Annotated in this window: 54 protein-coding genes (1 of these 54 only partly in view); 42 read left to right on the top strand and 12 right to left on the bottom strand. The window is 72.0% G+C overall.

Annotated elements, in window-relative coordinates; genetic code table 11:
* Nucleotides 1–210 precede the first annotated feature (210 nt).
* From O1G22_RS19520 to O1G22_RS19420, 21 genes are all read left to right on the top strand, one after another.
* Nucleotides 211–579 (top strand): hypothetical protein, encoded by a 369-nt coding sequence (locus tag O1G22_RS19520; protein WP_270082507.1) that lies wholly within the window; start codon nt 211–213, stop codon nt 577–579.
* Between the two features lie 383 nt (nt 580–962).
* Entirely contained in the window at nt 963–1,484 is a 522-nt protein-coding gene (locus O1G22_RS19515) for a DUF2617 family protein (protein WP_270082506.1), read from the top strand.
* A gap of 79 nt (nt 1,485–1,563) precedes the next feature.
* Nucleotides 1,564–3,201 (top strand): polyamine aminopropyltransferase, encoded by a 1,638-nt coding sequence (locus O1G22_RS19510; RefSeq protein WP_270082505.1) that lies wholly within the window; start codon nt 1,564–1,566, stop codon nt 3,199–3,201.
* 54 nt (nt 3,202–3,255) lie between these two features.
* On the top strand, nt 3,256–4,101 hold the full coding sequence (locus tag O1G22_RS19505; protein ID WP_270082504.1) for an SRPBCC domain-containing protein: 846 nt from the start codon (nt 3,256–3,258) through the stop codon (nt 4,099–4,101).
* Nucleotides 4,102–4,114: 13 nt separating this feature from the next.
* The gene (locus O1G22_RS19500; protein ID WP_270082503.1) at nt 4,115–4,903 is read left to right on the top strand and encodes an aldose epimerase family protein; all 789 of its coding nucleotides are present in this window, start codon (nt 4,115–4,117) and stop codon (nt 4,901–4,903) included.
* Nucleotides 4,904–4,913: 10 nt separating this feature from the next.
* Nucleotides 4,914–5,462 (top strand): orotate phosphoribosyltransferase, encoded by a 549-nt coding sequence (pyrE, locus tag O1G22_RS19495; RefSeq protein WP_270082502.1) that lies wholly within the window; start codon nt 4,914–4,916, stop codon nt 5,460–5,462.
* A 143-nt stretch (nt 5,463–5,605) separates the two neighbouring features.
* Complete coding sequence (fbaA, locus tag O1G22_RS19490; protein WP_225097389.1) at nt 5,606–6,628, top strand: class II fructose-bisphosphate aldolase; 1,023 nt, start codon at nt 5,606–5,608, stop codon at nt 6,626–6,628.
* Between the two features lie 63 nt (nt 6,629–6,691).
* Nucleotides 6,692–8,146 (top strand): MFS transporter, encoded by a 1,455-nt coding sequence (locus O1G22_RS19485; protein WP_270082501.1) that lies wholly within the window; start codon nt 6,692–6,694, stop codon nt 8,144–8,146.
* Between the two features lie 57 nt (nt 8,147–8,203).
* On the top strand, nt 8,204–8,617 hold the full coding sequence (locus O1G22_RS19480; protein WP_225097387.1) for a DUF3151 domain-containing protein: 414 nt from the start codon (nt 8,204–8,206) through the stop codon (nt 8,615–8,617).
* A 151-nt stretch (nt 8,618–8,768) separates the two neighbouring features.
* Nucleotides 8,769–9,617, top strand: a complete 849-nt coding sequence (locus O1G22_RS19475) for a tryptophan 2,3-dioxygenase family protein (protein ID WP_270082500.1) — start codon at nt 8,769–8,771, stop codon at nt 9,615–9,617.
* Nucleotides 9,610–10,803 carry a kynureninase gene (kynU, locus tag O1G22_RS19470; RefSeq protein WP_270082499.1) on the top strand — a complete coding sequence of 398 codons (1,194 nt, stop codon included), beginning with the start codon at nt 9,610–9,612 and terminating at the stop codon, nt 10,801–10,803. Before O1G22_RS19475 ends, kynU begins: the two co-directional genes overlap by 8 nt.
* Before the next feature lie 192 nt (nt 10,804–10,995).
* Nucleotides 10,996–11,895, top strand: a complete 900-nt coding sequence (locus O1G22_RS19465; RefSeq protein ID WP_270082498.1) for an alpha/beta hydrolase — start codon at nt 10,996–10,998, stop codon at nt 11,893–11,895.
* Between the two features lie 540 nt (nt 11,896–12,435).
* The gene (locus O1G22_RS19460) at nt 12,436–13,419 is read left to right on the top strand and encodes an alpha/beta hydrolase (RefSeq protein ID WP_270086464.1); all 984 of its coding nucleotides are present in this window, start codon (nt 12,436–12,438) and stop codon (nt 13,417–13,419) included.
* Between the two features lie 82 nt (nt 13,420–13,501).
* Nucleotides 13,502–14,671: an acyltransferase family protein gene (locus tag O1G22_RS19455; protein WP_270086463.1), complete on the top strand. Its 1,170-nt coding sequence runs from the start codon at nt 13,502–13,504 to the stop codon at nt 14,669–14,671.
* 10 nt (nt 14,672–14,681) lie between these two features.
* Nucleotides 14,682–16,142 (top strand): sensor histidine kinase, encoded by a 1,461-nt coding sequence (locus O1G22_RS19450; RefSeq protein ID WP_428986384.1) that lies wholly within the window; start codon nt 14,682–14,684, stop codon nt 16,140–16,142.
* A complete protein-coding gene (locus O1G22_RS19445) occupies nt 16,139–16,822 on the top strand; it encodes a response regulator (RefSeq protein ID WP_225097382.1) in 684 nt (227 codons plus the stop codon). The genes O1G22_RS19450 and O1G22_RS19445 overlap by 4 nt, the downstream gene beginning before the upstream one ends.
* Nucleotides 16,823–16,955: 133 nt before the next feature.
* Complete coding sequence (locus O1G22_RS19440) at nt 16,956–18,302, top strand: sensor histidine kinase (protein ID WP_270082497.1); 1,347 nt, start codon at nt 16,956–16,958, stop codon at nt 18,300–18,302.
* Entirely contained in the window at nt 18,299–18,964 is a 666-nt protein-coding gene (locus O1G22_RS19435; RefSeq protein ID WP_270082496.1) for a response regulator, read from the top strand. The genes O1G22_RS19440 and O1G22_RS19435 overlap by 4 nt, the downstream gene beginning before the upstream one ends.
* A gap of 65 nt (nt 18,965–19,029) precedes the next feature.
* A complete protein-coding gene (locus tag O1G22_RS19430; RefSeq protein WP_270082495.1) occupies nt 19,030–19,497 on the top strand; it encodes a hypothetical protein in 468 nt (155 codons plus the stop codon).
* Nucleotides 19,494–19,988 (top strand): hypothetical protein, encoded by a 495-nt coding sequence (locus tag O1G22_RS19425; protein WP_270082494.1) that lies wholly within the window; start codon nt 19,494–19,496, stop codon nt 19,986–19,988. Before O1G22_RS19430 ends, O1G22_RS19425 begins: the two co-directional genes overlap by 4 nt.
* Before the next feature lie 59 nt (nt 19,989–20,047).
* The gene (locus tag O1G22_RS19420; protein ID WP_270082493.1) at nt 20,048–21,271 is read left to right on the top strand and encodes a cytochrome P450; all 1,224 of its coding nucleotides are present in this window, start codon (nt 20,048–20,050) and stop codon (nt 21,269–21,271) included.
* 26 nt (nt 21,272–21,297) lie between these two features.
* Here the strand turns inward: O1G22_RS19420 and O1G22_RS19415 are convergent, their stop codons facing one another.
* Both O1G22_RS19415 and O1G22_RS19410 read right to left on the bottom strand, forming a co-directional pair.
* Nucleotides 21,298–22,872 carry an ABC transporter permease gene (locus tag O1G22_RS19415; RefSeq protein WP_270082492.1) on the bottom strand — a complete coding sequence of 525 codons (1,575 nt, stop codon included), beginning with the start codon at nt 22,870–22,872 and terminating at the stop codon, nt 21,298–21,300.
* Complete coding sequence (locus O1G22_RS19410; RefSeq protein WP_270082491.1) at nt 22,869–23,762, bottom strand: ABC transporter ATP-binding protein; 894 nt, start codon at nt 23,760–23,762, stop codon at nt 22,869–22,871. The genes O1G22_RS19415 and O1G22_RS19410 overlap by 4 nt, the downstream gene beginning before the upstream one ends.
* Before the next feature lie 75 nt (nt 23,763–23,837).
* Between O1G22_RS19410 and O1G22_RS19405 the strand changes: the two genes are divergently transcribed.
* On the top strand, nt 23,838–24,326 hold the full coding sequence (locus O1G22_RS19405; RefSeq protein ID WP_270082490.1) for a GbsR/MarR family transcriptional regulator: 489 nt from the start codon (nt 23,838–23,840) through the stop codon (nt 24,324–24,326).
* A 100-nt stretch (nt 24,327–24,426) separates the two neighbouring features.
* Here O1G22_RS19405 and O1G22_RS19400 read toward each other — a convergent pair whose 3' ends face one another.
* A complete protein-coding gene (locus O1G22_RS19400; protein WP_270082489.1) occupies nt 24,427–25,263 on the bottom strand; it encodes a diacylglycerol kinase in 837 nt (278 codons plus the stop codon).
* A gap of 196 nt (nt 25,264–25,459) precedes the next feature.
* Between O1G22_RS19400 and O1G22_RS19395 the strand changes: the two genes are divergently transcribed.
* Together O1G22_RS19395 and O1G22_RS19390 are read left to right on the top strand one after the other, a co-directional pair.
* On the top strand, nt 25,460–26,743 hold the full coding sequence (locus O1G22_RS19395) for an adenylosuccinate synthase (RefSeq protein ID WP_270082488.1): 1,284 nt from the start codon (nt 25,460–25,462) through the stop codon (nt 26,741–26,743).
* 236 nt (nt 26,744–26,979) lie between these two features.
* A complete protein-coding gene (locus O1G22_RS19390) occupies nt 26,980–28,797 on the top strand; it encodes a bifunctional metallophosphatase/5'-nucleotidase (protein WP_270082487.1) in 1,818 nt (605 codons plus the stop codon).
* A gap of 70 nt (nt 28,798–28,867) precedes the next feature.
* Here the strand turns inward: O1G22_RS19390 and O1G22_RS19385 are convergent, their stop codons facing one another.
* The 3 genes from O1G22_RS19385 to O1G22_RS19375 all read right to left on the bottom strand — a co-directional run bounded on the left by O1G22_RS19385 (nt 28,868) and on the right by O1G22_RS19375 (nt 31,734).
* Nucleotides 28,868–29,518, bottom strand: a complete 651-nt coding sequence (locus O1G22_RS19385) for a hypothetical protein (protein WP_270082486.1) — start codon at nt 29,516–29,518, stop codon at nt 28,868–28,870.
* Nucleotides 29,519–29,579: 61 nt separating this feature from the next.
* Nucleotides 29,580–30,275: a GntR family transcriptional regulator gene (locus O1G22_RS19380; RefSeq protein WP_270082485.1), complete on the bottom strand. Its 696-nt coding sequence runs from the start codon at nt 30,273–30,275 to the stop codon at nt 29,580–29,582.
* Nucleotides 30,276–30,378: 103 nt separating this feature from the next.
* Complete coding sequence (locus tag O1G22_RS19375; protein WP_270082484.1) at nt 30,379–31,734, bottom strand: aspartate aminotransferase family protein; 1,356 nt, start codon at nt 31,732–31,734, stop codon at nt 30,379–30,381.
* 128 nt (nt 31,735–31,862) lie between these two features.
* Between O1G22_RS19375 and O1G22_RS19370 the strand changes: the two genes are divergently transcribed.
* The 3 genes from O1G22_RS19370 to O1G22_RS19360 all read left to right on the top strand — a co-directional run bounded on the left by O1G22_RS19370 (nt 31,863) and on the right by O1G22_RS19360 (nt 34,948).
* Entirely contained in the window at nt 31,863–32,480 is a 618-nt protein-coding gene (locus tag O1G22_RS19370) for a type 1 glutamine amidotransferase family protein (protein ID WP_428986383.1), read from the top strand.
* Nucleotides 32,477–32,935 carry a MarR family winged helix-turn-helix transcriptional regulator gene (locus O1G22_RS19365; protein WP_270082482.1) on the top strand — a complete coding sequence of 153 codons (459 nt, stop codon included), beginning with the start codon at nt 32,477–32,479 and terminating at the stop codon, nt 32,933–32,935. Before O1G22_RS19370 ends, O1G22_RS19365 begins: the two co-directional genes overlap by 4 nt.
* A 102-nt stretch (nt 32,936–33,037) precedes the next feature.
* Nucleotides 33,038–34,948 (top strand): serine/threonine-protein kinase, encoded by a 1,911-nt coding sequence (locus tag O1G22_RS19360; RefSeq protein WP_270082481.1) that lies wholly within the window; start codon nt 33,038–33,040, stop codon nt 34,946–34,948.
* 218 nt (nt 34,949–35,166) lie between these two features.
* On the opposite strand, the gene O1G22_RS19355 is transcribed toward O1G22_RS19360, so the two are convergent.
* Nucleotides 35,167–35,916, bottom strand: a complete 750-nt coding sequence (locus O1G22_RS19355) for an SLATT domain-containing protein (protein WP_270082480.1) — start codon at nt 35,914–35,916, stop codon at nt 35,167–35,169.
* Nucleotides 35,917–36,244: 328 nt separating this feature from the next.
* Here O1G22_RS19355 and O1G22_RS19350 point away from each other — a divergent pair, with 328 nt between their 5' ends.
* From O1G22_RS19350 to O1G22_RS19325, 6 genes are all read left to right on the top strand, one after another.
* A complete protein-coding gene (locus tag O1G22_RS19350; RefSeq protein ID WP_225097478.1) occupies nt 36,245–36,589 on the top strand; it encodes a YbaB/EbfC family nucleoid-associated protein in 345 nt (114 codons plus the stop codon).
* A gap of 51 nt (nt 36,590–36,640) precedes the next feature.
* Nucleotides 36,641–37,240, top strand: a complete 600-nt coding sequence (gene recR / locus O1G22_RS19345; RefSeq protein ID WP_076094544.1) for a recombination mediator RecR — start codon at nt 36,641–36,643, stop codon at nt 37,238–37,240.
* Nucleotides 37,233–37,895 carry a DUF5063 domain-containing protein gene (locus O1G22_RS19340; RefSeq protein ID WP_270082479.1) on the top strand — a complete coding sequence of 221 codons (663 nt, stop codon included), beginning with the start codon at nt 37,233–37,235 and terminating at the stop codon, nt 37,893–37,895. The genes recR and O1G22_RS19340 overlap by 8 nt, the downstream gene beginning before the upstream one ends.
* A 222-nt stretch (nt 37,896–38,117) precedes the next feature.
* Nucleotides 38,118–38,258 carry a DUF397 domain-containing protein gene (locus O1G22_RS19335; protein ID WP_270082478.1) on the top strand — a complete coding sequence of 47 codons (141 nt, stop codon included), beginning with the start codon at nt 38,118–38,120 and terminating at the stop codon, nt 38,256–38,258.
* Between the two features lie 301 nt (nt 38,259–38,559).
* A complete protein-coding gene (locus O1G22_RS19330) occupies nt 38,560–39,537 on the top strand; it encodes a hypothetical protein (protein ID WP_270082477.1) in 978 nt (325 codons plus the stop codon).
* 50 nt (nt 39,538–39,587) lie between these two features.
* Complete coding sequence (locus O1G22_RS19325) at nt 39,588–40,166, top strand: Uma2 family endonuclease (RefSeq protein WP_270082476.1); 579 nt, start codon at nt 39,588–39,590, stop codon at nt 40,164–40,166.
* On the opposite strand, the gene O1G22_RS19320 is transcribed toward O1G22_RS19325, so the two are convergent.
* Nucleotides 40,156–40,701, bottom strand: coding sequence for a response regulator transcription factor (locus tag O1G22_RS19320; RefSeq protein ID WP_270082475.1), 546 nt, complete (start codon nt 40,699–40,701; stop codon nt 40,156–40,158). The two genes, O1G22_RS19325 and O1G22_RS19320, sit on opposite strands and share 11 nt — an antisense overlap.
* A 9-nt stretch (nt 40,702–40,710) precedes the next feature.
* On the bottom strand, nt 40,711–41,439 hold the full coding sequence (locus tag O1G22_RS19315) for a sulfite exporter TauE/SafE family protein (RefSeq protein ID WP_270082474.1): 729 nt from the start codon (nt 41,437–41,439) through the stop codon (nt 40,711–40,713).
* A 217-nt stretch (nt 41,440–41,656) separates the two neighbouring features.
* Between O1G22_RS19315 and O1G22_RS19310 the strand changes: the two genes are divergently transcribed.
* The 4 genes from O1G22_RS19310 (at nt 41,657) to O1G22_RS19295 (ending at nt 46,244) form a co-directional block, all read left to right on the top strand.
* Nucleotides 41,657–42,928: an aspartate kinase gene (locus O1G22_RS19310; protein ID WP_225097360.1), complete on the top strand. Its 1,272-nt coding sequence runs from the start codon at nt 41,657–41,659 to the stop codon at nt 42,926–42,928.
* A 16-nt stretch (nt 42,929–42,944) separates the two neighbouring features.
* The gene (locus tag O1G22_RS19305; protein WP_225097359.1) at nt 42,945–44,015 is read left to right on the top strand and encodes an aspartate-semialdehyde dehydrogenase; all 1,071 of its coding nucleotides are present in this window, start codon (nt 42,945–42,947) and stop codon (nt 44,013–44,015) included.
* A gap of 320 nt (nt 44,016–44,335) precedes the next feature.
* Nucleotides 44,336–45,016 (top strand): SigE family RNA polymerase sigma factor, encoded by a 681-nt coding sequence (locus O1G22_RS19300; protein WP_428986382.1) that lies wholly within the window; start codon nt 44,336–44,338, stop codon nt 45,014–45,016.
* Nucleotides 45,017–45,101: 85 nt separating this feature from the next.
* A complete protein-coding gene (locus O1G22_RS19295; RefSeq protein WP_270082473.1) occupies nt 45,102–46,244 on the top strand; it encodes a hypothetical protein in 1,143 nt (380 codons plus the stop codon).
* A 42-nt stretch (nt 46,245–46,286) separates the two neighbouring features.
* On the opposite strand, the gene O1G22_RS19290 is transcribed toward O1G22_RS19295, so the two are convergent.
* The gene (locus tag O1G22_RS19290; protein WP_270082472.1) at nt 46,287–47,081 is read right to left on the bottom strand and encodes an SURF1 family protein; all 795 of its coding nucleotides are present in this window, start codon (nt 47,079–47,081) and stop codon (nt 46,287–46,289) included.
* A gap of 328 nt (nt 47,082–47,409) precedes the next feature.
* On the opposite strand from O1G22_RS19290, the gene O1G22_RS19285 reads away from it, so the two are divergent.
* The gene (locus tag O1G22_RS19285) at nt 47,410–49,227 is read left to right on the top strand and encodes a S9 family peptidase (RefSeq protein ID WP_270082471.1); all 1,818 of its coding nucleotides are present in this window, start codon (nt 47,410–47,412) and stop codon (nt 49,225–49,227) included.
* 226 nt (nt 49,228–49,453) lie between these two features.
* Here the strand turns inward: O1G22_RS19285 and O1G22_RS19280 are convergent, their stop codons facing one another.
* On the bottom strand, nt 49,454–51,337 hold the full coding sequence (locus O1G22_RS19280) for an NAD-binding protein (RefSeq protein WP_270082470.1): 1,884 nt from the start codon (nt 51,335–51,337) through the stop codon (nt 49,454–49,456).
* Between the two features lie 170 nt (nt 51,338–51,507).
* Between O1G22_RS19280 and O1G22_RS19275 the strand changes: the two genes are divergently transcribed.
* Nucleotides 51,508–52,524: a permease gene (locus O1G22_RS19275; RefSeq protein ID WP_270082469.1), complete on the top strand. Its 1,017-nt coding sequence runs from the start codon at nt 51,508–51,510 to the stop codon at nt 52,522–52,524.
* Entirely contained in the window at nt 52,521–53,246 is a 726-nt protein-coding gene (locus O1G22_RS19270) for a TIGR03943 family putative permease subunit (protein ID WP_270082468.1), read from the top strand. Before O1G22_RS19275 ends, O1G22_RS19270 begins: the two co-directional genes overlap by 4 nt.
* 49 nt (nt 53,247–53,295) lie before the next feature.
* On the opposite strand, the gene O1G22_RS19265 is transcribed toward O1G22_RS19270, so the two are convergent.
* Nucleotides 53,296–55,338, bottom strand: a complete 2,043-nt coding sequence (locus O1G22_RS19265; RefSeq protein ID WP_270082467.1) for an NAD(+) synthase — start codon at nt 55,336–55,338, stop codon at nt 53,296–53,298.
* Between the two features lie 195 nt (nt 55,339–55,533).
* On the opposite strand from O1G22_RS19265, the gene O1G22_RS19260 reads away from it, so the two are divergent.
* Nucleotides 55,534–56,517: an ATP-binding cassette domain-containing protein gene (locus O1G22_RS19260; protein WP_270082466.1), complete on the top strand. Its 984-nt coding sequence runs from the start codon at nt 55,534–55,536 to the stop codon at nt 56,515–56,517.
* Nucleotides 56,514–57,171, top strand: partial view of an ABC transporter permease gene (locus tag O1G22_RS19255; protein ID WP_225097351.1) — the 5' portion only. The gene runs 137 nt beyond the window's last position; 658 of the gene's 795 nt are visible here — the first part of the coding sequence; its start codon is at nt 56,514–56,516; its stop codon lies beyond the right edge, outside the window. The genes O1G22_RS19260 and O1G22_RS19255 overlap by 4 nt, the downstream gene beginning before the upstream one ends.

The raw sequence follows: 57,171 nt of genomic DNA, 5'->3' as shown, positions 1-57,171 counted from the left end.
CACGCTCTGGGGGAGATCACGGCCCACAGACGGCCCAGTGAGGCACGGACGGCCCCTGAAGCACCCTGCGGTGCAGGTCAGGGGCCGTTTCCCCTGAGGGACCCTCAGAAGTTCCTCAACTCTGCTTTGCGTCCTCGGGCGGCCGGGCATCCCTCGTTCACCGCGGTCCACGGGGGGCCGTCTCGGGGGAACGGAAAGCAGGTGACGTCCATGGGCATCGTCATCCTCGTCGTGCTGGCGGTCGTCGTGTTCGTGAGCGTCGGGGCGCTGCGGAGTCAGGCCAGGAGCCGGCGGACGCGGGTGTCGCTCGGCAGGGGCGGCCGGTCGCGGTCGTACCGCTCCTCGTCGTCGACGTCGTCCTCGTCGGGGGCGTACGCCGACGGCGCGAGCAGTTGGTGGGTGGGCGGCGGCGACTCGGGCTCGTCCTCGGGGAGCCACGGGGGACACCATGGCGGTCACCACGGCGGTCACCACGGCGGTCACCACTCGTGCGGCGGCGGCCACTCCTGCGGCGGCCACTCCTCCTGCGGCGGAGGTTCCTCGTGCGGCGGCGGGGGCGGATGCGGGGGAGGCAGCTGACACGGGGCAGCTGAGCTCCCAGGGTTCCGGGGGAACCGCGTCCGGACCGCATCCGGACCGCATCCGGAGCCATCCCGCATCCGGACCGCACCACGGGCGCCCGCCGGGCGATGGCAGCCGGCGGGCGCTCGCCCGTGCGGACGCGCGCCCCCGCGTACGCCATGGTTGAACAGTTGAGCAGAGGAGCCCTCTGAGGGATGGAAACCCCACGAAGTTGGGTAAAAACGCTGTGGCGGCTGCTCTGTCCATGATTCCCTCTAAAACGCCAACGCAGCCCCCTCGGACGCCCCGCAGACTTCCCCCTCCGGCCGGGACGGCCGGGACGCCGACCTGGCTGATGTGGCCGATCTCCCTCCCTCATCGTGTGTTAGCGGAGCCGACCCATGCTCACGACCCTGAACACCTCCTACACCGACACGCGCGCCGCCGACCTCGCCTGGGCCCTGGGACGCGAACCGCTGCCCGCACTGGCCACCCTCGACCTCGAACTGACCGGGGTGAAGCTCCAGTTGAGACTGCTCGGCGCGTCCCACCAGGTGCTGTTGGAGGAGGAGCGCGGCATCTGTTCGGAGACGGTCGCGTGCATCCCCGGCTCCAGCACCCCGCTGCCGCTCGGCGTCGCCAAACGCGTCGGCGACTGGGAGTACGAGTTCGCCGCCCGCGTCGAACTGCTCACGCCCGGCTCCTTCGCGGGCCGCGCCCAGGAGTTGCTGGCTCTGGTCTCCGACCATCCGCACGGCCTGGCGGGCGTGTTCCCGGGCAGCCCGCACGCCTTCACCGCGATGCTGGCCCAGCGGCACGAGGGTCAGGTGCACTGGCGGACCTGGCACGCCTACCCGCAGGACGGCCAGCTGGTCGCCACCCGCACCCGCGTGGGCGCCCGGATGCCGACCGCAGCCGCATAAACGTGTTCGGCCGCAACTCGCCCCAGATCCACACGTGTGGGTGACGAAGCGTGCCGAGCGTGTGACGTAACGTCGCAGGGTGATCGAACCGCACGCCCCCGCGCCCCCGCGCGTCCCGCCCCACTGGACAGGCCCCGCCCGGCTGCCCGTCCGGCCCGGCACCGGGCGGTTCCTGGTCCTCGTGTGCGTCTTCGTCTGCGCGGCCTGCGGGCTGGTGTACGAACTCGAACTCGTCGCGTTCGCCTCGTACTTGATGGGCGACTCGGTCACCCAGGCCTCCGTCGTGCTGTCCGTCATGGTGTTCGCGATGGGGGTCGGCTCGCTCGGCGCCAAGCGGCTGCGCTGGCATGCGGCGGCCGGCTTCGGCGCCATCGAGACGACCCTGGCGCTCATCGGCGGATGCAGCGCGATGGCGCTGTACGCCGTCTTCGCCTGGACCGGCGGCTGGGGCGGGGTCTGGGCCGACGGCCCGCGCTTCCTGCTGGTCGCCTTCTCCCTCGCCATCGGTCTGCTCATCGGCGCCGAGGTGCCGCTGCTGATGGAGCTGATCCAGCGCATCCGGCTCCAGGACGCGGGCGGCGCGGTCGCCGACCTGTTCGCCGCGGACTACGTCGGCGCGCTGGTCGGCGGCCTGGCCTTTCCCTTCCTCCTGCTGCCGTTCCTGGGCCAGTTGACGGGCGCGCTGGTCACCGGCACGGTCAACGTGGTGGCGGGCGGCGCCCTCGTCCTCGGCCTCTTCCGCCGCGACCTGTCGCACCGGGCTCGCTGGACCCTGCTCCTCGTCGGCCTCACCGTCCTCGGCGTCCTCGCCTCCGCCGCCGCCCTCGCCGGCGACTTCGAACGCGCCGCCCGGCACGCCGTCTACGGCCAGGACGTCCGGGTCGCCGTGCAGACGGACGTGCAGGAGGTCGTCCTGGCCGGCGGCACCGACGGCAAGCCGCTCGACCTCTTCCTCGACGGCCGGCTCCGCGTCGGCGGCCGCGACGAACGCCGCTACCACGAGGCCCTCGTCCACCCGGCCCTGTCCGGCGGCGCCCACGCGCGCGTGCTCATCCTCGGCGGCGGCGACGGCATGGCCGCCCGCGAGGTGCTGCGCGTGCGCGGGGTGCGCCGCGTCGACCTCGTCGAGATCGACTCCGGCCTGGTCCGACTCGCCCGCCACGACCCCGGCCTCGCCGCCGCCAATGGCCACGCCTACGACGACCCCCGCGTCCACGTCGTCACGGCCGACGCCTTCGGCTGGCTGCGCGGGGCGCCCGCCTCGGCGTACGACGTCGTGATCGCCGACCTGCCCGACCCCGGCATCACCGCCAGTACCAAGCTGTACTCCCAGGAGTTCTACGGCCTGGCCCGCCACGTCCTCGCCCCCGGTGGCCGGCTCGTCGTGCACGCCGGGGCCGTCACCACCCGCCCCCGGGTCTTCTGGACGGTGGCCGCGACCCTCCGCGCGGCGGGCTTCGCCACCTCCCCCTACCGGGTCCTCGGCCATGACTCCGGCTTCGCGGCCGGCCCCGACCGCTCGGCCGGTGCCTCCCGCGCCCCGCACGACTGGGGCTTCCTGCTGGCGGCCCCGGGACGCACCGCGCCGCCGCTGCGCCTGGGCGCCGGCCACTCGCGCACCCTCACCCGGGCCGGCCTGACGGCGGACGCGACGGCGGCCGGGCGGACCTGGATCCCAGGGCTGCCCGCCTCCACGCTGGTGCATCCGCGGTACTGACCGGCCGGTCGTCGCAGGGTACGTTCCGGCCACTCCTGGGTAGGCTCAGCCGACATGGAGCACCAGGTCTTCGTCCCGGTCCCGGTCGACCCGCTCAGGAGCGCCCTCGCCGACCCCGCACGCGTCGCCCGCGCGGTCCCCGGCCTTCAGCAGGACGCCGGTGCCGACCCCGTCGCCGGCCGGCTGAAGCTGCGCGTCGGCGGACATTCCGTCACCTACCGGGGGGCCGTACGGATCACACCCCGCGAGGACGGCGCGTACGACGTCACGGGGGACGCCACCGAGGCCCGGGGCACCGGCACCGTGAAACTCGCCCTCACCCTGCGCCTCACGGAGACCGAGGGCGGTACGACCGTCACGGCCGAGGGCACGGCGGACGCGGACGGCCGCATCGCGGAACTCCCGGCGGAGGCGGTGAGTTCGGCGGCGACGCGCCTGCTGAACCGTTTCCTGGAGAACCTGGCGGAACCGGTGCGGGAGCCGGAGGAGCGGGAGCCGGAGGAGACACTGGAGGCACCGGAGCCCGAGGAGGCACCGGAGCCCGAGGAAGCGCAGGAGCCGGAGGAGGCACCGGAGGCACCGGAGACACCGGAGGCGGAACACCCCTCGGTCTTCGACACCGAGGTCCCCCCGCCCTCCCTGGACCCCGCGACGGACCGCTTCTCGGACGACTTCACCGACACCGGCGAACCCCCCGCCGAGGCCGCGCACGCCCGCCGCACGATGATCGGCCGCAGCGCCGAGGAGGTCGACCACGCCCCGCCGAGAGGCCGCTACGCCCCGGTCCCGGCCCCCCAGACGATCACCGGGAACCAGGCCCTGCGCTGGGCGGCCCCGGCGGCGGCCGTGGCCCTGGCGTCGGCGATCGTCGTGACAAGGGCACTTCGCAAGCGCAGGTGAGTAGTGTCGTCCCGTGAGTAACGAAGACATCACGCTGACCGCGGGCACCGCAGAAGTACACGTCAGCCCCGCCAACGGCGGCCGTATCAGCGCCCTCAGGGTCGACTCCCTGGAACTGCTCCGCCAAGGGGACCGCTTCGGCTGTTTCCCCATGGTCCCCTGGTGCGGCCGGATCAGGGAGGGCCGCTTCCCCGAAGGCGGCATCGTCCGCCAGATGCCGCTGAACTCCCCGCCGCACGCCATCCACGGCACCGCACGCGACGGCGCCTGGAAGACCGCGCGGGTCGCTCGGAACGAGGCGGTGATCACGTACGACCTGGTCGACCCCTGGCCGCACCCGGGCCGCGTCACCCAGGTCGTCACGCTCGCCGAGGACAGCCTGACGCTGACCATGTCGGTGGAGGCCCGGCACGACTCCTTCCCGGCGCAGATCGGCTGGCACCCCTGGTTCAACCGCAACCTCGGCGGCCAGGACGTGACGCTCGACTTCGAGCCCGCCTGGCAGGAGGAGCGCGGCGACGACCATCTGCCCACCGGCAACCGCATCGACCCGAAGCCCGGCCCCTGGGACGACTGCTTCGGCATGCCCGACGGCGTCGACGTCACCCTCACCTGGCCCGGACAGCTGGAGCTGAAGGTCACCAGCCACGAGGAGTGGGTCGTCGTCTACGACGAGCAGGCCGAGGCCGTGTGCGTGGAGCCGCAGACCGGCCCGCCCAACGGCCTGAACACGCTCCCGCGCCTGGTCACCCCGCTGGAGCCGCTGGAGGCGACGACGACCTGGAGCTGGCGGCGCCTCTAAGCTGGTCGGCATGACGGACGTACGCGGCGCGCTGCTGCAGCAGATCAAGGACAAGGCCGTGGTGCACGGCAAGGTGACCCTCTCCTCGGGTCTGGAGGCCGACTACTACGTCGACCTGCGCCGCGTCACCCTGGACGGCGTGGCCGCCCCGCTGGTCGGTCAGGTGCTGCTGGACCTGACGGCCGACCTGGAGTTCGACGCGGTCGGCGGCCTGACCATGGGCGCCGACCCGGTCGCGGCCGCCATGCTGCACGCCGCCGCCGCGCGCGGGCAGCGGCTGGACGCGTTCGTCGTGCGCAAGGCGGCGAAGGCGCACGGGATGCAGCGGCGGGTCGAGGGCCCGGACATCGCCGGCCGGCGGGTGCTCGTGGTCGAGGACACCTCCACCACCGGCGGCTCCCCGCTCACCGCGGTGGAGGCCGTGCGCGAGGCCGGCGCCGAGGTCGTCGCCGTCGCGACCATCGTGGACCGGGCGACCGGTGCCGCCGAGAAGATCGAGGCCGGTGCGGGCGTTCCGTACCGGTTCGCCTTCTCGAAGGATGAACTGGGTCTGGACTGACCCGGCGGTATGACCTGGACTTGACCGGCGCATGGACCATCGGTCCATGTCTGGAAAGATGGGGACGACGATGACGTCACACCCAAGGTCTAGGTCAGGGCCGTAACGCAGAACCTCTCACCCGCAACACAAGGAGCGGACAGATGCCCATCGCAACCCCCGAGGTCTACAACGAGATGCTCGACCGGGCGAAGGCAGGCAAGTTCGCCTACCCGGCCATCAACGTCACCTCGTCGCAGACCCTGAACGCGGCACTGCGCGGCTTCGCGGAGGCGGAGAGCGACGGCATCGTCCAGATCTCGACCGGTGGTGCCGAGTTCCTCGGCGGCCAGTACAGCAAGGACATGGTGACCGGCGCGGTCGCCCTCGCCGAGTACGCGCACATCCTCGCCGAGAAGTACCCGGTCAACATCGCGCTGCACACGGACCACTGCCCGAAGGACAAGCTCGACGGGTACGTACGTCCGCTGATCGCGATCTCCGAGGAGCGCGTGAAGGCCGGCCGGAACCCGCTCTTCCAGTCCCACATGTGGGACGGCTCCGCCGAGACCCTCGCCGACAACCTCGCCATCGCCCAGGAGCTCCTGGAGCGCACCAGCGCCGCCAAGATCATCCTGGAGGTGGAGATCACCCCGACCGGCGGTGAGGAGGACGGCGTCTCGCACGAGATCAACGACGAGCTGTACACCACGGTCGAGGACGCGATCCGCACGGTGGAGGCCCTGGGCCTGGGCGAGAAGGGCCGCTACCTGCTGGCCGCGTCCTTCGGCAACGTCCACGGCGTGTACAAGCCGGGCAACGTCGTGCTGCGCCCCGAGCTGCTGAAGGAGCTGAACGAGGGCGTCGCCGCCAAGTTCGGCAAGCCGTCCCCGTTCGACTTCGTCTTCCACGGCGGCTCCGGCTCCACCGAGCAGGAGATCCTGACCGCGCTGGAGAACGGCGTCGTGAAGATGAACCTCGACACGGACACCCAGTACGCGTTCACCCGCCCGGTCGCGGGCCACATGTTCGCGAACTACGACGGCGTCCTGAAGGTCGACGGCGAGGTCGGCAACAAGAAGTCCTACGACCCGCGCACCTGGGGCAAGCTGGCCGAGGCCGGCATGGCCGCGCGTGTCGTCGAGGCGACGCAGAACCTGCGGTCGGCGGGCAACAAGATCAAGTAACCCGCTCCTCTCGACGGACCCGGTGACTGTCCACGTCACCGGGTCCGCTGTATACCTGGGGACATGCCCGATGTCCGGCTGGCCTCGCCCCAGGGCAAGTGGATCCTGCTCACCACGGTCCTCGGCTCCAGCATGGCCCTGCTGGACTCGACCGTCGTCAATGTGGCACTGCCCCGCATCGGCCGTGACCTGGACGCGAGCCTGGCCGCGCTCCAGTGGACGGTCAACGCGTACATGGTCACGCTGGCCGGCCTGATCCTGCTGGGCGGCTCGCTCGGCGATCACTACGGGCGCCGGAAGATCTTCGTGCTGGGCGTGGTGTGGTTCGCCGCCGCGTCCCTGCTGTGCGGCCTGGCGCTGAACCCGGCCATGCTGATCGCCTCGCGGGCCCTGCAGGGCATCGGGGGAGCGCTGCTCACGCCCGGCTCCCTGGCGCTGATCCAGGCCTCCTTCCATCCCGACGACCGCAGCCGGGCGGTCGGCCTGTGGTCGGGGTTCGGCGGGATCGGCGCTGCGGTCGGCCCGTTCCTGGGCGGCTGGCTGGTGTCCGGCCCCGGCTGGCGCTGGGTGTTCCTGCTGAACGTCCCGCTGGCGCTGCTGTGCGTACCGGTCGCCCTACGGCATGTCCCGGAGTCCGCGGACGGGGGCAGGCACGCCCGTTTCGACGTGCTGGGCGCGGTGCTGGGCGCCCTGGCCCTGGCCCTGCTGACGTACGCCCTGATCGAGGCCAGGACGGGTTCACTGATCGTGGCTCTGACCGCGGTCGTGGGCCTGGCGGCGGCCGTGGCCTTCGTCCAGGTCGAACGGCACCGCCCGGACCCGATGCTCCCGCCGGACATCTTCGCCTCACGCCAGTTCACGGCCGTCAACCTCGTCACCCTGTGCGTGTACGCGGCGTTCGGCGGCTTCTTCTTCCTGGTGGCGCTCCAGCTCCAGGTGGTGTCGGGCTACTCGCCGCTGGCGGCCGGTACGGCACTGCTGCCGACGACGGCCCTGATGCTGCTCTTCTCGGCCCGCTCGGGCGCCCTGGCGGACCGCACGGGCCCGCGCCTGCCCCTGACGGTCGGCCCACTGCTCTGTGCGGCGGCGATGCTGCTGATGCTGCGGGTGGGGCCGCACTCCTCCTACCTCACGGACGTCCTTCCGGCCCTGCTGGTGATGGGCGCCGGCATGGTCACCCTGGTGGCCCCCCTGACGGCGACGGTCCTCGCCTCGGTGGACACCGCCCGCGCGGGCCTGGCCAGCGGCATCAACAACGCGGCGGCACGGGCCGCGGGCCTGATCGCGGTGGCGGCGCTGCCGCTGCTGGCGGGCATGGGCCCGGAGGCGTACCGGGTGCCGTCTTCCTTCGACACGGCGTTCCGGCGGGCGATGCCGATGTGCGCGGGGGTGCTGGTCGTGGGCGCGGCGCTGGCCCTCGCCCTGATCCGCCGCCCGGCGCCGGACTGCCGCCATCCGGACTGCCGGACCTACGGGAGCGTGACGGTGCCGCCGCTGGAGGGGAAGGGACACGTGTAGGCCGGGACGGTGCCCACCCGGCGGCGGCCGTCGTAGCCGCGTAGCAGACTGGACCCCATGACGATTCACCAGAACCTCCTCGGCGGCCCGCCCCCGACCCACCTCCCCGACGACCCGGAGCCCCGCGAAGCCCTCGCGAACGGCACCGCCCCCGCGGACGTCGCCGCCAAGTACCCCACCTCCTCCCTCGCCTGGGCCCAGCTGGCCGACGACGCGTTCGAGGCCGGCCGGGTCGTGGAGTCGTACGCCTACGCCCGTACGGGCTACCACCGCGGCCTGGACGCCCTTCGCCGCAATGGCTGGAAGGGCCACGGCCCGGTGCCGTGGGAGCACGAGCCGAACCGCGGCTTCCTGCGCGCCCTGCACGCCCTCGCCCGCGCCGCGCAGGCGATCGGCGAGCAGGAGGAGTACGAGCGCTGCTCGCAGTTCCTGAAGGACTCCTCCCCGACGGCCGCCCAGACCCTGGGCTGACCCCTCCCTCACGGGACCGGTGTGGCCCGTCCGGCAACGGACGGGCCTTGCCGTACGGGAGTCGATTGCAGAGGATGCCGTTGGGGACCGGGGCCCCCGTGCCGGAATCGGCAGGGGCGGACCGCTACCCGGAGTACAACAGGAGACAGCGATGTCCCAACAGGCTCATCTGTCGATCGAGACTCAGGAGCCCGAGACCCCGCATCTCGACTTCGCCGGCACCACGCCGTACGAGGACTACGTCAAGGCCGACGTGCTCACCCACCTCCAGCACACCCTCTCCGACGATCCCGGAGAGATGGTCTTCCTGGTCACGACCCAGGTGATGGAGCTGTGGTTCACGGTGATCGTGCACGAGTGGGAGACGGCGGCGAACGCCCTCCGCTCGGACGACGTACCGACCGCGATCGCCGCGCTGAAGCGTTCCGTACGGGAGCTGGAGGCCCTCAACGCCTCCTGGACCCCGCTCGCCCAGCTCACCCCCGCGCAGTTCAACTCCTACCGCTCCGCCCTCGGCGAGGGCTCCGGCTTCCAGTCGGCCATGTACCGGCGCATGGAGTTCCTGCTCGGCGAGAAGTCCGCGTCCATGCTCGTACCGCACCGCGGCGCCCCCCGCGTTCACGCGGAACTGGCGAAGGCGCTGCACGAGCCGAGCCTGTACGACGAGGTGCTCCGCTTCCTGGCCCGCCACGGCCACGCCGTCCCCGCGTCCGTCGTCCACCGGGACGTCTCCCAGCGCTACGAGCCCTCCGACCAGGTCGAACAGGCCTGGGCGGCGATCTACTCCGGCGACCCGGACGCCGAGCCGGCCCGCCTGGGCGAGGCGTTGACCGACGTCGCCGAACTGGTGTGGCGCTGGCGCAACGACCACCTGGTCGCCACCCGCCGCGCCATGGGCGCCAAGCCCGGCACGGGCGGCTCGGCCGGTGTGGCCTGGCTGGAGAAGCGGGCCCGCAAGAACGTGTTCCCCGAGCTGTGGACGGCGAGGTCCCATGTCTGAACTGGCCCTGGAAGCAGAGAAGTTCGACGCCGCGGACGAACTGGCGCCGCTCCGGGACCGCTTCGTCCTCGACGGCGTTGTGTACCTGGACGGGAACTCGCTCGGCGCGCTCCCGGCGGTTGTGCCCGACCGGGTCGCGGACGTGGTCCGGCGCCAGTGGGGCGAGCTGCGCATCCGCTCCTGGGACGAGAGCGGCTGGTGGACCGCGCCCGAGCGGATCGGTGACCGGATCGCCCCGCTGGTCGGGGCGGCGCCCGGCCAGATCGTCGTGGGTGACTCCACAAGTGTCAACGTGTTCAAGGCACTTGTGGCCGCGGTTCGGATGGCGGACGAGGCCGGTGAGGGCCGGAGCGAGATCCTCGTCGACGCGACGACCTTCCCCACGGACGGCTACCTGGCCTCCTCGGCGGCCCGCCTGACCGGCCACACCCTGTGCGCGGTGACCCCGGCGGAGGTGCCGGCGGCCCTGAGCGAGCGTACGGCGGCGGTCCTGCTGAACCACGTCGACTACCGCACCGGCCGCCTGCACGACCTGCCGGGGCTGACCGCGGCGATCCACGCGGCGGGCGCCCTCGCCGTCTGGGACCTGTGCCACAGCGCGGGCGCGCTGCCGGTGGGCCTGGACGAGCACGGGGTCGACCTGGCGGTCGGCTGCACCTACAAGTACCTGAACGGCGGCCCGGGTTCACCGGCGTACCTCTACGTCCGCCAGGAGCTGCAGTCCCGCTTCGACTCCCCGCTGCCCGGCTGGAACTCCCACACCGACCCGTTCGGCATGAGCCCGTCGTACGCCCCGGCGCCGGGCGCGCTGCGCGGCCGGGTGGGCACGCCGGACATCCTGTCCATGCTGGCCCTGGAGGCGGCCCTGGAGGTCTGGGACGGCGTCTCGGTCGCGGCCGTCCGCGCGAAGTCCCTCGCCCTGACGGACTTCTTCCTGCGCTGCGTGCGGGCGTACACCGAGCCGGGCCGCGTGGAGTCGGTGACGCCCGAGCGGCACGAGGAGCGCGGCAGCCAGGTCGCCCTGCGCTGTCCGGACGCCGGTGCGGTGATGAAGCGGCTGATCAGCAGGGGTGTCGTGGGTGACTTCCGGCACCCGGACGTCCTGCGCTTCGGCTTCACCCCGCTGTACGTCGGCTTCGCGGAGACGGAGCGGGCGGCGCGGATCCTGGCGGAGGAGCTGGCGTAGCGGGAGTCCTGGGGGAGCGGCCGGTCAGGTCTCTCCCCCAGGGCCCGCACAGAACCGTTTTCCCTCACCCTCCGTCACATCCCCATGTCCGCGCACGTCACTGGCCTGATACCGTCCCCGCCAAGGTGAACGAAAAGTTCCCCATCTGGTCCGCCACACGCCAAACACGTTCCATCGCTGAGAGGTTGGAGCATGCCGGACGACGCCGCAGCTGCCCGCGCCGCCGCCGAAGAGGAGTCGGCCTTCTCGCACTCCCCGGTCGACCCCGACGTCAGCTCCGCCTACGGCGACCACCCCGACCAGGTGATCGACTTCTACGCACCGCGGTCCGACCAGGACGTCTCCGCTCCGCTGGTGGTGGTCCTGCACGGGGGCGCGTGGCGGGCCCGGTACGACCGGCGGCACATCACGCCGTTCGCGGACTACCTGGCCCGTAGGGGTTTCGCGGTGGCCAACGTGGAGTACCGGCGCGGCGGTGAGCCCTCGTCGTCCCTGATCCCCGAGCAGAACACGGGCGAGACCGTCCCTCCGGCCGGCCGCTGGCCGGAGACCTTCGACGACGTGGCGGCCGCCCTGGACGCCCTGCCGGATCTCGTGCGTACGGCGCTGCCGCAGGCGGACCCGCGCCGCATGGTGCTGACGGGCCACTCGGCGGGCGGCCACCTGGCGCTGTGGGCGGCGGCCCGGCACTGCCTCCCGGCGGACGCCCCGTGGCGCACGGCGGGCCCGGCACCCCTGCGGGGCGTCGTCGCCCTGGCCCCCATCGCGGACTTCGAGGTGGCGGAGAAACTGGACGTCTGCGGCAACGCGAGCCTGCAACTCCTGGGCGGCCACGACACCTTCGCCGGCCGCCGCCCGTACGCCGACCCCGTCCTCCTGCTCCCGACGGGCATCGCGACGACGCTGGTCCAGGGCCGTACGGACCTGGTCGTACCGCACGCGGTGGCCGAGTCGTACGCGGACGCGGCGGCGAAGGCGGGTGAGGTGGTGGGCCTTACCCTGCTGGAGGACGTGGGCCACTTCCCCCTGATCGACCCGGCCGCGGACGCGTGCGCGGTGGTGGCGGAGGAGATCGCCCAACTGGCCTGGTGACCCCGCCTCAGGAGGATCACCCCGGGGCCCGCCCCGGTCATACCCGTAGTACCTGAGAGCTACCTCGCAGGACAGCTCTCAGGCGGGACGCCGACGACACGCTTCGCTCCATAACTTCCTTGCCAGAAAAGCCCGATGGCCGGGCATTCTGAAAGGAAGCCGACCATGGGGCACACCGGGCACCGGGCCCACCAGCAGATGCCGGCGGTGAATGGGCCCCGTGAGGGGCGCGGGGCTGTATCCCTATACGGCTCCGCAGCGATGGGGGTACCTCCCTGCTCGAACGAAGTTGAGAGCTTGGGGGAGCGACCAGCCACAACGGACCCGCACACGGCACCCGACTCGCACACGGCACTCGACTCGCAGTCCCCGTCCTCCCACCCGCAGCCGCCGGCGGCGCATGTGTCCCGCCAGGGCCACCCGCGCCCGGCGACGATCGACGACCGCCCCTCCGCCACCCCCTCCCCTCACCCGCAGCCGCCGACGGCGAAGGCCCCCCACCAGGGCCACCCGCGCCTGGCGACGAAAGCGTCACGGGGGGTGCGGGTCGGCAAACGAAGCGGCCGGGCCCGCGGATGCCTTCGCGCGTTGTTCGCCGCCCTGCTCGTCACCGCCATCGCGGCCCCCCTCTCCGCCGCCACCACGCATCCCGGGATACCGGCCCCCCGGCCCGCCCGTCTCCCCGCACTCACGGCGGCCACCCTCCACTCCACCTACGCGGCGAACCGAGCCGACGCGGCCCGCGCCGCCCGGATGGCCGCGGCCCACGGGGACAGCCACCGTGCCGCCGCCGACCGCGCGCTCGCCGCCCCGGCCCGCACGCTCCTCACCTTCGACGGCCGGGGTGCCGGCCAGGCCACGGAGGTGCTCGGCGACCTGTCGCACGCCGGCCACATCGCCGTACTGGTCCCCGGTTCGGACACCTCGCTGGACACCTACGCCCGCTTCCACAAGGCCGCCGCAGCCCTGTACGCGGACCTCACCCATCGCGCCCCCCACGGCACCCGCGTCGCCGTCATCGCCTGGCTCGGCTACACGACCCCGGCCACGGTCAGCACCACGGTCACCACGACCACCCGAGCCGACGAAGCCGCCCCCCACCTGCGTGCCTTCGTACGAGACCTGCGCGCGGCGACCGAGCCGGGCGCACACCTCTCCCTGCTCTGCCACTCCTACGGCTCGGTCGTCTGCGGCCGGGCCGCCCCCGGCCTGGACGCCGACGACATCGCCCTGGTCGGCAGCCCCGGCACCGGCGCGGACTCCGCCGCCGGCCTGCACACCCGCGCCCGCGTCTGGGCCGCCCGCGGCAGCGACGACTGGGTGGCGCACGTCCCGCACGTCCGCGTCGGTCTCTTCGGCACCACCCTCGGCTTCGGCACCGACCCGGTCTCCCCCGCCTTCGGCGCCCGGGTCTTCGACGCGGCCGGCGCCCAGCACAGCGGCTACTTCACCCCGGGCTCGGCCTCCCTCGCCAACCTGGCCCGGATCACCCTCGGCGAGACCTCGGAGGTGACCCGTGTCTGAGCCCGCCGTACTCCACACCGTCCACACCCAGACCCACACCCCTCGCCGGCACATTCTCCGTCCGCGCCACCCCCTGCACGCCCTGCGCCGTACCGCGCACCAGGTCGACTCCGTCACCCCTGCCGACCGGGACCGAGCGGTCGACGCCCTGCGGGCCTTCGCGATCCTCGGTGTCGTCCTCGGCCACTGGCTGGTGACCGCGCTGGTCGCCAAGGACGGCGGCCTGCACACCACCAGCCCGCTCCAGCACATGCCCTGGCTGGCCCCGATCTCCTGGCTGTTCCAGACCCTGGCCGTGTTCTTCCTGGTCGGCGGCCATGTGGCGACCCGCAGCCTCGCCTCGGCCCGCGCGCGAGGCGAGGGCTACGGCGCCTGGCTGCGGGCGCGGCTGGCCCGCCTGCTCCGCCCGGTGGCCGCGCTGCTGTGCCTGTGGGCGGTCGCCGCCCTGGCCCTCCTGATCACCGGCACCCCGCCGGCCACGATCGAGGCCCTGCTCAAGCTGGCCCTGTCCCCGCTGTGGTTCCTGCTGGTCTTCGCCGGCCTGACCGCCGCCACCCCGCTGCTCACCCGCCTCAACCCCCTGTGGCCGCTGGCCGTCGTCCTGCATGTCGACCTGCTCCGCTTCGGCCTCCACCTCGGCCCCTCCTGGCTGGCCTGGCTGAACCTCCCGGCGGGCTGGCTCGTGCCGTACACCCTGGGCGCGGCCTGGACCCGGGGTGAACTGGACGGCCGGCGCGCGGCCTGGGTCCTCCTCCTCGGCGGTACGGCGGCCACGGCGCTGCTCATCGGCTGCGGGGGCTACCCGGCGTCGATGGTCGGCGTCCCCGGCGCGAAGATCTCCAACCTCGACCCGCCGACCCTCGCGGCCGTCGCCTTCGGCCTGGCCCAGTGCGGTCTGGCCCTGCTCCTGCGCGACCGGCTGCGCCGCGCGATGGCCCGCCCGCTGCTGTGGTCGGCGGTGGCCCTCGTCAACCTCTCCGCGATGACCATCTACCTCTGGCACCAGACGGCCATGATGGCCACGACGGCGACCGGTCTGACAGCCGGCCGGCTGCCCGGTCTGCACACCGCACCCGACTCACTGGACTGGGTGGCGTACCGCCTCGCCTGGCTGCCCGTCTTCACCCTCGTCCTGGCCCTGTGCCGGGCGGCCTTCCGCCACCACGAACAGGGCCCCCGCCGTCCCCGTCACCGCACGTCGCACGTGGTCCGCCGCCACCTGCCCCCAGCAAAGTCCCCGCACCATGCCTAAGGTTGACTCCGTGAAGCCCGCGGACCCGCACGATCTCGACCAGCTCCACCCCTCCGCCGGCGCCACTCCCACCCCCGCGCCCACCGCCCCCGGTGCCGGGCCCGGCCTCGGACGCCGCCTCTGGACCTGGCTGGGCGAGGCACCGTCGACGCAGTCGCCGCCCTTCTCGAAGTACCGCTGGGCCCGCCTGCTCACCTACGTCCTCGTCGGCTATCTGGCCCTCGGCATCGCCCTCGCCGGCGGCGAGGAGCTGGCCAACAGCTACGGCTTCACCACGGCTGTGGCGTTCCTGAGCACCTTCCTCCAGGCCGCCGCCATCGTCCTGGCTCTGCGGCGCCCCGTCCCCGCCTGGGCCCTGTCCCTGTCCGCCGCCACCGCTACCGCGCTGCTCGCCCGCCAGCACCTGGCACACCTGCGGCTCCCCGGCCCCAACTGGCCGTGGACCACGCCGACGCTGCTGGCCCACATGGCCGTACTGCTGCTCCTCGCCCTGCGCGTCCGCCTCCGCGGCACGGTCGCCTTGGTCGGCGGGAGCGCCCTGGTGACCTTCGTCGTCGAAGGCCCCGTAGGAGCGCAGCGCTACTCCCCGACCGGGATGGCCGCCTTCGGTCTGTTCATCGTCGCCGCCGTCATCGGCTCGGCCCTGCGCGGCCGGAGCGAGGCCCGTAAGGAACTGGTCGAGCAGACGACGATCACCGCGGAGGAGCGGGCGCGCCGGGCCCTGCTGGAGGAGCGCAGCCGTATCGCGCGCGAGCTGCACGACGTGGTCGCCCACCACATGTCGGTGATCTCGATCCAGGCCCAGGTGGCCCCGCACCTGGTGGAGAACCCCTCCGACGAGCTCAAGGAGAACCTGGCGGGGATCCGCAACAACGCCCTGGAGGCCCTGACGGAGCTGCGCCGCGTGCTCGGGGTGCTGCGGTCGGCGGGTCCGGGCGACCCCGAGGCCCTGGACGACGCCTACCGGCTGTCCGCCCCCGGCACCGGCCCGGCCCCCGACGCCCCGCAGCCGAACCTCGCCCGGCTGGACGCGCTGATCGAGAACACCCGGGCGGCCGGTCTGGAGGTCGTCCTGAAGAGGGACGGCGAGCCGCGCGGCTATCCGCCGGGCGTGGAGCTGTCGGCGTACCGGATCGTGCAGGAGGCCCTGAGCAACGTCCTGCGGCACGCGCCGGGCGCGTCGGTCAGCGTGGAGGTCCTGCACTATCCGGACGGGATCTGCCTGGACGTCACCAACTCCCGCCCGAGCCGCCCGGCCCCGCCGTCCCCCGGCAGCGGCCACGGTCTGCTCGGGATGCGGGAGCGCGCGGCGATGCTCGGCGGGCATGTCGTCGCGATGGGCGACCGGCGCGGCGGCTTCCGGGTGACGGCGTTCCTGCCGCGCGAGGGCACCCCGAAGCCGACGGACACCGAACGGCCCTTTCCGCCGCACAGCAGCCCCGAGCCACCGACAGGAGAACAGGACCCATGACGAGCGGTGCCGGCACCATCCGTGTACTCATCGCCGACGACCAGGAGATGGTCCGGCAGGGTTTCACCGTGCTGCTCAACACCCAGCCCGACATCCAGGTGGTCGGGGACGCGGTGGACGGGCGGGCCGCGATCGCCCGGACCGCCGAACTGGCCCCGGACGTCGTGCTGATGGACATCCGGATGCCCGAGATGGGCGGCCTGGAGGCGACCCAGCGGATCACGGTGGAGCATCCCGCCGTCAAGGTGCTCGTGCTGACCACCTTCGACCTGGACGAGTACGTGTACGAGGCGCTGCGGGCCGGTGCCTCCGGCTTCCTGCTCAAGGACGCCTCGGCGGACAAACTGGCCGAGGCGGTCCGGGTGGTGGCCGCGGGCGACGCCCTGCTCGCGCCCGGCATCACCCGGCGCCTGATCGCCCAGTTCTCCCAGCTGGACGGCGGCGGCCGGGCCCCGCTCAAGCAGCGCGTCGGTGATCTGACGGAACGGGAGACGGAGGTGCTGGCGCTGATCGCGCAGGGCCTGTCGAACGCGGAGATCGCCGAGCGGCTGGTCGTGGCCGAGCAGACCGTGAAGACGCACGTCGGCCGGATCCTGGTGAAGCTGGGGCTCAGGGACCGTACCCAGGCGGCGGTCTTCGCCTTCGAGTCGGGCCTGGTCCGCCCGGGCGGCGCCCGCTGACCGGCCGCCCGGCGAAGCCCCGCCGGCACCTACGGGTCCGCGCCCCGAAGACCCGTAGTACCTGAGAGGGACCCCCAAGGACCCCTCTCCAAGGGGACGACCGCGACCCCGGGCCCGGCCTACCGTTCTGTACGTGACCGAGACGACGCACACGCAGACGACACCGCCGGGCCCGGCCGGGCGGCCGCGCAGCCCGGAGCTGCGGCTCGCGGCGGAGGCCCTGCGGGGGCTGCGCCAGGAGATGTTCGAGGACGCCTTCGCCTACGACCCGCTGCCCCGGCGGGCCGAGGCCGGCTCGCCCACCCGGCGTCCGTCGGGCCGGATACGGTCCTACGGAATCTGGACCCCGCATGTACTGGTGGGCCTCGGCGGCGCGGTGGCCATGTTCCTCGCCTTCACGGATGAAGAGGCGCCCGTGAGGGCCCTGCTGTGCGGGCTGCTCGCGCTGGTGCCGGTCCTGCTGACCCTGGTGCGTCCGGTGGGCGCGTTCTGGGCGTCGCTGGCGGCCACGGTCGTCATGTCCGTGATCGGCACCGCCGACGGCAGCTGGCCATGGCTGCCGGGCAGCTTCGTCTCCCATCTGCTGGTGATGACGATCGTCGCGCTGCGCACCCGCCCGCGCACGGCGGCCTGGATGTGGGTGCTGACCGCACTGTTCGGCCTCTTCGCCGACATACTCGTCGGCCACGGCAGGTTCGGCTCCGACACCGCCCCGATGCTGATCCTGTCGGCGCTGATCCTGCTGATCGTCACGGTCCGGCACATACGCAAGCAGGCCCAGCAGGAGATGACCGTGCAGCAGACGGTGACGGCGCACGAACGCTCTCGCCGCACCCTGCTGGAGGAGCGCACGACGATCGCCCGCGAACTGCACGACGTGGTCGCCCACCACATGTCGGTGGTCGCGATCCAGGCGGAGGCCGCGCCGTACCGGGTGGAGAATCCGCCGCCGGAGCTGGAGAAGGCGTTCGCCACCATCCGGGAGAACGCGGTGGCGGCCCTGACCGAGCTGCGCCGGGTCCTGGGCGTGGTCCGCGCGGAGGACTACGAGGCCCCGGACACCCCACAGCCCACGCTCGCCGATCTGGACGCGCTGCTGGCCAATGTGCGCGAGGCCGGGCTGACGGTGGACAAGGCGGTGACGGGCGCGGTCCGTGAACTCCCGCAGGGGGTGGAGCTGTCGGCGTACCGCATGGTCCAGGAGGCCCTCAGCAACACCCTGCGGCACGCACCGGGGGCGAGCGCCCGCGTGGAGATCGGCTATGTTCTGGGCGGCCTGGGCCTGCGCATGGTCAACGCCGCTCCGCCCGCGCCCCACCTCGTCAAGCCCTCACCGGGTGCCGGGCACGGCATCACGGGCATGCGGGAGCGGGTCTCGATGCTGAACGGCGAGATGACGGCGGGTCCGACGGACGACGGGGGTTATGAGGTGACGGTGTTCCTGCCGGTGCCGGCCGCCGCGAGCGAAGGGGACGCATGACCATCCGCGTACTGATCGCGGACGACCAGATGATGGTCCGCGAGGGTTTCTCGGTCCTGCTGAACGCGATGCCGGACATCGAGGTCGTCGGGGAGGCCGTCAACGGGAGGGAGGCGGTGGACCGGGTCCGGGAACTGTCGCCGGACGTCGTCCTGATGGACATCCGGATGCCGGAGCTGAACGGCATCGAGGCGACCCGGGAGATCGTCGCGGCGGACGCGATGGCGAAGGTGCTGGTGCTGACCACGTTCGACCTGGACGAGTACGTGTACCAGGCCCTGCGCGCGGGCGCCTCCGGCTTCTTGCTGAAGGACGCCTCGGCCCGCCAACTGGCCGACGGCGTCCGGGTGGTCGCCGCCGGCGAGTCCTTGCTGGCCCCCTCGGTCACCAGACGCCTGATCACGGAGTTCTCCCGCCTCTCGGTGCCCCCGCGCCTGATGCCGGCGGCCCAGACGGCGTACGGCGAACTGACCGAGCGGGAAACGGAGGTACTGGTCCTGATAGCCCAGGGCCTGTCGAACGCGGAGATCGCCGAGCGTCTGGTGGTGGCGGAGTCGACCATCAAGACCCACGTCAGCCGCATCCTGGTCAAGCTGGGGCTCAGGGACCGCACCCAGGCGGCGGTGTTCGCGTACGAGGCCCGCCTGGTCACACCGGGCTGACCTGGTGTCGTAACGTCGTGCCGCATCGAATCGCATCGACGGGGAGCATGAGCGGGGGAGCGAGCGTGGAACTGGAACTGCTGCCGCATGTCGGCGTCGCGTGTTTCCGGCTCGGCATGTCGGTCGAGGAGGCGCGGGACGCGGTGCGGGAGTGGGGTCTCTTCCGGGTCGTCGCGAGTGATCCGGTCCCGGGACAGATCTCCCTCACGCACGACGAGTCCGGGCTGAGCATCATGCTGGGGTTCACCAAGGGCGGGCTGAGCGGTGTGGAGCTGTTCCGGTTCCGGAACGAGGCCGCCGACGTGCGGGTGCTGCTCGACGGGCTCGACGTCTTCCGCACCCCGAGCGCCGACCTGGTCGAACAGCTCGCGGAACGGGGCCACACCGTCGAGGAGAACGACCTCGGCTTCGACGCCCTGCCGGAGCTGAAGGTGTTCCTGGCGAACGAGAGCAGCTACGACCACCCGGTGGACGAGGAGGGCGACCCCCTCTCCTACGACTACGTTCTGATCAGCGGGGAGGCCGGCGCGTGACCGTGGATCTCGTCCTCGATCCGCCGCGCGGTGTGGCGCCGCTGCGGCTGGGCATGACGCTCGACGAGGCGATCGCGGCGGTGCCCGGCTGGGGCGAGCCCAGAGTCCTCGGGCGCCGGAGTTCGGCGCAGGCCTCCTGGTCCCTGGACGGAGTGGGGGTGCAGGCGCTGCTGGAGGGCGGTCCCGTGGTGACGGCGATCGAGCTGTGGTGGCCCGGGGAGGGCCGGACGTCCACGACACGGGTCCTGCTCGACGGGGACGACGTGTTCGCCGTGCCGGCCGAGCGGCTCTTGCGCCGTGCCGCCGCCCGTGGCTGGACGGTCGACACGTCCCGCCCCGAGCATCCGGTGATCCCCGGGGTGTCCCTGGGCTTCACCCGGCAGACCTCCCAGGAGGTCCCGCGTGACGCCGAGGGCCTGCCGGTGCATGTCACCTCCGTGCTCGTCGGCGGGGAGGACTACTACGACTTCCTCAGCGAAGGCCACGGTTGACCGCGTCAGGTGGCGGACACCCCTGGTCAGAGGGCGGTCCGGCGGGTTAGCGTCCCGGCATGGCAGGCCCCACCGACCTCGGTTTCGATCCCTGGGACCCGGCGTTCGTCGCCGACCCCTACCCGGCCTACGCCGAGCTGCGCGCACGCGGCCGGGCGATCCGGTACGAACCGACCGACCAGTGGCTGATCCCGCACCACGCGGACGTCTCGGCGCTGCTGCGGGACCGGCGGCTGGGGCGGACGTACCAGCACCGGTTCTCGCACGAGGAGTTCGGCCGGACCGCGCCCCCGCCGGAACACGAGCCGTTCCACACCCTCAATGATCACGGGATGCTCGACCTGGAGCCGCCGGACCACACCCGGATCCGGCGCCTGGTGTCCAAGGCGTTCACCCCGCGCACGGTGGAGCGGCTGAAGCCGTACGTCGAGACGCTGGCGAACGACCTGGTGGCGGCCCTCGTCCGGGACGGGGGCGGCGATCTGCTCGCGGACGTCGCGGAGCCGCTGCCCGTCGCGGTGATCGCAGAGATGCTGGGGATCCCGGAGGGGGACCGGGGGCAGTTGCGGCCCTGGTCGGCGGACATCTGCGGGATGTACGAGCTGAATCCGTCGGAGGAGACGGCGGCCAGGGCGGTTCGGGCGTCCGTCGAGTTCTCGGAGTTCCTGCGCGAGCTGATCGCCGCGCGGCGCAAGGAGCCGGGGGAGGACCTCATCTCCGGGCTGATCGCCGCGCACGACGAGGACGACGACCGGCTGACCGAGCAGGAGATGATCTCCACGGCCGTGCTGCTGCTCAACGCGGGGCACGAGGCGACGGTCAACGCCACGGGCAACGGATGGTTCGCGCTGTTCCGGAATCCGGAGCAGCTGGCCGCCCTGCGGGCCGATCACTCCCTGATCCCGTCCGCGGTCGAGGAGCTGCTGCGCCACGACACCCCGCTGCAGCTCTTCGAACGCTGGGTGCTGGACGACATCGAGATCGACGGTACGACGATCCCGAGGGGCTCGGAGATCGCCATGCTCTTCGGGTCCGCCAACCACGACCCGGCCGTCTTCGCCGACCCCGGCCGGCTGGACCTGACCCGTACGGACAACCCGCACATCTCCTTCAGCGCGGGCATCCACTACTGCATCGGCGCGCCCCTGGCCCGTATCGAGCTGGCCGCCTCGACGCGGGCCCTGCTGGAGCGGGCGCCCACCCTGGCCCTGGCGGCCGAGCCGGAGCGGAAGCCCAACTTCGTGATGCGGGGGCTCAAGGAGCTGCGCGTGCAGGTCGGCTGAGCACGGTGGCCGGCTGATCCCCGTGCTCAGCCGGCGGCCAGGTCCCGGCGGCGCAGGCCCGCCAGCCCGCCCGCCACCAGCAGGGCCGCCAGGGCCAGCAGGACGCCCACCGGGGTCCAGTCGAGGTGTCCGCCGGGCAGCTTGGGCAGGTGGCCGAAGGGGGAGAGGTCCAGGACGGCGCGGGGGACGTTCAGGGCGGGGCCGATCCAGCCGATGAGCAGGGCCGCGCCGGCCACGCCCCACGCCGCCGTCACGCCCTGTGGCAGGACGCCGAGGAGCAGCACGGCGAGCCCGCCGATGACCCAGACGGCGGCGACCTGGAGCAGACACGCGCCGAGCACCGGCCCGATCTGCCTGCCGTAGCCGACGGCGAAGCCCAGACCGGCGAGCAGCATGATCAGGGCCGAGCCGCCGAAGGCGATCAGCAGATGCCCGGCGGCCCAGCGCAGCCGGCCCACCGCACCGGCCAGGACGGGCTCGGCGCGGCCGGAGGTCTCCTCGCCGCTCAGCCGCAGTACGGCGGAGACGACGTAGAGCGCGGCGACCAGGCCGAGCATGCCGACCATCGCGGCGAGGAAGGCGTCCGTCAGCCCCGACCGGCCGCCCATGCGCTGGAAGATCTCCCGGGCCTGGGCGTTGTCGCCGACGAGCTTGGCCGCGCCGTCCGTCAGCCCGCCGTAGACGACCCCGGCGAGGAAGAAGCCGAGGCTCCAGCCGAGCACGCTGCCGCGCTGCAGCCGCCAGGCCAGCGCACCGGCGGTGCCGAGCCGGCCCACCGCCGGTCCCGGCCGGGTCGGCAGGAAACTCATGCCGATGTCCCTGCGGCCCGCCAACGCGTAGGCGGCCAGGACCTGAAGAGCCGTCGCCGCCACGAACAGGAGGAGCACCCACCAGCGTTCGGCCGCGAAGGCGCGCAGGTTCTCCAGCCAGCCCAGCGGGGACAGCCAGGTGAGGACGGAGGAGCCGTCGGAGGAGGCCGAGTCGCCCGCCGCGCGCAGCACGAAGGCCGCGCCGAGCACCGCCGCCGTGAGCCCCCGGGCCAGCCGGGCGCTCTCGGTCAGCTGCGCGACGATCGCCGCCGCTGTCGCGAAGATCATGCCCGCGCCCGCCACCCCGAGCCCGAAGGCCAGTGCGCCGGCCGCGCCCTGCCGTGCCAGCCCGGCGGCCATCAGCAGTCCCAGCAGGGCGTTCGCGACCGCCGCCGCCAGCAGGGCCGCCGTGAGCGGGGCCCGGCGCCCGACCGTCCCGGAGGAGATCAGCTCCTGCCGTCCGCTCTCCTCCTCGTCCCGGGTGTGCCGTACGACGACGAGGAGGCTCATGACGGCGGCGAGCGCGCCCGCGTACACCCCGACCCGCCAGGCGGTCAGCGCGCCGAGGGAGTCGTCGAAGACCGGGCCGACCACGGCGCGCAGCGAGGTGTTGGTCGCCATCTGGTGCATGAGGTCGGTGCGTTGGGCGGGGGTGGCGTACAGGGTCTTCAGGGTGTTCGGCATGGAGAGGACCATGAGCGCGTTCACCGCGACCCAGACGGGGAGCATGACGCGGTCGCGGCGCAGGGCGAAGCGCAACAGGGTTCCGGTGCCGGCCAGTTGGCGGCTCATACCGCCACCTCGTCCGTGTAGTGCCGCAGGAACAGCTCCTCCAGCGTGGGCGGGGTGGAGGTCAGCGAGCGTACCCCCGTGGCGCTCAACGACCTGAGGACGGCGTCGAGTTGGTCGGTGTCGACCTGGAGCCGGACCCGGTGGCCCTGGATGTCGAGGTCGTGCACGCCCGGCAGGTGGGCGAGGCCGTTGGGCGGGCCGGCGAGTTCGGCGCTGACGCTGGTGCGGGTCAGATGCCGCAGATCGGCCAGCGAACCGCTCTCCACGGTCCGGCCCTTGCGGATGATGCTGACCCGGTCGCAGAGCTCCTCGACCTCACTCAGGATGTGGGACGACAGCAGGACCGTACGGCCCCGGTCCCGCTCCTCCTCCACGCACGCCTGGAAGACCTCCTCCATCAGTGGGTCCAGGCCCGAGGTCGGCTCGTCCAGGATCAGCAGGTCGACCTCGGAGGCGAAGGCGGCGACGAGGGCGACCTTCTGCCGGTTGCCCTTGGAGTACGTGCGGCCCTTCTTGGTGGGGTCCAGCTCGAACCGCCCGATCAGCTCGGTGCGGCGCCGGGCGTCGAGCCCTCCGCGCAGCCGGCCGTAGAGGTCGATGACCTCGCCGCCGGAGAGGTTGCGCCACAGGGTGACGTCGCCGGGGACGTACGCGATACGGCGGTGCACCTCGACCGCGTCCCGCCACGGATCGCGGCCCAGCACCTGGGCGGCGCCCGCGTCGGCGCGCAGCAGTCCGAGCAGGACGCGGATGGTGGTCGACTTGCCGGCGCCGTTCGGGCCGAGGAAGCCGTGCACCTCACCGGCCTCGACGTCCAGGTCGAGGCCGGTGAGGGCGTGGGTACGGCCGAAGGACTTGTGGAGTCCGGCGATCGTGATGGCCTTCGTCATGGTTCCGAACGTACGCTTCTTTCAGAAATTTGTGAAGTTAGGGAAGGCTCTGAATCGCTGGTTAGGATGACGACCATGGCAGAGGTGAACGGACGCGACACGGAGGCGGTCTCCCGGTTCGTGGAGAGCTTCGCGGCCCAGCTCGTCGAGGCCGGGATGCAGCGGATGCCGGCCCGGGTGTTCGCGGCCCTGCTGTCCTCGGACTCGGGCACGCTGACCTCGGCCGAGCTGAGCGAACAGCTCCAGGTCAGCCCCGCGGCCGTGTCCGGGGCCGTGCGCTATCTCGCCCAGCAGCACATGGTCTCGCGGGAGCGCGAGCCCGGTTCGCGCCGTGAGCGGTACCGGGTGCACAGCAACCAGTGGTACGAGGCCCTCACCAACCGGGAAGCCGTCATCAAGCGGTGGGAGGGCGCTCTGCGTGACGGCGTCACCAGCCTGGGCGCCGACACCCCCGCCGGACGCCGCATGGCCGAGACGCTCGCCTTCTTCGAGTTCATCGACGGCGAGATCTCGGCCATGATGGAGCGCTGGCGCGTGCACCGGGAGAAGACCTTCGGCCGGTGACGCCGGGTGTCACCGCTGCTTCGTCTCCTCCGGCACCGTCCGCCCCAGCAGCGCGTACCGCTCGGGCGCCCGCCGCTTCAGATGCTGCGAGCGCCCCGCCTCACGCTGACGGCAGCACCAGCCCCCACGCCCCCTCCACCACCCGCCACGTCCGCCTCCGTACCGGCCCTGAGAGCCGCGCGTCGGCGCGGTAGCGGAAGTCCGGGCCGGTGACCGACACCGTCTGCCCGGACGCCCGTACCGGCGTCGCCTCCGCGCCCACCGACAGCGGGCGGATCTCCACCTCGGCCAGGCCGGACGAACCCGGGGTCACCGTCACCGCCTCCACCGGCTGGTCCAGGTCCACCAGGGTCTCGCCGTCCAGCTGGACCCGCAGCCGGGCCGGGCCGGGGGAGGGGACGGTGGAGAGGCGGGGCGGGCGGGCAGGCAGGGTGCGGGAGAGGAGGGTGCGGTACCAGGGGGCGGACGGGGCCACCGGCTCCCGCGCGACCGTACGGGTCGTACGGGTCGGCGGGATCGTCACGTCCGTCAGGACCAGCCCGTCGCTGTCGTCCAGCAGCAGGTCCAGACGGCGCTCCACCCCGTCCAGCACGGTCCGCGCCGCCGCCACCGCCCCGGCCGGCACGCCCAGGGACCGGGCCAGAGACGTTTCGCCGACCGGGACCACCGACAGACCGCAGCCGGCCGGCTCGCGCTCGCGGTGCAACAGGGTGACCGCCCGTAGCAGAGCGTGGTCGTCGCCGATCACCACCGGCCGGCGTGAACCCCTCCGGCCCAGCGCGCGAGCGAATTCCTCCGGGCTGTCCGGGAGGCACACCTTCGCCGCCGCACCCGCGCTGAGCACGTCTTTCGCGATACGAACGGACTCTCCGTCCGTCTGCCGTGCCGCCGGATCGATGATCACCAGCAGCTGCTCGGACGTCGCGAAAGTCGCCACCTCGGTCCTGCCTCGCTTCCTCGGGTAGCATCTTTGTGCAAGAGCCCCTTGCGCTATTGCGCCAGGGGCTTCGTCTATTCCGGGGCATCCGGTCCGACGGTTGGCGACCAACGGCGGTCGCTGTGGCACGCGGCGGTGAACCTTACGCCCACGCCCCCGACCTTGGACATGCCCCGCCCGGAAGGGGTGTACGCGCGTGCCCGCACTTGTGCTGCTCGGTGCTCAGTGGGGTGACGAAGGCAAGGGGAAGGCGACCGACCTGCTCGGTGGCTCGGTGGATTATGTAGTGCGCTACCAGGGCGGCAACAACGCCGGCCACACGGTCGTCGTCGGCGACCAGAAGTACGCGCTCCACCTCCTCCCTTCCGGAATCCTCTCCCCCGGCTGTACGCCGGTCATCGGTAACGGTGTCGTCGTCGACCCGTCGGTCCTGCTCTCCGAGCTGAGCGGTCTGAACGAGCGAGGCGTCGACACGTCCAAGCTCCTGATCAGCGGTAACGCGCACATCATCACGCCGTACAACGTGACCGTCGACAAGGTGACGGAACGCTTCCTCGGCAAGAGGAAGATCGGTACGACGGGGCGCGGCATCGGGCCGACGTACGCGGACAAGATCAACCGCGTCGGCATCCGGGTCCAGGACCTGTACGACGAGTCGATCCTGACCCAGAAGGTCGAGGCGGCCCTCGACGTCAAGAACCAGCTCCTCACCAAGCTGTACAACCGGCGCGCGATCGCCGTGGACCAGGTGGTCGAGGAGCTGCTGGGCTACGCCGAGCAGATCAGGCCGTACGTCACCGACACCGTCCTGGTCCTGAACCAGGCTCTGGAGGAGGACAAGGTCGTCCTGTTCGAGGGCGGTCAGGGCACCCTCCTCGACATCGACCACGGGACGTATCCCTTCGTCACGTCCAGCAACCCGACGGCGGGCGGTGCGTGCACCGGCGCCGGCGTGGGCCCGACGAAGATCAGCCGGGTCATCGGCATCCTCAAGGCGTACACGACCCGCGTCGGCGCGGGCCCGTTCCCGACCGAGCTGTTCGACGCGGACGGCGAGGCGCTGCGCCGGATCGGCGGCGAGCGGGGTGTGACCACCGGCCGTGACCGGCGCTGTGGCTGGTTCGACGCCGTCATCGCCCGGTACGCGACCCGCGTCAACGGCCTGACGGACTTCTTCCTCACCAAGCTGGACGTGCTGACCGGCTGGGAGCAGATCCCGGTCTGCGTCGCGTACGAGATCGACGGCAAGCGCGTCGAGGAGCTGCCGTACTCGCAGAGCGACTTCCACCACGCGAAGCCGGTCTACGAGACGCTGCCGGGCTGGTCCGAGGACATCACGAAGGCCAAGTCCTTCTCGGACCTGCCGAAGAACGCCCAGAACTACGTCAAGGCGCTGGAGGAGATGTCCGGCGCCCCGATCTCCGCGATCGGCGTGGGCCCGGGCCGGGACGAGACGATCGAGATCAACTCGTTCCTCTGAGTCCGGACACGTTCCGACTGGTCGCGCCCCCGTCCGGCTCGCTCGTGCCGGCGGGGGCGTTTCCGTGTGCGCCCGTTCGGGCGTGACCCGCTCCCCGGGCCGGTCATGGACATGAAGTTCCTTGACCGGCCCTTGGGCTGTTCGTGGTTCTCAGAGGAATGAGTCGAAGGCAAGCATCTACGCGGGTAGTTGCCTGCGTTCCTCCCTCCTTCTCATCCTCGCTCCAGGAGCCCTGTATGCCCGTCAGCCCCATGAACCGCCGGGAGTTCGTGAAGAAGTCGGCCGTCACCGGAGCGGCCGTCGCCGCGGCCGGGACCGTCGCCGCGGCCCCCGCCCAGGCCGCCGAGCAGAAGCGCGAACACATGCCGCGTACCTGGTCGTTCTCCATCCTCGGCACCACCGACCTGCACAGCCACGTCTTCGACTGGGACTACTACAAGGACGCCGCCTACACCGACAAGGCGGGCAACTCGGTCGGCGTCGCCCGGGTCGCCACCCTCATCAAGCAGCAGCGCGAGGCCAAGGGCGAGGACCACGTCCTCCTCGTGGACGCCGGTGACATCATCCAGGGCACCTCGCTCGCCTACTACTTCGCCCGCGTCGACCCGATCACGGGCACCGACGGCAAGAAGGGCCCCAAGCACCCGATGGCCGTGGCCATGAACCACATGCGCTACGACGCCGCCGCCCTCGGCAACCACGAGTTCAACTACGGCATCGAGACCCTGCGCAGGTTCGAGAAGCAGTGTCACTTCCCGCTGCTCGGCGCGAACGCGCTGGACGCGAAGACGCTGCGGCCCGCCTTCCACCCGTACACCGTGAAGCGCATCTGTGTGCCGGGCGCGCCCGACATCAAGGTCGGCATCCTGGGCCTCACCAACCCCGGTATCGCCCTGTGGGACAAGGACAACGTCAGCGGGAAGATGGTCTTCCCCGGACTGGTCGAGCAGGCGAAGAAGTACGTGCCGAGGCTGCGGGCGCTCGGCTGTGACGTGGTCTTCCTGACCGACCACTCCGGCCTCGACGGCTCCTCGTCGTACGGCGACGAGCTGCCGTACGTCGAGAACGCCTCCAACCTGGTCGCCGAGCAGGTGCCGGGCATCGACGCGATCCTGGTGGGCCACACCCACGTCGAGGTCCCCTCCTACACGGTGAAGAACGCGGAGACCGGCGAGGAGGTGCTCCTCTCCGAGCCGTACTGCTGGGGCTACCGCCTGAGCGTCTTCGACTTCGAGCTCGAACTGCACCACGGCCAGTGGAAGGTGACGAGCAAGACCGCCCAGACCCTCAACCCCAAGGACGTGGACGAGGACCCGGAGATCAAGAAGCTCCTGGAGGCCGACCACGAGCTGGTCGTGAAGTACGTCAACACCGCGGTCGGCACCTGCACCGAGAACCTCTCGGCGGCCGAGTCCTGCTGGAAGGACGTGCCGATCATGGACTTCATCCAGAAGGTCCAGGCCGACACGGTGAAGGCGGGCCTCTCGACGGCCGACGCGGCCCTCCCGGTGATCTCCGTCGCCGCGCCGTTCAGCCGCACGGCCGACATCCCCCAGGGCAACGTCACCATCAAGGACATCGCCGGGCTCTACATCTACGACAACACCCTGTACGGCAAGAAGCTGACGGGCGCCCAGCTCAAGGACTACCTGGAGTACGCGGCGAAGTACTACCACCAGGTCCCGGCCGGCACGAAGGTCGACACCGCGACCCTCACCAACGCCAACAACTTCTGGGACTACATGTACGACGTGGCGGCGGGCGTCGACTACGAGATCGACATCGCCCAGGCGGAGGGTTCGCGGATCAAGAACCTCTCCTACAACGGCGCCCCGGTCGCGGACGACCAGGTGTTCGTGGTCGCCGTCAACAACTACCGCGCGAACGGCGGCTCCGGTTACCCGCACATCGCCTCGGCGCCGATCGCGTACAGCTCCACGAACGAGATCCGGCAGCTGATGATCGACTACGTGACGACGACGAAGACGCTGGACCCGGCGACCTTCGCGAAGGTCAACTGGAAGCTGACGCAGGCGGGTACGCCGGTCTTCTAGACGCGCCCACCCCGCTGTTCACGCGCGGGCCACTGCTCTTGGGGGCGGTGGCCCGCGCGTCGTGTTCCGGTCAGCTGAAGACGATCATCGAGCCCTGGGCCAGCGACCGTGTCGCCGCCGCGTGCAGGCCCAGCCACACGTGCCGTTCGCGGGCGAAGGGGCTCGGGTCGTAGGGGGCCGGGACGGCCGGCTCCTCCAGATCCGTGGGGGCCGTGGGGGCGGCCGGCGCGGCCGGCGGGTTGGCCGGGTCGATGCCGAGGGACGGGGCCACGTACTCCAGTTCGCGCAGGAGCGTCTGCGAGGAGCCCAACGGGCCGCCGCCCGCGAGGAGTTCGTCGTTGGACAGCGGGTGCGGGAAGTCGACCGGGACATACGCGCCCGCGTGGTCGTAGTGCCAGACCAGATGGGACTGCTGGGCCGTGGACTCGAACATCTCCAGCAACTGCTCGTAGTCGCCGCCCAGTTCGCCCACCGGGGTCACGGGCAGTCCGCAGACCTGCAGCAAGTACGCCCGGCGCAGGAAGTGGAGGGCGTCGTAGTCGAAACCGGCGACGGGCGCGACCTCGCCGGACAGGCCCGGCATGTACTGGTACACCGGCACCGGGGGGAGCCCGGCCGCCGCCAGGGCGTTGTTGTACTGCGCGAGTTCCTCGGCGAACGGGTTGTCCGGGGTGTGGCACAGGACGTCCACGAGCGGTACCAGCCACAGGTCACAGGCCAAAGAGGGCTCCCTCGCACACAGAAAGGTCCACAGCAGGTGGTCAGGGAAGGGTACCCGTCGCTCAGCCGTTGGTCAGGTGTTCCAGCAGGGCCAGCGAGTGGGCGTTGGCGGCGGCCACGATCTCGCGGGCGGCCTCGGTCTCGCGGCGGTCCAGCGCGTCGACCAGGTCCGTGTGCCCGGCCCAGAGCCGGCCGCGCAGGTCGGGGAGGCGGAGCAGGTGCTGCACCGCGCAGACCCAGGACTGCACGCGCAGCCGGTGCAGGAAGTCGCCGAGGTAGGGGTTGCCGAACAGGGCGCTCAGCTCGCGCCAGAAGCGCAGGTCGTAGCCGATGAGGATGGTCAGGTCACCGGCGGCCGCCGCACGCTGGGCCTCCTCGCCCCGGCGCCGGACGGTGGCGAGCGCGGAGGCCGAGCGGGGGTCCTCCGGCGGGGTGCGGAAGGCGGGGTGCTCGGTGGACAGGGCCTGGAACATGCCGTTGGTGACCAGGCTGCGGGCCTCGATCATGTTCCGGTAGTCGGTGAGCGAGTACTCCGGCACACGGAAGCCGCGGTGCTGGTCGGCCTCCAGGATGCCCTGCGCGGACAGGTCGACCAGCGCCTCGCGGACGGGGGTGGCGGAGACCCCGTACTGGTCGGCGATCTCCTTGACCGTGAACGCCCGGCCCGGTCGCAGCCGCCCCGCCAGCACCTCGTCGCGGAGCGCGTCCGCGATCTGCTGGCGCAGGGTACTGCGCGTGACGGCGCCGTTGCCGGGCATGGTCGGGTCTCTCCTCGCGCGTAGATGACGTACTCGTTGTCTCCTACGAGATTTCTTACGAGCACGTCACCTTACGCGTTCGAACAAGCCCGGCGGCAGCCGGTCACTCCGTGTATGCGTCGGCGACGCTCAGCGCCGCGTCGAGGGCGGCGAGGCCCTCCTTCAGCTCGGCCTCGGTGACATTGCAGGGCGGGACCACATGGGTGCGGTTCATGTTCACGAAGGGCCACAGGCCGTGCTGCTTGGCGGCGGCCGTGAAGGCGGCCATGGGGGCATTGGCCTCGCCGGCCGCGTTGTACGGCACGAGCGGCTCGCGGGTCTCGCGGTTCTTCACGAGCTCCAGCGCCCAGAACATGCCGGTGCCGCGGACCTCGCCGACGCTCGGGTGGCGCTCGGCCAGGGCGGCGAGGGCGGGACCGAGGAGATCGGCGCCCAGGCTCTTGGCGTTCTCGACCACGCCCTCCTCCGCCATCACGTTGATCGTGGCGACGGCGGCGGCGCAGGCCAGCGGGTGCCCGGAGTAGGTCAGACCGCCGGGGTACGGCCGCTTGCCGAAGGTCTCGGCGATCTTCTGTGAGATCGCGACACCGCCGAGGGGCACGTAACCCGAGTTCACGCCCTTGGCGAAGGTCATCAGGTCGGGTACGACACCGAAGAGGTCGGCGGCGAACCACTCGCCCGTGCGCCCGAAGCCGGCCATGACCTCGTCCAGGATGAAGACGATGCCGTGGCGGTCGCAGATCTCGCGGACCCCGGCCAGATAGCCGGGCGGCGGGACCATGATCCCGGCCGTGCCCGGGATGGTCTCCAGGATGATCGCGGCAACCGTCCCCGGCCCCTCGAAGGCGATCGTCGTCTCCAGGTGCTCCAGCGCCCGCGCGGTCTCCTGCTCCTCGGTCTCGGCGTAGAAGCGGGAGCGGTAGAGGAACGGCGCCCAGAAGTGGACGACGCCGTTCGTGGCGCTGTCGCTCGCCCAGCGGCGCGGGTCGCCGGTGAGGTTGACCGCCTGCTGGGTGCCGCCGTGGTACGAGCGGTACGCCGAGAGCACCTTCGGGCGTCCCGTGTGCAGCCGCGCCATGCGCACCGCGTGCTCGACGGCGTCCGCGCCGGCGTTGGTGAAGAAGATCTTGTCCAGGTCGCCCGGGGTCCGCTCGGCGATCAGCCGGGCCGCCTCCGAGCGCGCCTCGACCGCGAAGGCGGGCGCGAAGGTGGTCATCCGTGCCGCCTGCTCCTGGATCGCCGCGACGACCTTGGGGTGCTGGTAGCCGATGTTGGTGAAGACGAGCCCGCTGGTGAAGTCCAGGTACCGCTTGCCGTCGTAGTCCCAGAAGTACGACCCCTCGGCGCCGGCGACGGCGAGCGGGTCGATGAGGTCCTGGGCCGACCAGGAGTGAAAGACGTGCGCGCGGTCCGCGGCCTTGACCGCGGCGCCGGTTTCGGGGTTGGGCTGAGGGGTCATGCGGACGAGCGTAAATGTCCGCGATGCGGAAGCGACATCGGCGTCCTGTTCCGTGGGAGGGGGGTTTCCACGACAGAATGTCTATCGACAGCATGCTGTCGAAGTGGCAGCATGCTGTCATGAATGCCATGACCGGACCGGCTGACCGACGGGTGCATCTCGCGGTCTACGACAGCCTCGCCGACTGGGAGACGGGGCATACGGCCGCCTATCTGGCCCGTGCCGGGTACGAGGTGGTGACGGTGGGGCCCGGCCGGGAGCCGGTGACGAGCATCGGCGGGCTGCGGATCCTGCCGGACCTCGCGCTGGACGAGCTGCGCCCCGAGGACAGCTCCCTGCTGATCCTGCCGGGCGCCGACCTCTGGTCCGCCGGCGACGGCCTCGCCCCCTTCGCCCGCGCGGCGCGCGCCTTCCTCGACGCGGGTGTGCCGGTGGCCGCGATCTGCGGGGCGACCGCCGGCCTCGCCCGCGAGGGGCTCCTCGACGACCGCGCCCACACCAGCGCCTCCCCCTTCTACCTGGCGCAGGCCCCCGGTTACGCCGGGGGCGACCGCTACGTGGAGGCGGACGCCGTGACCGACGGCGGCCTGGTCACCGCCGGGCCCACCGAGCCGGTCGCCTTCGCCCGGGAGGTCCTCCGGCTCCTCGGGGTGTACGAGGGTGAGGTGCTGGACGCCTGGTACCGGCTGTACCACGACTCCGACGCGGAGGCGTACGTCGTGCTGCAGCAGGCCGGTGGCCGGTGAGCCGGAAACACCAGGACCTCCTCAGCCGCGGTGCCGTCGGCACCTTCCGGCTGAACGGCCAGTTCCTCGCCGTCGCCGAGGAGCTGGCACGGCCGGCCGGTCTGACCGCCGCCTGGTGGCAGGTGCTGGGGGCGGTGCTCGGGGAGCCGCTGCCGGTCGCCGGGGTCGCGCGGGCCATGGGCATCACGCGGCAGAGCGTGCAGCGCATCGCCGACCTGCTGGTGGAGCGGGGGCTCGCCGAGTACCGGCCGAACCCGGCCCACCGGCGTGCGAAGCTCCTCGCGCCGACCGAGGAGGGGCGGGCGGCCGTGGCGCGCATCGGCCCGGGGCACGCGGCCTTCGCCGGGCGGCTGGCGGCGGCGATGGGCGAGACCGAGCTCGCCGAGGCGGTACGGCTGCTGGAGCGGCTCTCGGAGGTCCTGGACCGGCTCGGCAAGCCTGTTGTGGAACCGTAGACCGGGGGCCGGGCGACTCCTCGTAGAGCCGGATTATCCTCGGTCCGGTCGCACACGTATGCGTGCGCGTCGTGGTGCGTGTCGGGGGGAGGCGGGGTGGCCATGGAAAAGCTGGGGGCGGGGGATCCGCAGCACATTGGGGGCTATCGGCTGCTGGCGCGGCTCGGGGCCGGCGGGATGGGGCACGTGTATCTCGCCCGGTCGGACCGGGGCCGTACCGTCGCCGTGAAACTCGTCCGTGCGGAACTGGCCGCGCAGGAGGAGTTCCGGGCCCGTTTCCGGCAGGAGGTGCAGGCCGCGCAGCGGGTCGGCGGGTACTGGACCGCGCCCGTGCTCGACGCGGACACCGAGGCGGCCGTGCCGTGGGTGGCGACCGGGTACGTGGCCGGGCCCAGCCTCCAACAGGTCGTCGGCCGGGATCACGGGGCGCTGCCCGAGCGGTCGGTACGGATCCTCGCGGCCGGGCTCGCGCACGCGCTCAAGGACATCCACGCGGCCGGGATCGTGCACCGGGATCTGAAGCCGTCGAACGTGCTGGTGACGATCGACGGGCCGCGCGTCATCGACTTCGGGATCGCGCGGGCGCTGGAGACGACCTCGCTGGGCGGGGAGGGGCTGACGCATACGGGCGCGCTGGTCGGGTCGCCCGGGTTCATGGCGCCGGAGCAGGTGCGGGGGGACCGGATCACGCCGGCGTGCGACGTCTTCTGCCTGGGGTCGGTGCTGGCGTATGCGGCGACCGGTGCGCTGCCGTTCGGTACGGCCGACAGCGGTGCGCACGCGTTGATGTTCCGGATCGCTCAGGAGGAGCCGGATCTCACGGGCGTGCCGGAGGGGATCGCCGACCTGGTGCGCGCCTGCCTGCGCAAGGATCCTGGAGGGCGGCCTTCGCTGGACGCGATTCTTGAGCGGATCGGCGCGGAGGGCACGGTGTCCGGGGGACGGTCCCGGGATCCCTGGCTGCCGGGCGTGCTGGTCGCTCAACTGGGCCGGCACGCTGTGCAGTTGCTGGAGGTCGAGGATCCGGACGGGGGGACCTCGGCTTCGCCTCCGGCGCCCGAGCTCCCACCCGCAGCGTCCGTGCAGCCTTCGTCGCCGGGTGCGGGCGGCGCCGGCCCGAAGAGCGGGGCGGAGTCGTCGCCCGAGCATGCCGCCGCCTCCGATGAGGGCGGTGCCGATGCCGGTGTCGACCGGTTGCCCACCGTTGTGGCGGTGCCCGGGGCGCCCGCCGTGCCGCCGGGGTCCGGGTACGGGCAGGCGCAGCCGCATCCGCAGCCGGCTCCGCCGTATCCCCAGCCCCAGCCCCCCGCGCCGTACGGCTACCCGCAGCAGCCGTACGGCCCCTACGGCGGCGGACTCGGCTCCACCCCGCCCTACGGGCCGATGCCTCCCGGCCCGGCCGAGGAGGAGCCGGAGCGGCGCAGCGGGCGGTCGACCGCGCTGCTCATCGTGGTCGCGCTGGTCGTGGCGCTCGGCGCCGGCGGATCGGTGTACGCGCTGATGAACGGCGGCGGGCACACCCAGGGCGGCGGGACGAGTCCGTCGCCCTCCGCCACCTCCGCGCCGGCGGACGCAGGTACCGGCGGGACGTCGGGGGCGCCCTCCCCGGCCGGCTCCGGGCCGTCCTCCTCCGCGTCCGCGTCCGCGTCCACGGACGGAGCGGTGCCGGCCGGCTATCTGGGCACCTGGAGCACGACCATCGACAACGCCAACGGGACCAATACCCGCCAACTGACCATCCGGCAGGGCCAGGTGGGCGACACCGTGCTGACGCTGGTCGCGGACGGGCCGACCGACGGCGGTGGGTCGTACCACTGTGTCTTCGAGGCCAAGCTCGACCGACAGCCCAGCGGGAACGGGCCGTTGGAGATCGGGCCGTCCACCGTCAGCTCCGGCGAGCCCGCCTCCACCTGCACCCCGGGCGAGGCCACCGAGATCACACTCCAGCCGGACGGCACGCTGAAGCGGGAGAAGGCGAGCGGCGGGGAGAGCCTGACGTACACCAAGCAGTGAGCGTGCGACCGGCTGAGCAGGTCGGGTGAGGTCCGCTGCGGTTCGGCAGCGCCCTTGGGGGCGCGGGGCTGCGTCTGATGTGCGGCTACCGCCGCGAGGGGGGCCCGGGTTCGAGCGAAGCCGAGAACGTGGGGGAGCGACCGGCCGCGACGGCGCTGCAGACACGCGATGGCGCTGCAGGCAACCGACGACGTGTCACGGCACTTCCGGCGGAGCGCTCAGCGGGGCTCCGGCGGGCGCTGCCTCGGCATGTTCGGGCGGGTGCCGTTCGCCGGGGGGAGGGGGAAACGCCCTCCGAAACCCCCGCCCTCCTGCCTCGGCACCGCCGCCACCGCCGTCTGGATGCCCAACGGCGCCGAACCGGTCCGGAACTCGACCATCCAGTCGGTCGTCTCGGTGCGGACCAGTTCGGCGACGTCCTCGGAGAACCGCCGCAGCACGCCCAGACACCGCTCGGCCGCCTCGCTCGCCGTGCCCTCCGCCGGGCCCAGCACCTCGCGGATGCTCTCGGAGGCCCAGTCGAACTGCAGGGCCTGGAGGCGCCGCTGCACCGCCTGGGCCGTGGCCACGTCCCGCATCCAGCCGGAGGTCACGCCGAAGAACCGGTCGATGCCGACGCAGGCCACCGCGAGGAGCAGGGCCAGGCAGCCCCAGGGGGCCACGCCGTGGGCGGCCCCGGTCAGGTCCAGCAGGGGCAGTGCCGCGCCGGCCGTCACACCCGCCGCCGCGCCGGCCCGCAGCACGCGCGCGCCGCGCCGCTTCCACACGCGGTCGCGCAGATACCAGGACGCGGTCTGAAGCGCCCCGCGCTCCACCCACCGGTACAGCTCGTCCAGCCGTTCGGCGGGCTCCCCCCAGTCCCCGAGCGGAAAGGCCCGCCCGGTCACATCGCCCGGCCGCAGCCCGGACCGACCCTCGCCCCGCCCGTCCTGAGGCGGACCCTCGGGCTGCATCTCCGGCTGACCCACCCGGCACTCCCAACTGATCCCGAACCGATCCCGATCCGATCCTGACTGAAACTGTCCGACCCGAACCCGTCTGATCTCGACCAATCACCCAGCGTGACACTTCGCACCGACACTCCGCCGGACCCTTCCGACACCCTGCCGACGCGCGGGCTCCCCTTCCTACCGCCCAATGGGTGGCGAAGACTGGGCTTTCCCGGCTTTTCCGCCCGGAAGAGGGTCTTGATCAGGTATAGGGCTCCTGGACTTCTCACTCGAAAGAGTGGCGGGGCGACGGGGGCGTGGACCACGTAGGCTCATGCTCAGCGGAGAAAACGTTAAGGAGCTGATCGTGTTTCCCGGTGGTGGCCAGCCCAACATGCAGCAGTTGCTCCAGCAGGCCCAGAAGATGCAGCAGGACCTGCAGCGGGCGCAGGAGGAACTGGCGAACACGGAGGTCGACGGGCAGGCCGGCGGCGGTCTGGTGAAGGCCACCGTGACCGGCTCCGGCGAGCTGCGCGCGCTGCAGATCGACCCGAAGGCGGTGGACCCCGAGGACACCGAGACCCTCGCCGACCTGATCGTGGCGGCCGTGCAGGCGGCCAACGAGAACGCGCAGGCGCTCCAGCAGCAGAAGCTCGGCCCGCTGGCCCAGGGCCTCGGCGGCGGCACGGGCATCCCCGGTCTGCCGTTCTGAGTCCGGGGCAACTACGGTACGTACCGAAAGGTCTCCAGGAAGGGCAGTCCGGTGTACGAAGGCGTGGTCCAGGACCTCATCGACGAGCTGGGGCGGCTCCCCGGCGTCGGTCCCAAGAGCGCGCAGCGGATCGCCTTTCACATCCTCCAGGCGGAACCGACGGACGTGAAGCGCCTCGCCCAGGCACTCATGGAGGTGAAGGCGAAGGTCCGCTTCTGCGCGACCTGCGGCAACGTGGCACAGGAGGAGCTGTGCGGCATCTGCCGTGACCCGCGCCGCGACCCGTCGGTCATCTGCGTGGTGGAGGAGCCGAAGGACGTCGTCGCCATCGAGCGGACCCGCGAGTTCCGCGGGCGTTACCACGTCCTCGGCGGCGCCATCAGCCCGATCGAGGGTGTCGGTCCCGACGACCTGCGTATACGAGAACTTCTCGCGCGGTTGGCCGACGGGACGGTCACGGAACTGATCCTGGCGACGGACCCGAACCTGGAGGGCGAGGCGACAGCGACGTACCTCGCCCGGATGATCAAGCCCATGGGCCTGAAGGTCACCCGCCTGGCCAGCGGCCTCCCGGTGGGTGGCGACCTGGAATACGCGGACGAGGTCACGCTCGGCCGCGCCTTCGAGGGGAGACGACTCCTAGATGTCTGACGCCACACTGCACGCGACCGGTCGCAACCCGGACGACTTCGCGGTCCAGATCGCGGACCAGATCGAGAGCTTCCTGGTGGCCGTCACGGAGGTGGCGAGGGGCGACGAGCCCGGCTCGACGGTGCCCTTCCTCCTCCTGGAGGTCTCCCAGCTGCTGCTGGCCGGCGGCCGCCTCGGCGCGCACGAGGACATCGTCCCCGACGAGCGCTACGAGCCCGACCTGGGCCCGGAGCCGGACGTGGACGAGCTCCGCGAGAACCTCGCCCGCCTGCTGGAGCCGGTGGACGTGTACTCGGAGGTCTTCGACCCCTACGAGCCCCGCAGGCCCGCGGTCCCGGCCCGTATCTCCGACGACCTGGCCGACATCATCACCGACCTGCGCCACGGCATGGCCCACTACCGCGCGGGCCGCACCACCGAGGCCCTGTGGTGGTGGCAGTTCTCCTACTTCTCCAACTGGGGCCCCACAGCCTCCTCCGTCCTGCGCGCCCTCCAGTCGGTCCTCATCCACGTCCGCCTCAACCAGCCCCTGGAGGAACTGGACGGCCTCGACACCGATCAGGCCACGATGGGCGACGAGACGCTGGAGTTCGAGGCGGGACGGGTCATGGCCCAGGAGATCGGTGCTCCGCTGGGGATGCGGCGGGGGAAGTAGGGGCGGCATCGACACGCTGGCGGAGAGCGGCCCCGTGCTGGGACGCCCGCTCGTCGACAGGCTGTCGGGTTGCCGTACCCACAACCCGGCGCCGCCTGAACACTGGCCCGCGCCACCCAACACCTTTGACCTACAACTTGGTTGACCGCAGTACTCCGAGCAGAGCCTTCGCCTCTCCATGCGGCGCCGTCTCTGTGGGCTCGCTGTACCAGCGCAGCGGCCATGTGTTCCCGTCCAGCGTTGGGATCCCGACCCATCCACGTTCGCGACTCCAAGAATCCGTCAGGTCCCGAACTCAACCTCACCGCCCCCGCCTGGACGGCATTCCTCGCGGACGTTTCCGTAGGTCGGCCCGGAGCTTGAGCCTCGGGCTCCGAGCCTCGGGCTTCGAGCTCCTCCCATGGGTCTTCTGGGTTTTGGGTTGGTTGAATTCCAACCCAACCAACCATGCCTGCACGTGAGTTGAGGCGGCTTACCTCGAATGGGTGACGTTCCGTGATCAACTTACGTCGGAACGTAAAGCCGCTCTAGGTTCGCGGCAAATAGATCGGCCCCGGTCGGTGCGCCAACACCGGCTCCGGGGCCTGGACCTACAGATCGAATCGAGACTTCGACCGTGGCTTGCTCCTACCCTAGCCCCGCCCTGCCCTCCCCGTCCCACCCGATGGCCAAAACGGGGTACGGAAAACGCTCCGCAGGTGACGAAGACCCGCACGCCGACCCGGACTTCGCACATCTGACCGGCCGCGAACGCGACCTCGCCGTCTTCATGGACCGTCTCCAGGACGGCCACGCGGCGGGCTACAAGGCGATCGCCGCCGAGCATCCCCTCTACGGCCAGCAGGCGGTGCGCGCTTCGCAGGGGCGTCTGAGCAGTGCCGGACACCTGCATCGGATCCGGGAGCACATCACCCTCGAAGACAACTCGATGCGGTGGGTCACTCGGACGTACTGGTCGCGTACTCCCAGGTCAGCCGAGTGGTGGGAGGAGTTCGCGCGGTCGCGCAACGGCAGGATCGTGACCGACGGCTACGAGTCCGGGCTGGCCCGCGTCGAGGAGGCCGAGGAGACGGCTCCGGAGGCCGAGGCCGGCCAGGCGCCCGGCGATGAGCCGCAGGTCACCGCGGCGTACCGGACCCTCGCGGAACTCCGTGACGCAGATCGCCGTATGCCGCTCTCCGAATCCGACTGCCGGTCTCTCGAATCCCTCGCCGCGGAGTGGCTGTCGCGAGGCGCGACGCCCGACGACATCACCCGCGCCCTCACCGACGGACTCCCGTCCGCCGTGTCCAACCCGGGCGGATTCGCCCGCAACCGATTGGAGAAGAAGATGCCGCCGAAAAAGGCGAAGGTGCGTCAGAAGAAGGCCTCGCTGCGCGGGCGTGTCGACCGGGTGCTCCGAGCCTGTCTGACCTGCGACGCGGACGAGCGCACCGTGGAGATCATCCAGTCCATGTGCCGGGACTGCCGGGTAGAGCTCGGGCTGGAGACGCCGGAGGGTGAGCGCATCCCGCAGATTCCGCAGACCTTCACGGGCGGGCGGATGCCCACTGTTGAGGAAGTGCACGAGTTCGCCGCACAGGTGCGAGCGGCCGGTGGGCTGCGGTCGCCCGGCGGCCGGGCGCTGCGAGGGCGCGTATGAGCGTGCAGGACGTGCCGGTCAGGGCACCATGGTGTCGAGGAGGCGACGCCATGACCCCCAGGACCGAGCACCCGCCGCAGATGACCGTTGAGGAGTTCGAGGAGCTCGAACGCCATGCCCCGGAGACCGTGTGGCTGGAGTTCATCAACGGAAGGGTCGTGGTCAAGCCCATGGCGGACGGCAACCACCGCGAGATGATCGCGTGGCTGCAGCGGATGTGCATGCAGCATCGGCCCGATCTGTGGCTGCACGCGGAGAGTGGCCTCCAGACGGAGAGGTACCGCAAGGGGCGCGCCCGCGCCGATGGGGTGCTCGTCCGGGTGGGCGGTCTCAAGGGCCACGGGGAGTGGTCCGAGTCCGAGGGCGCCCTGATGGCGGTCGAGATCACGTCGTACGATTCCGACACGAATCAGCTTGACCGCGTCGACAAACCTGACGGATACGCAGCCGCCGGAATCCCTGTCTGCCTCCTCATCGACCGAGACGACTGCTCCGTCGTCGTCTTCAACCAGCCGGAGGAGGGCCGCTACCGCCATTGGGAGAAGCTGCCGTTCGGCGCTTCCGTCAAGCTCCCCGACCCCGTGAACATCACCCTGGACACCGAGCCGCTCAAGCAGTTCAGCGACTGACCAGCAGGCGGAAGCCGATGCCTCGGACCTGTTCCAGAGTGATCGTCCCCGGCAGTTCGGCGCGCAGTGCCGTCACGTATGCGTCCAGGAGGGAGTCCGTCAGGCCGGGGAGGCAGGTGAGCTGGGTGCGGGTGAGCACACGGTCCGGGTGGGCGAGGAAGTGGGCGAGGAGCGTGCGCTGCGGCTCCGACAGGTTCAACTCGTCCACGTCTACCCGGACGTCGGGCGGGCCGGGCAGCGGTGGTCGTACCGTCGCGCGGATGCGGTCGATGATCCGTGACGCCTCGTGCGGTTCGTCCACGTAGTCGTCCGCGCCCATCTCCAGGACCGTCACCCGGTCGCGTTCGGTGCGGACCAGCGCGATCAACGGAGTGGCCGTACGGGAGCGCAGGGTCCGGCACGCCGGCAAGGACATGGGGCCGACGATGATCACGTCGTGGCCGTCCTCCGGTCCGCTTCCGTGGTCCACCTCGTAGCCGTACGCCCGTAAGGCGTCGGCCAGTGTCTCGTCGTCCTCCAGCAGAAGTACGCGCACGACCGCACCCTAGCGGCCGGGCCACAGTCCCCACAGGCCCTTGGCCATCGTCGTGCCACCGCCCGCCAGGGCCAGGAGGAGGACCAGGTGGCGGGCCCGGCGTTCGGGGATGCGCGCGGCGATGGCGTGGCCGATCACCGCGCCGGTCGCCATCGCGACGCAGACGGCCGCCCACTGCACGCCGGCCAGGCGGGGCGTGCCGTTCGCCGCGATCGAGAAGGCGTTGACCGCAACGCCGTAGAACTGGGCGTTGGGCACGAACTCCCGTACCGTCCAGCCCGCGTTGAGGGCGTACAGGGACACCGGTGGGCCGCCCACGCCCGCTGCCGCGTTCATGAAGCCGCCCAGGGCGCCCGCCGTCACCGCTCCCTTGCCGCCGCCGAGGGCCGGGACCCGTGCGCCGCGCAGGACCAGCAGCACGGCCGCCGTCACCAGGGCGCCCATCGTCAGCAGCAGGACCGGATGCGGGAGCCGGCGGGTCATCCAGGCGCCCGCCGGTACCGTGCAGGCCGCCGCCAGGCACAGCGGGACCATCGCCGCCGGGCGGACCCGGCGCCAGCCGCCGGCCAGGCCGACCACGCTGATCGCGCCGGCGGCGCAGTTCGCGAGGATCACGCCCTGGGCCGGGCCGAGCAGCAGCACCAGGGCCGGTACGGAGACCAGGGCGAAGCCCATGCCGGTCAGCCATTGGACGCCGGCGCCGAGCAGGACGATCGACGCCAGCAAGATCTCCGTCATCCCTGTATCCCCGCCCATGTCCGTGTCCCTGTCCATGCCGGGGAGCTCGGTGTGACCCAGCGCACTTTCCCGCGTGGTGTGGCAGAGGCTGGGCAGGTACCGGACCGCGGACGTCCGGTGGCCACCGTGACCATGTCTCACCATGCGGGAGCAGGGTGGTGGATTTCGGGCGCTCGTTAGACTGAGCCGACACAAACGAACCGAGCGAGGAGCGCACGTGGGCCTTGTCGTGCAGAAGTACGGAGGCTCCTCCGTAGCCGATGCCGAGGGCATCAAGCGCGTCGCCAAGCGGATCGTGGAAGCGAAGAAGAACGGCAACCAGGTTGTCGTCGTCGTTTCCGCGATGGGCGACACGACGGACGAGCTGATCGATCTCGCCGAGCAGGTTTCTCCGATGCCTGCCGGGCGTGAATTCGACATGCTGCTGACCGCCGGAGAGCGGATCTCCATGGCCCTGCTGGCGATGGCGATCAAAAACCTGGGTCACGAGGCCCAGTCGTTCACGGGCAGCCAGGCAGGCGTCATCACCGACTCGGTCCACAACAAAGCCCGGATCATCGACGTCACGCCGGGCCGGATCCGGGAGTCGCTCGACAAGGGCAACATCGCGATCGTCGCCGGGTTCCAGGGTGTCAGCCAGGACAAGAAGGACATCACCACGCTGGGGCGTGGCGGGTCCGACACCACGGCCGTGGCGCTCGCCGCCGCGCTCGACGCCGAGGTCTGCGAGATCTACACCGACGTCGACGGCGTGTTCACCGCCGACCCGCGTGTGGTGAAGAAGGCGAAGAAGATCGACTGGATCTCCTTCGAGGACATGCTGGAGCTCGCCGCCTCCGGCTCCAAGGTGCTGCTCCACCGCTGTGTGGAGTACGCCCGCCGCTACAACATCCCGATCCACGTCCGGTCCAGCTTCAGCGGGCTGCAGGGCACGTGGGTCAGCAGTGAGCCGATTGGGGACAAGCAGGTGGAGCAGGCCATCATCTCCGGTGTCGCGCACGACACCTCCGAGGCCAAGATCACGGTCGTCGGCGTGCCGGACAAGCCGGGTGAGGCCGCCGCGATCTTCCGGACCATCGCCGATGCCGAGATCAACATCGACATGGTCGTGCAGAACGTGTCCGCCGCCTCCACCGGGCTGACGGACATCTCCTTCACGCTGCCGAAGACCGAGGGCCGCAAGGCCATCGACGCGCTGGAGCGCAACCGGTCGGGCATCGGCTTCGACTCGCTGCGCTACGACGACCAGATCGGGAAGATCTCGCTGGTCGGCGCCGGGATGAAGACCAACCCGGGCGTCACCGCCTCCTTCTTCGAGGCGCTGTCCGACGCAGGCGTGAACATCGAGCTGATCTCGACCTCCGAGATCCGTATCTCGGTCGTCACCCGCAAGGACGACGTCCCCGAGGCCGTCCGCGCCGTGCACACCGCCTTCGGGCTGGACTCCGACAGCGACGAGGCCGTCGTCTACGGAGGCACCGGCCGATGAGCCGGGGTACGGGCCGATGACCGGCCCGCTGACCCGCAAGCCGACGCTCGCGGTCGTGGGAGCGACCGGGGCCGTCGGCGCGGTCATGCTCCAGATCCTGTCCCAGCGGGCGGACGTCTGGGGCGAGATCAGGCTGCTCGCCTCCCCGCGCTCGGCCGGCCGCAAGCTGGCCGTGCGCGGGGCGGAGGTCGAGGTGACGGCCCTGACGGAGGACGCCTTCGACGGGGTCGACGTCGCCATGTTCGACGTCCCGGACGAGGTCGCCGCCGAGTGGGCGCCGATCGCCGTCGCGCGCGGCGCGGTCGTCGTCGACAACTCGGCCGCCTTCCGGCTGGACCCCGAGGTGCCGCTCGTGGTGCCCGAGGTCAACCCGCACGCCGCACGGATCCGGCCGCGCGGGATCATCGCCAACCCCAACTGCACGACCCTGACGATGATCGTCGCCCTGGGCGCGCTGCACGCCGAATTCGGGCTGCGCGAGCTGGTGGTGTCGTCGTACCAGGCGGTGAGCGGGGCGGGGCGGGCCGGCGTGGACACGCTGCGGGCCCAGCTGTCCCTGGTGGCCGACACCGAGCTGGGGACCTCCCCCGGTGACGTACGGCGGGCCGTCGGCGAGAACACCGGGCCGTTCCCGGAGCCGGTCGCACTGAACGTGGTGCCGTGGGCCGGGTCGCTGCGCGAGGACGGCTGGTCCTCGGAGGAGATGAAGGTCCGCGACGAGTCCCGCAAGATCCTCGGGCTGCCGAAGCTGCCGGTCGCCGTGACCTGCGTCCGGGTGCCCGTGGTCACCACGCACTCCCTGACCGTCCACGCCCGCTTCCAGGGCGAGGTCACCGTCGACGGCGCCCGCGAGATCCTCGCGACCGCGCCGGGCGTGGTGCTCTACGACGACCCGGCCGCCGGCGAGTTCCCGACCCCGGCCGATGTCGTGGGCACCGATCCGACCTGGGTGGGGCGGGTACGGCGGGCCCTGGACGATCCGACCGCGCTGGAGCTGTTCGTGTGCGGGGACAACCTCCGCAAGGGCGCCGCGCTGAACACCGCGCAGATCGCGGAGCTGGTCGTGGCGGAGCGAAGCGGCCACTGAGTCCGAAAATCCGCAGAACATTTGTAGGATCTGCGTAAGAAGTGTGGCCGGAAGCATGGTCCAATGCACTTGATCCATTGGTTCACGGCAACAGAGGATTTCCCTCCCCGCCCGCGCAACCGTGCGCAGGGCGGGGAGCGTCTTTGCGGTCACTCTTCGGGCGGTGGGGACGCCGTGAGCGGACCGGGCGTGGGGACGCCCGTCCACATCGGACATAGGGGAAGAGCGGGACGCATGACGGCTCTTGAGGCACCGTCGGTTGTCGCACATGTGACGCCCGGCACGTACAACCCTGGCGGGGTCGGACGTGTCCAACAGGCGTGGCAGAGGTACTCGAACTCCGTGCGGCCCGCGGCACCGCTGCGCTCCGGCCGCCCCGTGCGGCGCTCCGGCCCCGCACGTCCGGCGGCATGCCGGTGATCGCGCCCATGCCCGCCGCGCGGCCCGCCCGCGTACCCGGTCAGCGCGACGAAGCCGACACCGAAGGGGCCGCGGCGACCGCGGTCGCCGGAACGACCGTCGACCACCTCACCGAGACCTACCGCGCGCACTACCGCTCGCTGCTCGGTCTCGCCGCGCTGCTCCTCGACGACACCGCCTCCTGCGAGGACGTCGTCCAGGAGGCCTTCATCCGCGTGCACTCCGCCCGCAAGCGGGTGCGCGACCCCGAGAAGACCCTCGCGTACCTCCGCCAGACCGTCGTCAACCTCTCCCGGTCCACGCTGCGCCGGCGCATCCTCGGCCTGAAGCTGCTCTCCAAGCCGATGCCCGACATGGCCAGCGCGGAGGAGGGCGCCTACGACCAGCTGGAGCGCCGGGACCTGATCAAGGCCATGAAGGGCCTCCAGCGCCGCCAGCGCGAGGTCCTCGTGCTGCGCTACTTCGCGGACATGACCGAGGCGCAGGTCGCCGAGACCCTCGGGATCTCCCTGGGCTCGGTGAAGGCCTACGGTTCGCGGGGCATCGCCGCGCTGCGGGTGGCCATGGAGGCACCGGCATGAGCGAGCGAGGGGCGGCATGAAGCGCCATGAGCGCCATGAGCAGCGCTTTGAGCAAGAGCACACGCAATCGCACGCTGGGAACGGAATGGTGAACCACGGCCCCGACGAGAAGCACCCCGAGGGGCGCGGCCCGGATCCGGACAAGGGCTTCGGCTCACTGTCCGGCGCCGGTCCCGAGAAGCTCGCCGCGGAGCTCGGCGGGCTCGGGAGCGAGGAGCTCGCCCTGCGGCGGCTGCTGCACTCCGTCGTCGACGACATCGAGCCGCGCACCGGGACGCTGGAGCATCTGCGGCGGGCGGTGCCCGCCCGGCGGGCCCGCAAGCGGCAGGCCGTCGTCGGGATGGCCGCCGCGGCCCTGTTCCTCGGCACCGCGATCCCGGCCCTCGTGCACGTCTCGGACTCCGGTGGCTCCGACCCCGACACCGTCATGGCGGGCCAGTCCTCCCAGGCCCAGGGCGGCACCGGGCAGGGCAAGGACGAGACCGGCAGCACGGCCGGCACGAAGGACACGGGTGGCATGAGCGCCCAGCCCGGCAGGCCGCACGGCGGACGCGGCGAGAAGGGCCGCGGCGGCGCCGGAACCACCGGTTCCACCGGCGGCGCCAATCCGAGCGCCTCGGTCTCCTCGGGCGGTGCCCCGTCGTGCACGGCGGCCCAGCTGGGCTCCGCCACCGGCAGCGCCGAGGCCCCCGACTCCACCGGCGTGGTCTACGGCGTCTTCAAGGTCACCAACATCTCCAAGGCCGCCTGCACCGTCAGTGGCGCGGGGTCCGTCACCCCCGCCGCCCGGGGCGCGGCCGACCCGGCCAAGATCAGCACCGCCCGGCACACCGCCGGCGACGCGGCGACCGGACTGCCCGACCCCTCCCAGGAGGTCTCCGGGCTGGTCCTGCAGCCCGGCGCGGCCTACGCCGAGAAGTTCGCCTTCGTGCCCTCGCAGACGTGTCCCACCACCGGCGGCGGCACCAGCACCGGCGGCACCACGACCGGCGGCGCCTCGCCGACCCCGAGCCCGACCCAGGGCGCGAGTGCCACCGGCGGCTCGGACGCGGGGACGGGATCCACGACGCCGGGTACGACCACCCAGACGGTCACGGAGGAGGGCACGGCCGACGGGAGCGTCGTGGTGACGCACACGGCACAGGGCGGCTCGCCGTCGGCCTCGGCAACCGTGCCGGGTGAGTGTGCCGGGGTCGTCTACTACACCGGGGTGCTGGCGGGGTCGTAGAACCGTCTGCACCGGGGTGCCGGCGGGGTCGTAGAACCGTCGCTACGGGGCGCTCACCGTCGCCGGAGCCGTCTCCTCCTCCGGCACCAGGCCCAGCTCGGCGTCCCGTACCGCCTCCGCCTCGCGGCGCAGCAGCCGGAACCACATGAAGACCACGAAGCCGGCGAAGACGAACCACTCGCCGGTGTAGCCGAGGTTCTGGAAGGCCTTCAGGTCCAGGCCGGTGCCCTGCGGGGCGCTCGCGGGGACGGCCTTCATGCCGGAGTCGGCCTTGTCGAGGGTGATCCAGGCGTCGTACAGCTTGTCCGGCACCAGGTTCACCAGCGAGGCCGAGCTGATCGCCGCCGTTTGGCCCGCGGGGAGTCCACCGGCCGCGCTGACGCCGTTGTCGCCGGGCGTCTCGGAGGCCTGGAGCGCGCCGGTGACGGTGACCTCACCGGTGGGCGGGGCCGGGGCCTTCGCCGCGTCCGCCGTGCCGGGCAGCCAGCCCCGGACCACCGGCAGGGACTTGCCGGAGCCGGTGCGCAGCAGGGTCAGGACGTAGAAGCCGTATCTGCCGTCGACCTGCCGGCCGGGCACCAGCAGCTGGGTGCCGTACCGCCCGTGCGCGCTGACCCGGCGGCCGGAGGTCGCCTTGTCGACGGGCAGCATCCGGTCCAGCGGCTGTGCGGTCTCGTGCCGGTCGGAGGCGGCCTGCTTCGTCGCGGCGCGGCTGTCGTGCACCCGCCCCTCGAACCGGCTCAGCTGCCACGACCCCATGAAGATGCAGAACGGGATGGCGAGCAGCACGAAGACGTTGATGCCCCACCAGCGGGGTGTCAGCAGAAACCGGTACACGCCCTCCACGGTACGGCGCCCCCGCCGTACGCCCGCCCGCGGGGCGGCCCCTCAGGGTCTGGCGGCTTTCAGGAAGCAGATCAGCGCTCAGCGGGATGCGCGGGTGGCCGGCCGGGAAGCGGTGGAAGCCGTCGAGGTCGTGGGAATCGCCCGCGGCATGGATCGGGACCCTTTCGTCCCACATGGCCCGGTTGTCCTCGCGCCGGTTCGAGGGGACGGACACGGAGGAGGGGGGCGGCGGGCATGGCCGGGAAGTTATCCACAGGCTGCGGACACTCGCCACACAATTGTCGGCGCGGCCAGGCAATATGGGCGCATGACTGGGGCGATGAGTGAGAGCAACCGGCCGGGCACGCACAGTGCGCCGGTCACGCCGGACTGGGAGAAGCGCTTCCGGGCGCCACGGGTGTCGCTGCCCGACTGGGCGGAGGACGCGCCGCACCGCTCCCTGTTCGTGTCGAACGCGACGGGGACGTACGAGCTGTATGCCTGGGACCGGGCGTCGGGCGAGCAGCGGCAGGCGACGGACCGGCCGAACGGCACGACGGACGGCGTGCTCTCCCCGGACGGCACCTGGATCTGGTGGTTCGACGACAAGGACGGCGACGAGTTCGGCATCTGGCGCCGCCAGCCCTTCGAGGGCGGCGCGGCCGAGCCGGCGGTCCCCGGCCTCGCCCCCTCCTACCCGGCCGGCCTGGCCCTGGCCCGCGACGGACGCACGGCGGTCGTCGGCCGCTCCACGGACGAGGACGGTACGACGATCCACCTCGCGCGCGAGGGCGAGGCCCCGGCCGAGATCTACCGGCACCGCGAGTCGGCGGGCGTCGGCGACCTCTCCCACGACGGCACCCTGATCGCCGTCGAGCACACCGAGCACGGCGACGCGATGCACGCGGCGCTGCGCGTGCTGCGCCCGGACGGCACGACGGTCGCCGAGCTGGACGACACCAAGGGCGGCACGCAGGAGCTGGGCCTGGAGGTGCTCGGCTTCGCCCCCGTCGAGGGCGATGCCCGCCTGCTCATCGGCCATCAGCGCCGGGGCCGCTGGGAGCCGCTGGTGTGGGACGTGGCGACGGGCGAGCAGACCGACCTCGACCTGGAGCTGCCCGGTGACGTCAGCGCCGAGTGGTATCCGGACGGCTCGGCCCTGCTCATCGCGCACGGCTTCGAGGCCCGCAGCGAGCTGTTCCGCTTCGACCTCGCCACGCGCGAGCTGACCCGTATCCCCACCCCGCCCGGTACGGTCTCCGGCGCCACGGCCCGCCCCGACGGCAGCGTGGAGTACCTGTGGTCGTCGGCCGAGGAGCCGCCGGCCGTGCGCTCCACCTCCGGCGGGGTCGTGCTGGACCCGCCGGGTATTGTCTGCCCGCCGTCGGTGCCGGTGGAGGACGTGTGGGTGGAGGGGCCCGGCGGCCGCATCCACGCCCTGATCCAGAAGCCGGCCGGCGCCACCGGCCCCCTCCCCACGGTCTTCGACCTGCACGGCGGCCCGACCTGGCACGACAGCGACTCCTTCGCCGCGGGCCCGGCCGCCTGGGTCGACCAGGGCTACGCCGTGATCCGCGTCAACTACCGCGGCTCCACGGGGTACGGCCGGGCCTGGACCGACGCGCTGAAGCACCGGGTCGGCCTGATCGAGCTGGAGGACGTGGCGGCGGTCCGCGAGTGGGCGGTGTCCTCGGGCCTCGCCGACCCCAGCCGCCTGGTCCTGACCGGCGGTTCCTGGGGCGGCTATCTCACCCTGCTCGGCATCGGCACCCAGCCCGACGCGTGGACGGTGGGCATCGCGGTCGTGCCCGTCGCGGACTACGTCACCGCGTACCACGACGAGATGGAGGCCCTGAAGGCCATGGACCGCACCCTGCTCGGCGGCACCCCCGAGGAGGTCCCGGAGCGCTTCGAGGCGTCCTCCCCGCTGACCTACGTCGACCAGGTCAAGGCCCCGGTCTACATCTCGGCGGGTGTCAACGACCCGCGCTGCCCGATCCGCCAGATCGACAACTACGTCAAACGCCTGGAGACGAGGGGCGCGGTGCACGAGGTCTACCGCTACGACGCCGGCCACGGCTCGCTGGTCGTGGACGAACGCATCAAGCAGGTCCGCCTGGAGATGGACTTCGCGGCGAGACACCTGCCGGGGGCGTAGGGCATGTCCGGCGGATCAGGTCGGAGGAAAAGTGCGGCGCCTGATCGGCGCCGGTGAGCGGGGTGTGGTGCGTGCAGATGCAAGGCGGAGGAGGGAGTCGACGCGTGGGGGTCCCCCCGCGCGAGCCCCATTCGAGCGTGGGGGAGTCGGCGACCGACGACAACGCCGCAGATGTGCGTGCCACACCCCGCGTCTCCGACAGGATCCGCCGGACAGGCCCTGGCGGTCAGCGGAGTTCCGCCAGGCCCCGGCGGGTGGCGGCCACGACGACCCGGTCGCCCTTCTCCAGGACGTGGTCGGGGGCCGTGTCGGCGCGGCCCGCCAGGGCCAGGACACGCCAGGAACCGGCCCGGAAGGCCTCGCGGACCGTGCGACCCTCCAGCTGGGGGTGGGCGGCGACGTCCACCGCGGCGAAGAGCAGGACCCTGCGCTCCACCGGGATCGCGCCCAGCACCTGCCGGCCCAGCATCGCCCCGGCGAACGCGGGCGCGGCCAGGTGCGTGACGCTGCGGCTCCGGGTCAGGGCGTGCGGGTACGCGGCCCGGAGCGTGCGGTACACCGCGGTGGCGAAGTCGTCGTCGTAGAGGCGCAGCACCACCCGCAGATCGGGGCGTACGGTGCGCGCGTACAGCACGGCCTCCAGGTTCGTGGTGTCGGCGCTGGTCACGGCGAGCAGGGCGTACGCCCGGTGGATCTTGGCGGCCTCCAGCACCCCCTCCTGGGTGACATCACCCAGGACCACCGGCACCCGCAGGCTGCGCGCGGTCGCGAGGCCCCGCGCCTCCGGGTCGGACTCCACGCACACGACGGGGACGTTCAGCTCGCGCAGCCGGGTCAGCACCCGGGTGCCGATCTTCCCGAGTCCGAGCAGCACCACATGCCCGCCGAGGCCGCGCGGCGGTTTGCGCAGGGCGGAGGCGGTGCGGAAGGTGCCCAGCGCCTCCAGTACGGCCGCCAGCAGCACCGGCAGCAGCAGCAACCCGACGAGACCGGAGAGGAGTTGGAGGAGCTGGCGGCCCAGCGAGTCACCGATGGCGGGGTTGTCGATGGCGAACAGATCGAGGAGCGTCAGGTAGAAGGCGCCCAGGGGGTGGATACCGGTCACCAGCCACAGTGAGACGGCGAGCGCGACGACACAGCCCACGATGCCGGCCAGCGACCAGCGCAGCCGCCGGGAGAAGAGGGAGGCGAGGGGCGGCACGCCACCCACCCCGCGACCGCCCGCCCCGCGACCGCCCCTCCTTCGGCGGCCGGGCGTGGCCGGCTCCGGGCCGACCGCCGCCGACGCCTGCTCCAGCACCAGGGCCGTCCGCCCGGCGGCCCGCCCCCGTTCCACCTCCTCGTCGTCCGGCAGCAGACGGGGCTCCTGCTCCGCGGCGCCGTCGTGCTCGTCCGTACCGGGCGTGGCGGCGGGGTCGTTGCCCGACAGCAGGGCCAGCGTCGGCAGCCCGGAGCCGGCGGCGGGCCCGCCCTCGGGCAGCGGGCGTTCCACGGCCCGCAGCAGCAGCCCCTCGGTCTGCACGACCTTGCTGGTGCCGGCGACGGCGGTGGCGGCCAGCGCGGGCGCGGCGGTGTCGGCGTCGGACAGCACGGTGGTGGAGGCGTCCGCACCGCCCTCGCCGCCGCCCGTCGCCAACGCGGCCGCCTGGTCGAGGAGTTCCTCGATGTGCTGGCCCAACCGGCGGTTGTAGAGCCGGAGGACGAGCCGGAGGCGGGGGTTGAGCCGGCGGGCGGTCAGCGCGGCGCGGATGTTGGTCTCGTCGTCGTCGAAGACGAGGGCGAGCGCTGCGGCCCGCTCCACCCCGGCCTCGGCGAGAACGGCCTCGGTGAGGTCGGCGGCCTCCAGCACCCGGGGCCCGTCGGCCCCGCCCGCGCCACTGGCCGCACTCGCCGGCGCCGTCGGCGTCCCGGTGACGGCGCCCGCCCGGCTCACCGCGGCGCTGACCATACGGTCGAACAGCGCCGCCGACGCGGCGCGGGCCCGGCCGACGACCGGAGGACGGACGGTGCGCCCGTTCGGCGGTACGACCAGGGTGACCTGCTCGCCGTAGACCCCGCGCAACTCGGCCGCCAGCCGGTGCGCGAGCCCGTCGTCACCGCACACCACCATGTGCGCCGCCGGGGCACCAGCCCCCGGCCCCCCTTGATACGGAACGCTCGCCACGAGGGAAAAGAGTGCCCCAAGGAGAGGAGTGGTTCCAGCAACGGTGTGAACACCCGAGGGACCATGCGCGTACGCAGGGGGAGCGAGCCAGGACAGCCAGCCGGAGGTAACCACCCGTGGCCATCACCGAAGAAGCCCCGCCCGGCACGGAGACCGGCCCCGGAACGGAAACCGGGGCGGAGAGCCGGGGGGTCAACTCCTCGCTGGTGCTGACCCTGCTGCTGGTGCTGGCGGTGCTCGCCCAGTCCCCGATCCGCGGGCTCCTCGGCACCCCGCTGATGCAGAGCTGGATGACGGTGTTCGTCGCGGTGACCGTGCAGGCGCTGCCCTTCCTGGTGCTCGGCGTGCTGCTCTCGGCGGCGCTCGCGGTGTTCGTGCCGCCGTCCTTCTTCGCCCGTGCCCTGCCCAGCCGCCCCGCCCTGGCCGTCCCGGTGGCCGGAGTCGCGGGCGCGATCCTGCCGGGCTGCGAGTGCGCGTCGGTGCCGGTGGCGGGCGCGCTGGTGCGCAGGGGAGTCACCCCCGCCGCCGCCCTCGCCTTCCTCCTCTCCGCCCCCGCGATCAACCCGATCGTGCTGACCGCCACCGCCGTCGCCTTCCCGCGCAACCCGGAGATGGTCCTCGGCCGGTTCGCCGCGAGCCTGCTGGTGGCGTGTGCGATGGGCTGGCTGTGGCAGCGGCTGGGCCGCACCGACTGGCTGCGCCCGCCGGCCCACGGCGCGCACGAGGGCGCGACCAAGGGGGAGGCGTTCTGGAACTCGGTACGGCACGACACGGTGCACGCCGGCGGCTTCCTGGTGCTCGGCGCGATGGCCTCCGCGACCCTGAAGGCGGTGGCCCCGGCGTCCTGGCTGCGCACGGCCGCCGGCAATCCCCTGGTCGCGATCCTCGCCCTGGCCGTCCTCGCCGTGCTGCTGTCCATCTGCTCGGAGGCGGACGCGTTCGTCGCGGCCTCCCTCACCCAGTTCTCCCTGACGGCCAAGCTGGTGTTCCTGGTGGTGGGCCCGATGATCGACCTCAAGCTGTTCGCGATGCAGGCCGGCACCTTCGGCCGTACCTTCGCCCTGCGTTTCGCCCCCGTCACGTTCGCGATGGCCGTCGCGGGCGCCGTGGTGACCGGGACGGTGCTGCTGTGAACCGCCAGTCCCAGGCCGCCGTCATGTTCCTGCTCGGCGCCGCCCTGCTGCACGCGGGCAGCACCGATCTGTACCTGCGCTACGTCAAGGCGGGCCTGCAACCGCTGCTGCTGGCCTCGGGCGCGGTGCTGATCGTGGGGGCGCTGGCGACCGTCTGGTACGAGCGCAAGCGCCATCGCCTGCGGCGACAGACCCACGAAGGCCACGCCCACCCCGAACCCCGGGTCTCCTGGCTGCTCCTGCTCCCCCTCCTCGCCCTCATCCTCATCGCCCCGCCCGCGCTCGGCTCGTACAGCGCCCTGCGCTCCGGTACGGCGCTGCAGAAGCCGTACGGCCTCGGGCCGTTGCCCGGTGGCAGCGGGCCGGTGCAGCTGTCCGTGGTCGACTACGCCTCCCGCGCCGCCTACGGCAACGGCCGCTCCCTGGGCGGCCGGACGGTCCGGGTCACCGGGTTCCTCGCGCTGGACGGCTCGGGCGCGCCGTATCTGGTGCGCATGGCCCTCAACTGCTGTGCCGCGGACGCCCAGCCGGTCAAGATCGCGCTGACCGGCCAACTGCCCCCCGTGCTGCGGCCGGACGCCTGGCTGACCGTGACCGGCAGCTACAGCCCCCGGCTGAGCCGCGACCCCGTCAACAACGGCCCGATCCCCTATCTGAAGGTCACCTCGGCACAGCCGGTACCGGTGCCGCACGACCCGTACGACGAGACCTGGAACAACTGAGCGCTCTCGCCTGCGCGGGCTTGGCTGAGCGCCTCACAGCTCGGGGCGCCTACGCCCCTGTCAGATCGAACCGCTCCAGATCCCGCAGCCACGCCAGCGCGTTCCCGTCCGACGGTGCGCGCCAGTCGCCGCGGGGCGACAGTGCGCCGCCCGCCGAGACCTTCGGGCCGTTGGGCATCGCCGAGCGCTTGAACTGGGAGAAGCCGAAGAAGCGGCGGATGAAGACCTCCAGCCAGCGGCGGATCTCGGGGAGGTCGTAGGAGCCGCGTTCGGCCTCGGGGAAGCCGGGGGGCCAGGCGCCCGACTCGCGGTCGTGCCAGGCGTGCCAGGCCAGGAAGGCGATCTTGGAGGGGCGGAAGCCGTAGCGCAGCACGTGGTAGAGGGTGAAATCGTGCAGCGCGTACGGGCCGATCTTCGACTCGGTGGACTGCAGCTCCTCGCCCGGCACCAGCTCGGGGCTGATCTCGGTGTCGAGGATCGCGGCGAGGATCTTGCCGGTCTCGTCGTCGAACTGGTCGCTGCTGATCACCCACCGGATCAGATGCTGGATCAGCGTCTTCGGCACGCCGGAGTTGACGTTGTAGTGGCTCATCTGGTCGCCGACGCCGTACGTGCACCAGCCGAGCGCCAGCTCGGAGAGGTCGCCGGTGCCGAGGACGATGCCGTCGCGCTGGTTGGCCAGCCGGAACAGGTAGTCGGTGCGCAGGCCCGCCTGGACGTTCTCGAAGGTGACGTCGTAGACCGGCTCGCCCGCGGCGAAGGGGTGGCCCATCTCCTTCAGCATCAGCCGCGCGGTCGGCGTGATGTCCAGCTCGGCCGCGGTGACACCGAGGGCGCGCATCAGCTTGTGGGCGTTGTCCTTGGTGTGGTCGCTGGTGGCGAAGCCGGGGAGGGTGAAGGCCAGGATGTCGGTGCGCGGGCGGCCGGCGCGGTCCATCGCGCGGGCGGCGACGATCAGCGCGTGCGTGGAGTCGAGGCCGCCGGAGACACCGATGACGACCTTCGGGCCGCCGATCGAGGCGAGGCGCTGCTGGAGCGCGGCGACCTGGATGTTGTAGGCCTCGTAGCAGTCCAGGGCGAGCCGCTCGGCGTCGGCCGGCACGAACGGGAAGCGCTCCACACGCCGGCGCAGACCCAGGTCGGCGGTGGCGGGCGGGGCGAGTGCGAAGGAGACCGTGCGGAAGTCGCCGGTGCGCGCGGCATGCGTACGGCGGTTGTCGTCGAACGTGCCCATCCGCTGCCGTTCCTGGCGCAGCAGATCCAGATCGACGTCGGCCACCGCGTACTGCTCGCCGGCCGGGAAGCGCTCGGTCTCGGCCAGCAGCACCCCGTTCTCGTAGATCAGGGTCTGGCCGTCCCAGGACAGGTCGGTGCTCGACTCGCCGAGACCGGCCGCCGCGTAGACGTAGGCGGCGAGGCAGCGCGCGGACGCCGAGCGGCACAGCAGCTTGCGGTCCTCGGCGCGGCCCACCGTGATCGGGCTGCCGGAGAGGTTGAGCAGGACGGTCGCGCCGGCGAGGGCCGCCTCCGTGCTGGGCGGCACCGGGACCCACATGTCCTCGCAGATCTCGGCGTGCAGCACGAGGCCGGGGACGTCGTCCGCGGCGAAGAGCAGGTCGACGCCGAAGGGGAGGTCCGTGCCGCCCAGGCGGATCGTTCCGCCGCGCTCGTCGTCGCCGCCGGCGATCTGCCGGCGCTCGTAGAACTCGCGGTAGTTCGGCGGGTACGACTTCGGTACGACGCCCAGGATCCGGCCCCGGTGCACGACCACCGCGCAGTTGTAGATCCGGCCGCGGTGGCGCAGCGGGGCGCCGACGACCAGCACCGGCAGCAGCTCGGCCGACCCGGCGACGACGGTGGCGAGCGCCTTCTCGACGTCGTCGAGCAGCGCGTCCTGCAGGAGGAGGTCCTCGATCGCGTACCCGGACAGGCACAGCTCCGGGAAGACGGCGACGGCCACGCCCTCCTCGTCGCACCGGCGCGCGTGGCGCAGGACGGAGGCGGCGTTGGCGGGCGGGTCGGCGATGACGGTGTGGCCGGTGCAGGCGGCGACCCGTGCGAAGCCGTGCTGATAGATCGACCAGAAGCTCAACGGGACGCCCTCTTTCCGACGCGACTTGCCTACCCGACTTTCCTACGAGAGGAAGCCTAAAGGTCCGGGACAACGTCGGAAGGCCGCGTCGGCACCCACCGCCCACCTGCGGGTTTCAGCGTGCTGAGGCCCCGCCCGCCCGGCTGAAACCAGGTTGAGGCCGCGCTGAACCGTCCGGGCCGCACGCTCTGGGGCATGACGACGACGGATCACACACTCGCGATCGCGGCCACCGGGCTGCGCAAGGCCTACGGGGACAAGACCGTCCTCGACGGCATCGACTTCCAGGTGCCCGCCGGCACGATCTTCTCCCTCCTCGGGCCGAACGGCGCGGGCAAGACCACGGCGGTCAGCATCCTGTCCACCCTGATCTCCGCCGACGCCGGCCAGGCGCGGATCGCCGGGCACGACCTCACCGCCGAGGCCCACGCGGTCCGCGGTGTCATCGGGGTCACCGGGCAGTTCTCCGCCGTGGACGGGCTGATCACCGGCGAGGAGAACATGCTGCTGATGGCCGACCTGCACCACCTCTCCCGCCGGGAGGGACGGCAGGTCACCGCCGACCTGCTGGAGCGCTTCGACCTGGTCGAGGCCGCGAAGAAGCCCGCCTCCACCTACTCCGGCGGCATGAAGCGCCGCCTCGACATCGCCATGACCCTGGTCGGCAACCCGCGGATCATCTTCCTCGACGAGCCGACCACCGGCCTCGACCCGCGCAGCCGCCACACCATGTGGCAGATCATCCGCGAGCTGGTCTCCGGCGGTACGACCGTCTTCCTCACCACCCAGTACCTGGACGAGGCCGACGAGCTCGCCGACCGCATCGCGGTGCTCAACGGCGGCCGGATCGTCGCCCAGGGCAGTGCGGCGGAGCTCAAGCGGCTCGTGCCCGGCGGTCATGTACGGCTGCGGTTCGCCGACCCGGCGGCGTACGAGCGGGCGGCGACCGCGCTGCGCGAGGCCTCCCGGGACGACGACGCCCTCAGCCTGCAGATCCCCAGCGACGGCAGCCAGCGCGAGCTGCGGGCCGTCCTCGACTGGCTCGACGCCGCCGGCATCGAGGCCGACGAGCTGTCCGTGCACACCCCCGACCTCGACGACGTGTTCTTCGCCCTGACCGGCAGTTCCGTCCCCGCCCAGACCACCGCCCAGACCGCCGACAAGGAGACCGCCCGATGAGCACCGCCGGCCACGCCTTCCGCGACAACCTCACCATGCTGCGACGCAACCTCCTGCACGCGCGCCGCTACCCCTCCCTCACCCTGAACCTCCTGCTCACCCCGGTCATCCTGCTGCTGCTCTTCGTCTACGTCTTCGGCAACGTGATGAGCGCGGGCATCAACGGCGGCCACGCGAACCGGTCCGACTACGTCGCCTACCTCGTCCCCGGCATTCTCTTCCTGACCGTGGCCATGACCTCGCTCGGCACCGCGGTGTCCGTGTGCACCGACATGACCGAGGGCATCATGGCCCGGTTCCGCACCATGGCGATCTCCCGTGCCTCCGTGCTGACCGGCCACGTGGTCGGCAGCGTGATCAAGACGATGACGGCTCTGGTGCTCGTCCTGGGCATCGGACTGGCCATCGGCTTCCGGCCGAACGCCACGCCGGTGGAGTGGATCGCGGCGGCCGGGCTGATGGCGCTGGTCAGCCTCGGGCTGACCTGGATCGCGGTCGGCATGGGCCTGGTGAGCCCCAACCCCGAGGGGGCCAGCAACATCGGGACCCCGCTGGTCATGCTGCCGTTCCTGTCCAGCGCGTTCGTACCGGTGGACGCCATGCCCGGCTGGTTCCGCTGGTTCGCCGAGTACCAGCCGTTCTCGCCCGCCATCG

Source organism: Streptomyces camelliae, from assembly GCF_027625935.1.
In the GTDB taxonomy this organism is placed as follows: domain Bacteria; phylum Actinomycetota; class Actinomycetes; order Streptomycetales; family Streptomycetaceae; genus Streptomyces; species Streptomyces camelliae.
Note: the sequence above shows the minus strand (reverse complement) of the source record. Positions and strands in the feature narration are given on the sequence as shown.

Excerpts from the sequence above, each read along its gene's own strand:
- O1G22_RS19315 (WP_270082474.1), bottom strand. The coding sequence starts at position 41,439 with ATGACGGAGATCTTGCTGGCGTCGATCGTCCTGCTCGGCGCCGGCGTC.
- O1G22_RS19285 (WP_270082471.1), top strand. The coding sequence starts at position 47,410 with ATGAGTGAGAGCAACCGGCCGGGCACGCACAGTGCGCCGGTCACGCCG.
- O1G22_RS19375 (WP_270082484.1), bottom strand. The coding sequence starts at position 31,734 with ATGACCCCTCAGCCCAACCCCGAAACCGGCGCCGCGGTCAAGGCCGCG.
- O1G22_RS19340 (WP_270082479.1), top strand. The coding sequence starts at position 37,233 with ATGTCTGACGCCACACTGCACGCGACCGGTCGCAACCCGGACGACTTC.
- O1G22_RS19260 (WP_270082466.1), top strand. The coding sequence starts at position 55,534 with ATGACGACGACGGATCACACACTCGCGATCGCGGCCACCGGGCTGCGC.
- O1G22_RS19435 (WP_270082496.1), top strand. The coding sequence starts at position 18,299 with ATGACCATCCGCGTACTGATCGCGGACGACCAGATGATGGTCCGCGAG.
- O1G22_RS19380 (WP_270082485.1), bottom strand. The coding sequence starts at position 30,275 with ATGCCCGGCAACGGCGCCGTCACGCGCAGTACCCTGCGCCAGCAGATC.
- O1G22_RS19410 (WP_270082491.1), bottom strand. The coding sequence starts at position 23,762 with ATGACGAAGGCCATCACGATCGCCGGACTCCACAAGTCCTTCGGCCGT.
- O1G22_RS19360 (WP_270082481.1), top strand. The coding sequence starts at position 33,038 with ATGGAAAAGCTGGGGGCGGGGGATCCGCAGCACATTGGGGGCTATCGG.
- O1G22_RS19480 (WP_225097387.1), top strand. The coding sequence starts at position 8,204 with ATGACGATTCACCAGAACCTCCTCGGCGGCCCGCCCCCGACCCACCTC.
- O1G22_RS19415 (WP_270082492.1), bottom strand. The coding sequence starts at position 22,872 with ATGAGCCGCCAACTGGCCGGCACCGGAACCCTGTTGCGCTTCGCCCTG.
- O1G22_RS19305 (WP_225097359.1), top strand. The coding sequence starts at position 42,945 with ATGACCGGCCCGCTGACCCGCAAGCCGACGCTCGCGGTCGTGGGAGCG.
- O1G22_RS19505 (WP_270082504.1), top strand. The coding sequence starts at position 3,256 with ATGGAGCACCAGGTCTTCGTCCCGGTCCCGGTCGACCCGCTCAGGAGC.
- pyrE (WP_270082502.1), top strand. The coding sequence starts at position 4,914 with ATGACGGACGTACGCGGCGCGCTGCTGCAGCAGATCAAGGACAAGGCC.
- fbaA (WP_225097389.1), top strand. The coding sequence starts at position 5,606 with ATGCCCATCGCAACCCCCGAGGTCTACAACGAGATGCTCGACCGGGCG.
- O1G22_RS19420 (WP_270082493.1), top strand. The coding sequence starts at position 20,048 with ATGGCAGGCCCCACCGACCTCGGTTTCGATCCCTGGGACCCGGCGTTC.
- O1G22_RS19405 (WP_270082490.1), top strand. The coding sequence starts at position 23,838 with ATGGCAGAGGTGAACGGACGCGACACGGAGGCGGTCTCCCGGTTCGTG.
- O1G22_RS19390 (WP_270082487.1), top strand. The coding sequence starts at position 26,980 with ATGCCCGTCAGCCCCATGAACCGCCGGGAGTTCGTGAAGAAGTCGGCC.
- O1G22_RS19325 (WP_270082476.1), top strand. The coding sequence starts at position 39,588 with ATGACCCCCAGGACCGAGCACCCGCCGCAGATGACCGTTGAGGAGTTC.
- O1G22_RS19515 (WP_270082506.1), top strand. The coding sequence starts at position 963 with ATGCTCACGACCCTGAACACCTCCTACACCGACACGCGCGCCGCCGAC.
- O1G22_RS19370 (WP_428986383.1), top strand. The coding sequence starts at position 31,863 with ATGACCGGACCGGCTGACCGACGGGTGCATCTCGCGGTCTACGACAGC.
- O1G22_RS19335 (WP_270082478.1), top strand. The coding sequence starts at position 38,118 with ATGTGTTCCCGTCCAGCGTTGGGATCCCGACCCATCCACGTTCGCGAC.
- O1G22_RS19445 (WP_225097382.1), top strand. The coding sequence starts at position 16,139 with ATGACGAGCGGTGCCGGCACCATCCGTGTACTCATCGCCGACGACCAG.
- O1G22_RS19465 (WP_270082498.1), top strand. The coding sequence starts at position 10,996 with ATGCCGGACGACGCCGCAGCTGCCCGCGCCGCCGCCGAAGAGGAGTCG.
- O1G22_RS19295 (WP_270082473.1), top strand. The coding sequence starts at position 45,102 with ATGGTGAACCACGGCCCCGACGAGAAGCACCCCGAGGGGCGCGGCCCG.
- O1G22_RS19330 (WP_270082477.1), top strand. The coding sequence starts at position 38,560 with ATGGCCAAAACGGGGTACGGAAAACGCTCCGCAGGTGACGAAGACCCG.
- O1G22_RS19475 (WP_270082500.1), top strand. The coding sequence starts at position 8,769 with ATGTCCCAACAGGCTCATCTGTCGATCGAGACTCAGGAGCCCGAGACC.
- O1G22_RS19520 (WP_270082507.1), top strand. The coding sequence starts at position 211 with ATGGGCATCGTCATCCTCGTCGTGCTGGCGGTCGTCGTGTTCGTGAGC.
- O1G22_RS19280 (WP_270082470.1), bottom strand. The coding sequence starts at position 51,337 with ATGGTGGTGTGCGGTGACGACGGGCTCGCGCACCGGCTGGCGGCCGAG.
- kynU (WP_270082499.1), top strand. The coding sequence starts at position 9,610 with ATGTCTGAACTGGCCCTGGAAGCAGAGAAGTTCGACGCCGCGGACGAA.
- O1G22_RS19485 (WP_270082501.1), top strand. The coding sequence starts at position 6,692 with ATGCCCGATGTCCGGCTGGCCTCGCCCCAGGGCAAGTGGATCCTGCTC.